This is a genomic window from Methylovorus mays (assembly GCF_020531915.1).
GTDB lineage: Bacteria > Pseudomonadota > Gammaproteobacteria > Burkholderiales > Methylophilaceae > Methylovorus > Methylovorus mays.
Window position 1 is genome coordinate 114,711 of the sequence record NZ_JAJAVG010000007.1, and the last position, 57,671, is coordinate 172,381.

The 57,671-nt window shown below is 55.5% G+C and carries 42 protein-coding genes, 1 tRNA gene and 1 CRISPR repeat array (2 of these 44 cut by a window edge); of the genes, 22 read left to right on the forward strand and 21 right to left on the reverse strand.

What is annotated here, in order from left to right:
- Together ygfZ and LG203_RS09220 are read left to right on the forward strand one after the other, a co-directional pair.
- Nucleotides 1-552 carry the 3' portion of a CAF17-like 4Fe-4S cluster assembly/insertion protein YgfZ gene (gene ygfZ / locus LG203_RS09215; RefSeq protein ID WP_230345502.1) on the forward strand. It extends 483 nt beyond the left edge of the window, so only the last 552 of its 1,035 coding nucleotides appear in the window; its start codon lies beyond the left edge, outside the window; it ends in the stop codon at nucleotides 550-552.
- A gap of 164 nt (nucleotides 553-716) precedes the next feature.
- On the forward strand, nucleotides 717-3,497 hold the full coding sequence (locus tag LG203_RS09220; protein WP_230345503.1) for a beta strand repeat-containing protein: 2,781 nt from the start codon (nucleotides 717-719) through the stop codon (nucleotides 3,495-3,497).
- A gap of 49 nt (nucleotides 3,498-3,546) precedes the next feature.
- Here the strand turns inward: LG203_RS09220 and LG203_RS09225 are convergent, their stop codons facing one another.
- The 12 genes from LG203_RS09225 to LG203_RS09280 all read right to left on the reverse strand — a co-directional run bounded on the left by LG203_RS09225 (nucleotide 3,547) and on the right by LG203_RS09280 (nucleotide 25,110).
- Nucleotides 3,547-4,995, reverse strand: a complete 1,449-nt coding sequence (locus LG203_RS09225) for a sensor domain-containing diguanylate cyclase (protein ID WP_230345504.1) — start codon at nucleotides 4,993-4,995, stop codon at nucleotides 3,547-3,549.
- Nucleotides 4,996-5,022: 27 nt separating this feature from the next.
- Complete coding sequence (gene ftsB / locus LG203_RS09230; protein WP_230345505.1) at nucleotides 5,023-5,328, reverse strand: cell division protein FtsB; 306 nt, start codon at nucleotides 5,326-5,328, stop codon at nucleotides 5,023-5,025.
- Nucleotides 5,329-5,398: 70 nt separating this feature from the next.
- Nucleotides 5,399-6,685: a phosphopyruvate hydratase gene (gene eno / locus LG203_RS09235; RefSeq protein ID WP_230345506.1), complete on the reverse strand. Its 1,287-nt coding sequence runs from the start codon at nucleotides 6,683-6,685 to the stop codon at nucleotides 5,399-5,401.
- A 138-nt stretch (nucleotides 6,686-6,823) separates the two neighbouring features.
- On the reverse strand, nucleotides 6,824-7,663 hold the full coding sequence (gene kdsA, locus LG203_RS09240; RefSeq protein WP_013441688.1) for a 3-deoxy-8-phosphooctulonate synthase: 840 nt from the start codon (nucleotides 7,661-7,663) through the stop codon (nucleotides 6,824-6,826).
- A 104-nt stretch (nucleotides 7,664-7,767) separates the two neighbouring features.
- Nucleotides 7,768-9,396, reverse strand: coding sequence for a CTP synthase (locus LG203_RS09245; protein WP_230345507.1), 1,629 nt, complete (start codon nucleotides 9,394-9,396; stop codon nucleotides 7,768-7,770).
- A 106-nt stretch (nucleotides 9,397-9,502) separates the two neighbouring features.
- Nucleotides 9,503-10,963 carry an NAD(P)H-hydrate dehydratase gene (locus LG203_RS09250; protein ID WP_230345508.1) on the reverse strand — a complete coding sequence of 487 codons (1,461 nt, stop codon included), beginning with the start codon at nucleotides 10,961-10,963 and terminating at the stop codon, nucleotides 9,503-9,505.
- A gap of 46 nt (nucleotides 10,964-11,009) precedes the next feature.
- Complete coding sequence (locus LG203_RS09255) at nucleotides 11,010-11,666, reverse strand: class II aldolase/adducin family protein (RefSeq protein ID WP_230345509.1); 657 nt, start codon at nucleotides 11,664-11,666, stop codon at nucleotides 11,010-11,012.
- An 84-nt stretch (nucleotides 11,667-11,750) separates the two neighbouring features.
- Nucleotides 11,751-12,848 (reverse strand): S-methyl-5-thioribose-1-phosphate isomerase, encoded by a 1,098-nt coding sequence (gene mtnA, locus LG203_RS09260; protein WP_230345510.1) that lies wholly within the window; start codon nucleotides 12,846-12,848, stop codon nucleotides 11,751-11,753.
- Nucleotides 12,849-13,287: 439 nt separating this feature from the next.
- A complete protein-coding gene (locus LG203_RS09265; RefSeq protein ID WP_230345511.1) occupies nucleotides 13,288-16,644 on the reverse strand; it encodes an autotransporter outer membrane beta-barrel domain-containing protein in 3,357 nt (1,118 codons plus the stop codon).
- 228 nt (nucleotides 16,645-16,872) lie between these two features.
- Complete coding sequence (locus LG203_RS09270) at nucleotides 16,873-20,994, reverse strand: TonB-dependent receptor domain-containing protein (protein ID WP_230345512.1); 4,122 nt, start codon at nucleotides 20,992-20,994, stop codon at nucleotides 16,873-16,875.
- A 365-nt stretch (nucleotides 20,995-21,359) separates the two neighbouring features.
- Nucleotides 21,360-23,129: a calcium-binding protein gene (locus LG203_RS09275; RefSeq protein WP_230345513.1), complete on the reverse strand. Its 1,770-nt coding sequence runs from the start codon at nucleotides 23,127-23,129 to the stop codon at nucleotides 21,360-21,362.
- A 106-nt stretch (nucleotides 23,130-23,235) separates the two neighbouring features.
- Nucleotides 23,236-25,110: a calcium-binding protein gene (locus tag LG203_RS09280; protein WP_230345514.1), complete on the reverse strand. Its 1,875-nt coding sequence runs from the start codon at nucleotides 25,108-25,110 to the stop codon at nucleotides 23,236-23,238.
- 857 nt (nucleotides 25,111-25,967) lie between these two features.
- Between LG203_RS09280 and LG203_RS09285 the strand changes: the two genes are divergently transcribed.
- The 14 genes from LG203_RS09285 (at nucleotide 25,968) to LG203_RS09350 (ending at nucleotide 39,896) form a co-directional block, all read left to right on the forward strand.
- Nucleotides 25,968-26,894: a hypothetical protein gene (locus LG203_RS09285; RefSeq protein ID WP_230345515.1), complete on the forward strand. Its 927-nt coding sequence runs from the start codon at nucleotides 25,968-25,970 to the stop codon at nucleotides 26,892-26,894.
- Nucleotides 26,895-27,149: 255 nt separating this feature from the next.
- Nucleotides 27,150-27,866, forward strand: coding sequence for a hypothetical protein (locus LG203_RS09290; protein WP_230345516.1), 717 nt, complete (start codon nucleotides 27,150-27,152; stop codon nucleotides 27,864-27,866).
- A gap of 16 nt (nucleotides 27,867-27,882) precedes the next feature.
- The gene (gspG, locus tag LG203_RS09295) at nucleotides 27,883-28,317 is read left to right on the forward strand and encodes a type II secretion system major pseudopilin GspG (protein ID WP_015829654.1); all 435 of its coding nucleotides are present in this window, start codon (nucleotides 27,883-27,885) and stop codon (nucleotides 28,315-28,317) included.
- A 37-nt stretch (nucleotides 28,318-28,354) separates the two neighbouring features.
- The gene (locus tag LG203_RS09300; RefSeq protein ID WP_230345517.1) at nucleotides 28,355-29,542 is read left to right on the forward strand and encodes a type II secretion system F family protein; all 1,188 of its coding nucleotides are present in this window, start codon (nucleotides 28,355-28,357) and stop codon (nucleotides 29,540-29,542) included.
- Nucleotides 29,539-31,305, forward strand: coding sequence for a GspE/PulE family protein (locus tag LG203_RS09305; RefSeq protein WP_230345518.1), 1,767 nt, complete (start codon nucleotides 29,539-29,541; stop codon nucleotides 31,303-31,305). Before LG203_RS09300 ends, LG203_RS09305 begins: the two co-directional genes overlap by 4 nt.
- On the forward strand, nucleotides 31,286-32,197 hold the full coding sequence (locus LG203_RS09310) for a hypothetical protein (protein WP_230345519.1): 912 nt from the start codon (nucleotides 31,286-31,288) through the stop codon (nucleotides 32,195-32,197). The genes LG203_RS09305 and LG203_RS09310 overlap by 20 nt, the downstream gene beginning before the upstream one ends.
- Nucleotides 32,197-32,718: a hypothetical protein gene (locus LG203_RS09315; protein ID WP_230345520.1), complete on the forward strand. Its 522-nt coding sequence runs from the start codon at nucleotides 32,197-32,199 to the stop codon at nucleotides 32,716-32,718. The genes LG203_RS09310 and LG203_RS09315 overlap by 1 nt, the downstream gene beginning before the upstream one ends.
- Nucleotides 32,706-33,269, forward strand: coding sequence for a type 4a pilus biogenesis protein PilO (gene pilO, locus LG203_RS09320; protein ID WP_230345521.1), 564 nt, complete (start codon nucleotides 32,706-32,708; stop codon nucleotides 33,267-33,269). The genes LG203_RS09315 and pilO overlap by 13 nt, the downstream gene beginning before the upstream one ends.
- Nucleotides 33,266-33,808: a hypothetical protein gene (locus LG203_RS09325; RefSeq protein WP_230345522.1), complete on the forward strand. Its 543-nt coding sequence runs from the start codon at nucleotides 33,266-33,268 to the stop codon at nucleotides 33,806-33,808. Before pilO ends, LG203_RS09325 begins: the two co-directional genes overlap by 4 nt.
- Nucleotides 33,809-33,837: 29 nt before the next feature.
- Complete coding sequence (locus LG203_RS09330; protein WP_407665392.1) at nucleotides 33,838-35,757, forward strand: secretin and TonB N-terminal domain-containing protein; 1,920 nt, start codon at nucleotides 33,838-33,840, stop codon at nucleotides 35,755-35,757.
- Nucleotides 35,758-35,767: 10 nt separating this feature from the next.
- Complete coding sequence (locus LG203_RS09335; RefSeq protein ID WP_230345524.1) at nucleotides 35,768-36,241, forward strand: type II secretion system protein; 474 nt, start codon at nucleotides 35,768-35,770, stop codon at nucleotides 36,239-36,241.
- Nucleotides 36,241-36,615 carry a type II secretion system protein gene (locus LG203_RS09340; RefSeq protein ID WP_230345525.1) on the forward strand — a complete coding sequence of 125 codons (375 nt, stop codon included), beginning with the start codon at nucleotides 36,241-36,243 and terminating at the stop codon, nucleotides 36,613-36,615. The genes LG203_RS09335 and LG203_RS09340 overlap by 1 nt, the downstream gene beginning before the upstream one ends.
- The gene (locus LG203_RS09345; protein WP_230345526.1) at nucleotides 36,602-37,108 is read left to right on the forward strand and encodes a type II secretion system protein; all 507 of its coding nucleotides are present in this window, start codon (nucleotides 36,602-36,604) and stop codon (nucleotides 37,106-37,108) included. Before LG203_RS09340 ends, LG203_RS09345 begins: the two co-directional genes overlap by 14 nt.
- A gap of 43 nt (nucleotides 37,109-37,151) precedes the next feature.
- Entirely contained in the window at nucleotides 37,152-39,896 is a 2,745-nt protein-coding gene (locus tag LG203_RS09350; protein WP_230345527.1) for a tetratricopeptide repeat protein, read from the forward strand.
- Nucleotides 39,897-40,040: 144 nt separating this feature from the next.
- On the opposite strand, the gene LG203_RS09355 is transcribed toward LG203_RS09350, so the two are convergent.
- The 4 genes from LG203_RS09355 to glyA all read right to left on the reverse strand — a co-directional run bounded on the left by LG203_RS09355 (nucleotide 40,041) and on the right by glyA (nucleotide 43,862).
- Nucleotides 40,041-40,808: a TatD family hydrolase gene (locus LG203_RS09355; RefSeq protein ID WP_230345528.1), complete on the reverse strand. Its 768-nt coding sequence runs from the start codon at nucleotides 40,806-40,808 to the stop codon at nucleotides 40,041-40,043.
- Nucleotides 40,809-40,856: 48 nt separating this feature from the next.
- Entirely contained in the window at nucleotides 40,857-41,963 is a 1,107-nt protein-coding gene (gene ribD / locus LG203_RS09360; protein ID WP_230345529.1) for a bifunctional diaminohydroxyphosphoribosylaminopyrimidine deaminase/5-amino-6-(5-phosphoribosylamino)uracil reductase RibD, read from the reverse strand.
- Nucleotides 41,964-41,967: 4 nt separating this feature from the next.
- Nucleotides 41,968-42,450, reverse strand: a complete 483-nt coding sequence (nrdR, locus tag LG203_RS09365; RefSeq protein WP_015829640.1) for a transcriptional regulator NrdR — start codon at nucleotides 42,448-42,450, stop codon at nucleotides 41,968-41,970.
- A gap of 164 nt (nucleotides 42,451-42,614) precedes the next feature.
- Nucleotides 42,615-43,862 carry a serine hydroxymethyltransferase gene (glyA, locus tag LG203_RS09370; protein ID WP_230337716.1) on the reverse strand — a complete coding sequence of 416 codons (1,248 nt, stop codon included), beginning with the start codon at nucleotides 43,860-43,862 and terminating at the stop codon, nucleotides 42,615-42,617.
- Nucleotides 43,863-44,210: 348 nt separating this feature from the next.
- Between glyA and LG203_RS09375 the strand changes: the two genes are divergently transcribed.
- The 3 genes from LG203_RS09375 to iscX are packed head-to-tail and all read left to right on the forward strand — an operon-like array spanning nucleotide 44,211 to nucleotide 47,037.
- Nucleotides 44,211-45,734 carry a fumarate hydratase gene (locus tag LG203_RS09375; protein WP_230345530.1) on the forward strand — a complete coding sequence of 508 codons (1,524 nt, stop codon included), beginning with the start codon at nucleotides 44,211-44,213 and terminating at the stop codon, nucleotides 45,732-45,734.
- 15 nt (nucleotides 45,735-45,749) lie between these two features.
- A complete protein-coding gene (locus LG203_RS09380; RefSeq protein WP_230345531.1) occupies nucleotides 45,750-46,817 on the forward strand; it encodes an NADH:flavin oxidoreductase/NADH oxidase in 1,068 nt (355 codons plus the stop codon).
- 25 nt (nucleotides 46,818-46,842) lie between these two features.
- A complete protein-coding gene (gene iscX / locus LG203_RS09385) occupies nucleotides 46,843-47,037 on the forward strand; it encodes a Fe-S cluster assembly protein IscX (RefSeq protein ID WP_013441661.1) in 195 nt (64 codons plus the stop codon).
- A 97-nt stretch (nucleotides 47,038-47,134) separates the two neighbouring features.
- Here the strand turns inward: iscX and hemN are convergent, their stop codons facing one another.
- Nucleotides 47,135-48,538: an oxygen-independent coproporphyrinogen III oxidase gene (gene hemN, locus LG203_RS09390; protein WP_230345532.1), complete on the reverse strand. Its 1,404-nt coding sequence runs from the start codon at nucleotides 48,536-48,538 to the stop codon at nucleotides 47,135-47,137.
- Nucleotides 48,539-48,675: 137 nt separating this feature from the next.
- Here hemN and LG203_RS09395 point away from each other — a divergent pair, with 137 nt between their 5' ends.
- Both LG203_RS09395 and LG203_RS09400 read left to right on the forward strand, forming a co-directional pair.
- The gene (locus tag LG203_RS09395; RefSeq protein ID WP_230345533.1) at nucleotides 48,676-50,049 is read left to right on the forward strand and encodes a phosphomannomutase/phosphoglucomutase; all 1,374 of its coding nucleotides are present in this window, start codon (nucleotides 48,676-48,678) and stop codon (nucleotides 50,047-50,049) included.
- Between the two features lie 12 nt (nucleotides 50,050-50,061).
- Nucleotides 50,062-50,565 carry a retropepsin-like aspartic protease family protein gene (locus tag LG203_RS09400; protein ID WP_230345534.1) on the forward strand — a complete coding sequence of 168 codons (504 nt, stop codon included), beginning with the start codon at nucleotides 50,062-50,064 and terminating at the stop codon, nucleotides 50,563-50,565.
- Between the two features lie 8 nt (nucleotides 50,566-50,573).
- Here LG203_RS09400 and LG203_RS09405 read toward each other — a convergent pair whose 3' ends face one another.
- The 4 genes from LG203_RS09405 to LG203_RS09420 all read right to left on the reverse strand — a co-directional run bounded on the left by LG203_RS09405 (nucleotide 50,574) and on the right by LG203_RS09420 (nucleotide 56,728).
- Nucleotides 50,574-51,818 (reverse strand): glycosyltransferase family 4 protein, encoded by a 1,245-nt coding sequence (locus tag LG203_RS09405; protein WP_230345535.1) that lies wholly within the window; start codon nucleotides 51,816-51,818, stop codon nucleotides 50,574-50,576.
- A gap of 39 nt (nucleotides 51,819-51,857) precedes the next feature.
- Entirely contained in the window at nucleotides 51,858-53,186 is a 1,329-nt protein-coding gene (locus LG203_RS09410) for an HlyD family type I secretion periplasmic adaptor subunit (protein ID WP_230345536.1), read from the reverse strand.
- Nucleotides 53,183-54,889 (reverse strand): type I secretion system permease/ATPase, encoded by a 1,707-nt coding sequence (locus LG203_RS09415; protein WP_230345537.1) that lies wholly within the window; start codon nucleotides 54,887-54,889, stop codon nucleotides 53,183-53,185. The genes LG203_RS09410 and LG203_RS09415 overlap by 4 nt, the downstream gene beginning before the upstream one ends.
- A gap of 207 nt (nucleotides 54,890-55,096) precedes the next feature.
- The gene (locus tag LG203_RS09420; protein WP_230345538.1) at nucleotides 55,097-56,728 is read right to left on the reverse strand and encodes an alpha-D-glucose phosphate-specific phosphoglucomutase; all 1,632 of its coding nucleotides are present in this window, start codon (nucleotides 56,726-56,728) and stop codon (nucleotides 55,097-55,099) included.
- Between the two features lie 90 nt (nucleotides 56,729-56,818).
- On the opposite strand from LG203_RS09420, the gene LG203_RS09425 reads away from it, so the two are divergent.
- Nucleotides 56,819-56,894, forward strand: a tRNA-Lys gene (locus tag LG203_RS09425).
- Nucleotides 56,895-57,125: 231 nt separating this feature from the next.
- Nucleotides 57,126-57,671: a CRISPR direct-repeat array (repeat unit 37 nt; unit sequence GTTCCGATACCCCACCATCGGAATGCCTGATAAACTC); it runs 965 nt beyond the window's last position.

Below are 57,671 nucleotides of genomic sequence, written 5' to 3' on the forward strand. Positions count from 1 at the left end.
ATCAGCACACAGGAAAATGCCACCCTGATCCGCTTGCCTGGCGCGTTGCCGCGCTTTGAGATTTTCACCGCGCAGGAAAATGCGCAAGAACTCTGGCAAGAACTGGAGCAGCACTTTGACCCGGTCGGCCAGACCGGCTGGGACTGGCTGGAAATCGAAGCCGGCATTCCCGAAATATACCCCGCCACCCAGGAAGCCTTTGTGCCGCAAATGGTAAATCTGGATGCACTTGGCGGCATCAACTTCAAGAAAGGTTGCTATACCGGCCAGGAAATCGTCGCCCGTACCCATTATCTGGGCAAGGTAAAACGCCGCTCATTCATCGGCAGCTTACCGGCGATGGAGCAGATTCCCGCACCAGGCGATGAGGTCTTTGCCGGAGAAGGCGAAGCCGTGGGCCAGGTAGTCCGCAGCAGCGGCATTGCGGGTGTCGAAAGCCGTGTGCTAGTCGAATTGCGACAAGAGGCCAGCGCTGGAAAATCCGTGACTTGCCACGGACTCCCGATCCACTGGCAACCTATGCCTTATCCATTCCCACCGGATAGAACCTGATAGTCGGCTCATTTCCCGATCACGGTTTTCACGTCAGATTCTGACTTTCTGCCCCTTCCGATGATCGGGAAAAAATCCCGGATGTTTTCGGGATTAATTGGAAAATTCAGCTCAACCCTCTCACGTATGATGCTTGCTTCGTCCCGCAAAGAGAGCAAGTCACCATGGCCGTCACCATCAAATCTTCCACCGACTACACCCTTGCCAGTGGCCAGGATAACCTGACCCTCACAGGCAAAGCGGCCATCAATGGCACTGGCAACGATACAGCGAATATCCTGCTGGGAAACAGCGCCGCCAACATCCTGACAGGGGAAGCCGGAGATGACACCCTGACTGGCGCTGGAGGTGTGGATACGCTGATCGGTGGTGAAGGAGACGACACTTATGTTGTGAATATCATCGGCACAGGCTTGCTGGAAGACAGCATCACCGAAAACAACGGCGAAGGTGACAACGATACCCTGCAGCTGAAAGGCAGCCTCAAACTCACCAGCTACGCCACGCTCACACTGGACGATGAGCTGGCCTACCTGGAACACCTGGATATTAGCGCAACCGGCAGCACCAAACTGAACCTGACCGGCAATGATGCCGACAATCGCCTGACGGGCAATGCTGCTGCCAATTCGCTCCTGGGAGGAGATGGAGACGACACACTGGATGGGGGTGCCGGTAACGACAGCCTGTCCGGCGGTGAAGGCAGCGACACCTACTATGTCAATACAGCGGGCGATGTGATTGCAGATGACGGCAGCACGAGCGATACGGATCTGGTGTACAGCACAGCTTCCTACACCCTGAATAACGGCCTGGAAAATCTCACCCTGCAGGGAAAATCAGCCATTAACGCCACGGGCAACAGCGGAAGAAACATCCTCACCGGCAACAATGGCGCAAACCACCTTGACGGAGGCGATGGGGATGACACCCTGCTGGGAGGACTGGGCGCAGATACGCTGACGGGAGGCCTGGGCAGCGACAGCATGCAAGGCGGCGCCGGCAACGACACCTATGAGGTGGATGACGAAGGCGATATTGTGACGGAAGCAAGCGCCGAAGGTACCGACCTCGTCAAGGCCTCCATCAGCTATACCCTGGGTGACTATGTTGAAAAGCTCACGCTCACCGGTAGCGATAGCATAGATGGCGAAGGCAATGCCCTCAACAACACCATCCTCGGCAACAGTGCTGCCAACGTCCTCACAGGAGGCGATGGCTACGATACTCTCAAAGGTGGGGATGGCGATGATACTTACGTGGTCAACCTGATTGAGACAGGTCTGGCCAGCAGCGCGCGCGCCAAGATGGAAGACACCGTCTCGGAAAGCAAAAATCAGGGCACGGACACGATAAAACTGGTGTTGCCCAACGCCATTACCAGCAGTTATTACAGCACCATCACCCTCGGGGCCAATATCGAAAACGTGGATGCCAGCGAGACCGGCTCTGTCCTGCTGTCATTCGTCGGCAATGGCCTGGCCAATATCATCACCGGCAACGATGCGGCCAACTATATCAATGCCTATGCCGGGAATGACACCATTTACGGCGGTGATGGCGATGATGTGATTCTCGGTGACAAGGGCAACGATGTCATCGATGGGGGCGATGGGGCCGATGACCTCTATGCCGGTGATGGCGATGATAGCGTCACCGGTGGAGATGGGGATGACACCCTGTCCAGCAGTTATGGCAGCGATACCCTGGAAGGCGGCGACGGCGACGACAGACTCTATGACTATCAGGGGGTGGATACGCTGGCAGGTGGAGACGGCGATGATACCTATATTGTCATCATCAAAGCCGTATCAGGCGTGGCCACTCTTGAAGACACGGTTATCGAGAATGCAGATGAGGGAGACAGTGACACCCTGCTCCTTTATGTACCTGCTGGCACACTCAAACTTTCAACAGCCACCGAATTCACTCTGGCAGATGGAACGCTGGCCAATTTTGAAAACCTGGACGCCCGCTATACCGGCAGCACACTGCTGAACCTCACAGGAAACAGCAGCGACAACATCCTGATCGGGAATGCAGCTGCCAATCATATTGACGGGGGTGATGGCAGCGATACCGTGAAATATACGTCCGCCACCAAAGCCGTGATCGCCGACCTTTCCACAGGCGTAGTCACTGGCGGAGCAGGCAACGATACCCTGACCAGCATCGAAAATATCTACGGTAGTGATTACAAGGATCAGCTCACCGGGAACGACGAGGATAACCTGCTGGTTGGCGGGAGTGGCGCAGACACACTGATTGGCGGGCTGGGAGATGACACCTACAATGTCGACATCAAACTCAGCGGCAAAGGCAGTTCAGCGACGGTCGTACTGAACGACACCATTACGGAAAATGCCGGAGAAGGCGATAGCGACACCCTGCAGCTGACAGGTTATCTGTATGTCGATAGCTTTACGACCATCAGCCTGAGTGGCGACCTTGCCAACTTTGAAAACCTGGACATCTCCGATACCAACTACAGCAGCTATTACGGCACCAAGATCAACCTTGTTGGCAATGCGGCGGATAACACCCTGACCGGGAATGCGGCCAACAACAATATTGCCGGGGGAGCTGGCAACGACAACCTCACGGGCGGATATGGCGCAGACTATTTCGTGTTTGACACCCTGATCAGCGATAGCACAGCGGCTGAAGCCAATGCCGATACCATTACCGACTTTGTTTCAGGGCTGGACAAGATCAAGCTGGATAGCGACATATTTACCGCCTTGCCAGACAGCTATACGGAAAGTGGCTATTTTGAAAGCATGGATACGCTAGGCACTGCCAGCACTGCTGATATTCGGCTGATTTTCGACACGTCGACCTACAAACTCTATTACGATGCCGATGGCAGTGGCTCAGGAGCAGCGTTGTTACTGGCCACCTTAAGCAATAGCGCCACGCTAACCGAAAGCGACTTTACCTGGTAATCCGACACGGTATAAGCCCAGGCAGACGCCAGGCGGATGCTCTATCCGCCTAGCTGGACTTGAAGTTGCTGAAGATCACCTGATTACGGCCCAGCGCCTTGGCCTGATACATGGCATAGTCTGCCCGCTCCAGCACCTGCTCGATACGCTCGCCATTCTGTACCATGGCAACGCCGAGGCTGGCGGTGAGGTGTATAGGCACATCCTTGTGAGCCACCGGACGCGTTTCCAGTGTCTCACGTATCTTTTCTGCCAGCAGGCGGGCATTCCGCTCATTGCAATCCTTGAGCAGGATGAGGAACTCTTCCCCGCCCCAGCGGCAGACAAAGTCCACCGAACGCAGGCAGGAGCGGATGATAAGCGCGACTTCGCTCAACACCTGGTCCCCGGCAAAATGGCCATGGCGGTCATTGATCTGCTTGAAATGGTCGATATCCAGCAGGATCACAGCGAGGTCTTTGCCATAGCGTATACGCTCCTGCATGATGACATCGATGATGATCTCAAACGCCTTGCGATTGGGCAGGCGCGTCAGCGAGTCCGTGGTTGCCATGGTTTCAATCTGGGTTTGATACCGCTTGAGCGCGAGGTTGGTGAGATAGACCGCCAGGGCCGTCAACAGCAGGCAAATCCCAAGATTGATATACAAGGTATTGCGGATGACTTGCGTGGCTTCACTCTCGTTTTTTTCCACGATCAGATACCACTTGAGCTCGGGAATGTAGCGGGTATTGATCAGGCGATCACTGCCCTTGTACCGGTATTCAAATGAGCCGGTGCCCTGCGAAGTTATCCGCGGCAACAGGTCATGCAACTCGGGCAATTCGCGCACATGGCTGCCGGAGATATGCTGTTTGCTGCCGGACAGCATCACCGTGCCTTCAGCTGTAATGAAATACACCGAGCGATGAAATTTTTCCTGGTAGCCATCAATCAGCGCCTTGACCGAATCCACCGTCAGGCCAACGCCGACAGCACCGATGTAGTTTTTTGCATAATCATAGACGCGATAATTCACGAAAATGGTCAGGGCATCCTGATGCGCGAGGTCTTTGTCGACATTGATTTCATAGGGCTGATCAAGATCGCGCACCCGGAAATACCACACATCGCGTGGCTCGTTCTTTTGCACTTTTTTAAGAATACCGTTGCCGTAATAATACTGGCGGGTTTTCTCGGAAACAAAAAAGCTGATGAAGGTACCGTAGGTGTTCTGGATTTCCTGCAGGTATTTGCTGATGGATTCGACACGACGCTCGCCATCGAGCACCCAGTCGCGCAGAAAGGTATCCGACGCCATCATGGATGAAATAAAAATGGGCCTGACCAGATCGCGCTGAATCTCGGAATAGACATTGTCCGCCGTGAGCGGCAATTCGTTATCGCTGATGGCGCGATGAATAGATGCTTTGGACACGGAGTAACTCATCAGCGAAATGCTGATGCCGCCCAGCGCCAGGACAAGCGTCAATAAGAAAATGAGCTTGTGTCTATTCATGATGAATTTACCCATGAAGTCGAACTCTTATTTTTGTGGTGCAGCGGGCGGCGCGGGTGGCGTTTTATCGATTACCTGATAAAACACTTCATCCTGCTTGATCATCCCCAGCTCACTGCGGGCGCGCTCTTCAATGGCAGCAAAGCCCTGTTTCAGATCACGCACTTCTGCGTCCAGTGTATCATTGCGCGCTTTCAACTGAGCGTTCTTGTCTTTCTGCTCACTGATTTGCCGGTTCAAGTCCCACACCCGCAACCAGCTGCCTTTGCCCAGCCACAAGGGATACTGCAGCGTCGCAATCAGTATGACAAAAATAAGGGTTAAGAATCGCATGGATACGTTTTAAATAACAATGCGCAGTCTGCTAGGCAAACTGCGCATGTTGATTTAATCCGGCAAGTGCTTAGCGAGCCAGATGGTAGAAGGCATCGATGCCAGCGTAGCTGGTCGCGTCGCCCAGCTCTTCTTCGATACGCAAGAGCTGGTTGTACTTGGCAATACGCTCGGAACGCGACAGGGAACCCGTCTTGATCTGCAAGGCATTGGTGGCTACCGAGATATCGGCAATCGTGGTGTCTTCGGTTTCACCGGAGCGATGCGAGATCACCGAGGTGTACCCAGCGCGCTTAGCGGTTTCAATGGTCTGGAAGGTTTCGGTCAGGGTACCGATCTGGTTGACCTTGATCAGCACGGAGTTGGCCACGCCCTTCTGGATGCCTTCACGCAGGATCTTGGCATTGGTCACGAAAAGATCATCGCCTACCAGCTGCACGTTTTTGCCCAGACGGTCGGTCAGCAGTTTCCAGCCATCCCAGTCGTGTTCGGACATGCCGTCTTCAATGCTGATGATGGGGTATTTGTCAGCCCAGGTGGCGAGATAGTCGGTGAACTGTGGCGAAGTCAGTTGCAGGCCTTCGGATTCCAGGTGGTACATGCCATCCTTGTAGAACTCGGAGCTGGCGCAATCCAGCCCCAGCAGGATGTCACGACCAGGCTCGTAGCCAGCCGCGGAAATGGCTTCCAGAATCAGCTGGATGGCAGATTCATTGGATGGCAGGTCAGGAGCAAAGCCGCCTTCATCGCCCACGGTTGTGGCCAGGCCCTTCTTGTGCAGGATTTTCTTCAGGGCATGGAACACCTCGGCACCGGCGCGCAATGCTTCACGGAAGCTCGGCAGGCCAGCTGGAATAATCATGAATTCCTGCATGTCGACGCTGTTTTCAGCATGCGCGCCACCATTGATGATGTTCATCATGGGGGTAGGCAGTTGCATGAAACCGGAACCACCGAGGTAGCGGTAGAGCGGCAGGCCGGATTCTTCGGCCGCAGCACGGGCGCAGGCCATGGAAACCGCAAGGATGGCATTGGCACCCAGACGGCTCTTGTTTTCAGTGCCGTCGAGATCAATCAGGGTGGTGTCGATAAAGCTTTGCTCTTCCACATCCAGGCCCACAATCGCTTCGGCGATTTCGGTATTCACATTTTCAACGGCTTGCAGGACACCCTTGCCCAGGTAGCGACCAGCGTCACCGTCACGCAACTCCACGGCTTCCTTGGTGCCAGTAGAAGCACCGGAAGGCACGGCAGCACGGCCAATAATGCCGGACTCCAGCAACACATCCGCTTCTACCGTCGGGTTACCGCGGGAATCAATAATCTCGCGGGCAATGATGTCTACAATTGCGCTCATGCTTTTTCTTCCTTTATATAAAAACTTGAATGGTCCGCCCATCAGGGCCTGGACATGCCAATAAACAATCGGTACTTATGGGTATGACCTATGGAATTTCCGGCGCTGCCTGCGAACCTCTCCGCCGACAGCCCCCTGTTATAGCGTATGCTCGATAAAACCGGCTTTTTTCACCACGCGATCCAGCTCCACCAGCACCTGCAGCAAGTCTTTCATCTTGGGCAATGGCCAGGCATTCGGGCCATCTGACAGCGCCTTGCTGGGGTCAGGATGGGTTTCCATGAACAGACCGGCAATGCCACTGGCCACGGCCGCACGGGCCAGGACAGGCACAAACTCGCGCTGGCCGCCACTCTTGTCGCCCTGGCCACCGGGCTGCTGCACCGAGTGGGTCGCATCAAACACCACCGGACACTGTGTCTCGCGCATGATAGCAAGTCCGCGCATATCCGACACCAAGGTGTTGTAACCAAACGAAGCACCGCGCTCGCAGACCATGATGGTATCGGCACCGCCATTGGCTTCCTTGGCTTTTTGCACGACCTGTTTCATGTCGCCTGGCGCCAGAAACTGGCCTTTCTTGATATTCACTGGCTTGCCGCAGGTTGCAACCGCGGTAATGAAATCGGTCTGACGGCAGAGGAATGCGGGCGTCTGCAATACATCGACCACGGCAGCCACATGCGGCACCTGCTCTTCGGTATGCACATCGGTCAGGATAGGCACGCCGATCTGCGCACGCACATCGTCCAGGATACGCAGGCCCTCTTCCATGCCAAAGCCGCGAAAGGTCTTGGTGGAGCTGCGGTTGGCCTTGTCGTAAGAAGACTTGTAGATGAAGGGAATACCGATGGCAGCGGCGATTTCCTTCAACTGACCGGCAGTATCAATCGCCATTTGCTTGGACTCAATGACACATGGGCCGGCGATCAGAAAAATCGGATGCTCGATACCTACATCAAAACCACATAATTTCATACATTTACGCCTTTAATAATTGCCCACGCTCACCGGGCAGATCGCCCATCATGCTGTCTGCGATGGAAGACTCAGGGGGAGACGTGCTCCCCGTTCAAACCAGCCTATTTGTTTTTTCTGGCCAATGCTGCCTGCACATACGCCTTGAACAGCGGGTGCCCGGTACGCGGATTGGAAGTGAATTCCGGGTGGAACTGGCATGCCACGAACCACGGGTGCACATCCTGTGGCAACTCGATCATTTCACAGAGGTTTTCTGTGGGGGTGCGGGCAGAAATTACCAGGCCTGCAGCCTGCAATTGATCAACATAATGATTGTTGACTTCATAGCGATGGCGATGGCGCTCGTTGACTTCGCTGCCATAAATGGCGGCCGCCATGGTGCCAGGCTCGATAGGACACTTCTGCGCGCCCAGGCGCATGGTGCCGCCCAGGTCGGAATCTTCGCTGCGCACTTCCACATTGCCGCTGGCGTCTTTCCACTCGGTGATCAGGCCAACCAGCGGGTGTGGGCCATCGGGATTGAACTCGGTACTATTGGCATCGGCAAGACCCGCCACATCACGGGCAAACTCAATGACGGCCAACTGCATGCCGAGGCAGATGCCCAGATAAGGCACCTTGTTTTCACGGGCATAGCGGATAGCAGCAATCTTGCCTTCGGTACCGCGCTTGCCAAAGCCGCCGGGGACCAGAATTGCGTCCATGGCCTTCAGCGCGCCAGTACCGCTTTTTTCGATATCTTCCGAATCAATGTAGTGAATCTTGACCTTGGATTCGGTATGGATGCCTGCGTGTATCAGGGCTTCGGTCAGGGATTTATAGGATTCGGTCAGGTCAACATATTTGCCGACAAAGGCAATATTCACTTCATGGCGCGGGTTTGCCAGCGCATGCACGATCTTGTTCCAGCTGGAAAGATCAGCGGCGCGCGCCAGAATATTCAACTTGTGGCAGACAATCTCATCCAGCATCTGGTCATGCAGCAGACCAGGGATCTGGTAGATGGAGCTGGCATCGATGGCCGAAATCACGGCTTCAGGCGCGACATTGGTAAAGAGCGCAATCTTGCGACGCTCATCATCCGGAATCGCACGATCAGCACGGCACAGCAGGATGTCAGGCTGAATACCGATTTCGCGCAGCTCTTTCACCGAGTGCTGTGTAGGCTTGGTCTTCAACTCACCTGCAGCGGCAATCCATGGCAACAGGGTCAGGTGGATATAACAGGCGTTGGACTTGCCTTCTTCTATCCCCATCTGGCGAATCGCCTCCAGGAAAGGCAGCGACTCGATATCGCCCACGGTACCGCCCACTTCGACGATGGCGACATCGGCACCTTCGGCGCCACGCTTGATGTGGGCCTTGATCTCGTCGGTGATATGAGGAATGACTTGTACCGTCTTGCCCAGATATTCGCCGCGACGTTCTTTCTTGATGACGGTTTCGTAAATCTGGCCGGTAGTGAAGTTATTGCGCTTGGCCATGCGGGCGCTGATAAAGCGCTCATAGTGGCCAAGGTCGAGGTCGGTTTCAGCGCCGTCGTCGGTGACAAACACTTCACCGTGCTGAAACGGGCTCATGGTGCCCGGGTCGACGTTAATGTAGGGATCTAGCTTGAGCATGGTAACTTTGATACCACGCGATTCGAGAATTGCGCCTAAGCTTGCGGCTGCAATGCCTTTACCAAGTGAGGAAACAACCCCGCCGGTAACGAATACGTATTTGGTCATGTGATGGAGCTTTTCGGACATTGCGGACGGAAGCGTATTTTACTGGAAACGGTCATTCGCCACAAATGACAATTGGCCTCGACCACCGCCTCCATGCGTCCAGCCATCAGGCGTGCGCGGCACTCACCCAGCGATTAAGCAAGCGCCTGGCAGACAGCATGACCTCGGTTGCCGTCAGGCCGACAGGCCCCTGTCCATGGGCCACTGCCGCATCCGCCGCCGCCCCATGCAAGTAGGCCGCCAGCAGGGTGGATTCCAGCAAAGGCAACCCCTGCGCCGCCAGCGCGACGATGATCCCGGTCAGGGTATCGCCCATGCCGGCACTGCCCAGTCCGGGGTTGCCGCTGGCGTTGATCCACCAGCGCCCATCCGGCGTTGCCACCACCGTGCCGCAGCCCTTGAGCAGCGCAATCGCCTGATAGCGCGCCGCCAGTGCCTGGGCAGAAGCAATGCGGTCTGCTTGCAGGCTGGCCGTATCGGTCGCCAGCAAGGTCGCCGCTTCTCCGGGGTGAGGTGTGATCACCACAGAACCGGCTGGGCGCTCAGCCAGACGCCTTTGCAAATCAGCATCCGCCGCCAGCAGATTAAGCGCGTCGGCGTCCAAAACCAGCAGCGCCGGGGTTGCCAGCGCCTGTTGCAAGGCAGCATATGCCTGCGGCGCACGGCCCATGCCAGGCCCCACCGCCAGGGCATGCACAGCGGGCAATTGGTCGGCATCGCGCAGCATCAATTCCGGGTACTCCGCATCCAATGCCGGTGCAGCCGGATCCAGCAGACCGGCATATACGCGCCCGGCGCCGAGCAGCAGAGCCGCACGGGCGGTCAACAAGGCGGCGCCGGTCATGCTGGCTGCACCGCCAATCACGCCTGCACTGCCATTGCTACCTTTGTGACTATTCAAGCGCCTGCGGGCAGGCAAGGTGAAAGGTGCATCCAGCAAGGTACCGTCGGCTTCCGGCAAAGGTGGCAAGCCGAGCAAATCCACATGCACGTTCCCGGCATGGTCGGGCCCATCCAGCGTATAGAGCCCGGGTTTGCGGCCGAGAAAAGTAATGGTATGGTTTGCACGAACAGCGGTACCCAGCACCACGCCGGTATCAGCGGCCAGGCCACTGGGGATATCAATCGCCAGCACAGGCACGCTCAGAGCATTGATGCGGGCCACCAGGTCTGCCATGTCATCGGTCAGCGGGCGCTGCAAGCCTATGCCAAACAAACCATCAATCACCAGTTGCCAGGCTCCTGTTTCAGGCCAGGTGTTCAGTACCTCGCCCCCGCATTCCAGCCAGCCATCATAAGCATGCGCGGCATCCGGCGGCAGGCCAGCGCGCTGCCCGGCAAATACCACCGTCACCTCGTGCCACCAGGCCTTGAGATATCGTGCGGCAACAAATGCATCGCCGCCATTATTGCCAGGACCTGCCACCACCAGAATGCGGTGATGGCCTTCTGCCAATAGTGACCGCGCCAGAGTCGCCACCGCATGTCCGGCCCGCTCCATCAGCGGTTCTGACGCGTGCTGTTGCTCCAGCTTGCGCAGGCTGGAGGTCAGATATAAGGCTTGCATGTCGATTCCTGAGTATTCATTTTCGCACTCGCATGGTGTTGCCAGCTTATGCCGATGCCGCCTGAGAGGGCTCTGCCCATGCCCCATAGCCCTTGAACTGTTCAAAGACCTCGGCCATTTCGGCTTCAGTCAGCAACACCGGCTCACCGACCTGCAAGGCACGCCAGTATTGCTCGCACAGGGTTTCCACCTCATGCGCCACATCCAGCGCCTGCTTGAGCGTGGCGCCCAAGGCTATCATGCCGTGATTCGCCAGCAGACAGGCGCGCCTACCCTGCAGGGCTTGCAAAGTCGCATCCGACAGGGCTTGCGACCCGAACAGCGCATAGGGCGCACAGCGAATATCGCTGCCACCGGCCACAGCAATCATGTAATGAAAAGGAGGAATATCGCGACGCAGGCAAGCAAGGCTGGTGGCGAAGGTGGAATGCACATGAATCACCGCGCCAACCTCAGGTCGCGCCTGCAAGATATCCCGGTGAAAACGCCATTCACTGGAAGGCTTGCACCCCGCCTTGTACTTGCCGGCCATATCCATCAACACCATGTCATGCGGGGTCATGGCATCCACTTCCACGCCGGAGGGCGTGATGAAAAATCCTGTATCGCTGCGCACGCTGGCATTCCCGGAGGTGCCGCGATTAAGCCCCATCTCCACGAGCTTGCGACTGGTATTCAACAGGTTTTCGCGCTGGCTGAGCATGATGATGTTCACTCCCGGAACGTGAACTGCGATCTTACACGGATTGCTCGACCCTGCGTATCGGTGCGGCGAACCCACATACCATCAGTCTGACGTATGAAAAAGCGCATGCAATGCAGCAGGGCTGGCAATGCCCCGCTCGGTGATAATCCCCGTCACCAGTCGCGCAGGTGTCACATCAAACGCCGGGTTGGCGGCGGCACTCCCCGGCGGCGTAATGCGCACCCGTTGCAACGCCCCATCCGCCATCACGCCTTGCATATAGTGCACCTCATCAGCATCGCGCTCTTCTATCGGAATCTCGCGGACGCCATCCTGCATGCCCCAGTCTATGGTGGGCGATGGCACCGCCGCATAAAACGGCACGTCGTTGTCGCAGGCCGCCAGCGCCTTGAGATAAGTGCCGATCTTGTTGCAGACATCGCCTGTCGCCGTCACCCTGTCCGCCCCCACGATGACGCAATCCACCTCGCCACGCTGCATCAGGTGCCCACCCGCGTTGTCGCTGATAATGGTATGCGGCACGCCATGTTGCGCCAGCTCCCAGGCGGTCAATGCTGCGCCCTGGTTACGCGGCCGGGTTTCGTCCACCCACACATGCACTGCCAGACCAGCTTCATGCACGGCATAGATGGGTGCCAAAGCCGTGCCCCAATCCACCGTCGCCAGCCAGCCCGCATTGCAATGTGTCAGTATCTGCAAGGGCTGGGCCGCAGAGCCGCGACCACGCATGCTCGCCAACGCCTGCAACATTCCCAGGCCATGCTGGCCTATGGCCTGATTCAGCGCGACATCCTCATCGCAAATCACCGCCGCCTCGCGCCAGGCAGCGGCCGCACGCTCCTCCACCGGCAAGGCCAGAAGCAAACGCTGCATGCGCTGCACCGCCCAGCGCAGATTCACCGCCGTTGGCCGACTCTGCAACAAGACTTCGCGAGTGCGTTCAACATCGCCATCCAGCGCGCGATCGGCAATACCCAAGGCCATGCCATACGCCGCCGCAGCGCCTATCAACGGCGCCCCGCGCACCTGCATGTGCTTGATGGCATGCACCATCTCCTCCACGTTTGCGATGCGGACGATATGCAAGCGGTGCGGCAGCTGGGTCTGGTCGATAATCTCCACCGCCCCGCCTTCCACCACTGGCCAAATAGTGCGAAAAAAAGCTTGATTTATTTTCATTTGAAGGGGTGCCAAATACGAAATATTCCTATCCACAAAATCTGTGGATAATTGTGTGGATAGCTGTGACTTAAAAATGTAACCATTGCATTTATAAGGATTTTTTAAAATCGCTTATTTTTTGAACTTATTTTTAACCTGTTGATTTTAATAAATAAATTCGTATGTTATTGGATTTGTATCATTTTTTTACAAGAGTTAATGTAACACTTTAGGTGGTGTGTATAAATCAGAGATTTTTACAGATGTCCAGCCAAAATTGATGTGCTTGCAGGCAGGCCGTTGTGGCGGGCCTGGGGAGAAGTCAAGCCATATTACTGCACAAAAAAATGCCCGCATTTGCGGGCATTTTTGCAGACGCTGCTCAACTTGCTCAAAAGATTTAATCCTGCAAAAAGTCAGGCATCACACCTCTTAGCTATCGGTTGATATCGTTCGATCAGTTATCCAGCGGCACATTATCCTCACTCAGGATCAGCCAACGCCCATTGCGCTGCTCCAGCTCGAGCACCTTCTGCACTTTTTTCGGCTGATTGTTTTGCAGCGAAGTCTGTGTGAAGACGGTTGAAGCACGTGTTCCCTCTGCCTCGATGGTCAAATCCGCAATATGCATGGCGGTGTTGGCGCCCTCCTTCAGCTCGCGGCGGCGCTTCTGCTCCCACTGGCTGCGGGTCAACCCCTCTTCGTTCACATAGTCCGCCGCATAGCTGTTGAAATACACCTGGCTGTTGCCATTCAGCATGGCGTTTATCCAGTTATCAATCGCCACCTTCACCGCTTGCCGCTTCTCTGCATCCGCCCGGACCGCAGGATCCGTGCTCTTGAGGTCCGCCGCCAGCTGCTCGTCCATCAGGTCGGTGTTCTTCGCCGTCATCGCCTGGCTCAGCCGGGCAATATCCCGGTCGGTGGCCTGCACGGCGTGTTTGGCCGTGGCCTGCTCACGCACCAGGGCAGCTGCCTTGCGGTAGCTGGCTTTCTTCTCGTAGCTCGGGCCCTGGTCAAAGTCGTAGCGCAGCATCAGCGTCATGGCCTGTCCGAAGTATTGTTCGCGCAGCTCGGCATCCAGGCTCGCCAGCAGAGTCAGCTGGTCATTGGCGTCACTGCCGGTGAGCCGCACGCTGCTGCCCAGCACCAGAGTGTCGCGGGCCGGGCGAATGCCGGGGCTGTAGAACACCGGGCCACCATGCGTGAACTGCGCCACGCTGTTGTTGGTGAGGTCGCCAAATTCCCGCACGAGCTGGGCACGCAGTTCTACCCCGGCGTTGTAATCCGGCTGCTGGATATTGAGCAGCACCTTGCCTCCCAGGCCTGCCCGGTAGGAGTCGTAGGTCTTGCTCCCGATACGCAGGTTGATGGCACTGTCGGTGCCAACCAATTGGCCTTCACTATAAGTGCCGCCATTGAGGACATCATAATCCTTACCCTTCTCGGTATAGCCCTGCTCATTGATCCGGTTGTAGCTGAGCATGCCCATGGGGACGACGGTCAGGAGGTCATTCACCATCAGCGGCCAGCCGGCATCGACCTTGGCGCTGAACTGCCAGCTTTCGTGGTTGGCTTCAGCGCTCTGCCCCAGCGCAATACGCTCGGTGGCGTAGGTGTTGCGGGCCAGACCCAGGGCGCCGTTCACATACCAGGGGTCGGCATTCCAGGCGCCGTAGACCAAGCCCATGTAGCTATTGATGTTGGTGCGGTGCGCATCGGTGTAGCCGCGGTTGTCGATGTTGCCGTAAGCATAGGCGCCCGCGAAACCTGCACGCAGGGTGTCGCTGCTACCGACCAGGCGGTCCATGCCGGCGGCCATGCCGGTGGAGGTGCCGGTGTAGCCATCGACGTTGTTGCGGGTGTCTTGCGTGCCAATACCGCCAAAGCCCTGGAACCAGATGCCCGCGCCGCTGGGCAACTTGCCGTCAACCGGCACGCGGGGTTCGCCCTTGACCTGGGCGAGGTAGGTGTCGAACAGGTGGCTTTCGACCAGCCCCAGCACGCGGTCGCTATGTTGCAGCGTCATGCGGACCAGGCTGTCGTTAATCTCCGGGCGCAGCCGTTCGGCGGCACGCTTGAGGTCTTCTGCGCCCAGGGCCTGAATCTCATTCTGCAGGGCCACCAGACCGCTGTCGCTGCCGCTGTAGTTCATCAGCACGTTGACGGCGTTATTGCCGGCCGTCGTGACATTGAGGTAATCGGGTATACCGACGCGGGCGGTGAGGATAATGTCGCCAGTGCTGTCACTGCTGCTGAGGTTGACGATGGCGCCAGGGCCAATGATGATGGGGTCACCGCTGCTGTTGGTGGCAATGGTGAAGGTATCGCCGGTGCGGAAGTAGTAATCCTTGGCAGAGACCACCACGGTGCTGTCACTGGCAAAGGTGCCTTGACCACTGATACTCAGCCCGCCGTTACCGGCGCTGTTGATACGCAGACTCAGTACCGAGCCGCTGTTGAAGGTGGCATCGCCGTTCACCGTCATGGTGGCATCGCGCAAGACAAGGCTGCCGTTGTTCACAAAATTTCCGGTCACCGAGCCTATTTTGTCCTCGTTGACAGCGTCAAGCGAGGCTGCAAGATTTGCAATAAGCGTAGTAGTTTCTGAAACAGTCACAGAACGGGCAATAATATCTGCCCCGAGCCGAACCACTTCAGAATTGAATTTCACATCCCCGCTACCGACATCAATCGTTGTTCCGTCGGTATCCGCGCGAAAATTCCATGCGCGTCCTTCAATATTCAACTCAGTCAGCCCCAGCCAGTCACCACCTGCCAAGCACTCCCGACTGGATTCCACGCAATAAAGATTAAGCGTATTAACCCCAGCCCCACTCATTATCAGATTGAAAAATGGATCACTGTCCTGGCCCGAGGCGTACCAGTTGATCGTGTTTACCGAGCCGACAACATCATTAATGGTGATGGAATTTGAAACCGTGCCACCACCACTTCCGAAATTACCGTATTGGTTGAGGGTAAACTCTCTATCGCCAGCCACCCAATAAAGATCAGATGAAACACCCCCAGTAACACTGGTCACAGCCTTGGCTGTTTGGTCTACATATATATCTCCCCTGAACGTAGCGTAATTATTGAATACATGACTTCCGGAACCCAGATAAATATCCCCATTCCACTCCCCCCTGTTTTCCAGATAGCTGTTTCGAGGCCCAACATCTTCGGCTGAATAAGTGAGGGTCAGGTTAGAGTTGGCCTGCGAGGCGGCAGCCAGCAAAGGGTTGACATCCAGAACGAGCACATCGCCTGAAATTCCGCCATGGTTGAGGATAGTCGTCATGCCACTGGATGTTACCGTTGCGAATTGCGTGCCATCCTGAATGGAGGGTGCAGTAAAAGTAGCTCCGCCATAACTGGCCAGAGCCCACTTCCCCTCTGAAAAGCTGTTTGACTCTGAAGATATGTTTTTTAACAGACCGTAGTTATTAAATGTGAGGTTGGCAGAATTTGTAAAAACGGCAGCAGAAAAATCGCCCAGCGCCACAATCGCTGGCGTCTGATTGATATCATCCCCATCATACCTGTTAGTAATAACCAGATTGGATACACTGGAGTCAACCGCGATAGCCGCCGCCATTCCTGCAGGATTGCCAGCGTAAAGCAAATTGCCGTTCGCATCCGAAGAGAAAGACGCTGGATCCAGCGACACCTCGGTAAATATGGTACTTATCGCACTCGTATCGAATGTTCCGCGCGCGCCATACATCAATCCAGAATTTGAAATCTCCACGTCACCTGTACCACCATTGGTAGTGATGGCATAAATGGGTCCGGTAGATGCCAAAGCCATATCATTTCCAAGAATGGCATTCTGGGTTTCCGGCTTTGTGTTTTCAAGGCGAACGGAGCCCGTTGTATTATCAAGAATTGTTTCCCCAATCTGGCTATCCGAATTAACTGAGGAATTGCTGCACGTATAAGTACCGGCGCCGTTATCCACACAATCCGCGTAAGCAGTTGAGGAAGCCAGGAGTACACCAGCCAGCAGTATCTTTCTGTTCATGAAAGGTGAAGCCATTTAATGTGCCTCCTTCATGCTCAAAATACGGACCGGCGGACGCGCCGGCATCTCTGTTTGCTCCGCAGTAGGAATCGCTTTTGCAGGTGGCGCAAGATCCAGTTCCCGCACAATCTGCCATTGCCCGCCCTGCTGCTCCAGGCCAAGTGCTTTGCGCGTCTGTGCCTTGCCCTGTGATTGGGTGACAATCACGGACATTCCACGCCCCTGGGGTGCGACAACGATCCGCTGCAACACAATTTTGCTATCCGTGCCCGCTATCAGTTGTAGCTTGCGCTGCTCACGCCATGCTTCCGGCGTCATGCCCACTGGTTTGAATTGCGCACTGTAATGGCGGAAATAGGCGTCAGCATCCCCCTTGTTCCAGGCATCAGCCCACTCTTTCACCGTGCTGTTCACAGATTGTTTGGCTGCCTTGAGCTCAGCAGCAGATTTGGCAATATCCTGCTTCAGAACCGGCACAGGCGATGTAGTATCAAGCGTCTGCAGCAAAGCTTGCTCCTCGGCCGTCAGAGGCCTTTGCACCGGGGCCAGAGTGCGGTCAGGGTCTGTCATAATGTCGCTACTGGATTTGGGTGGCTCAAATTTCTTGCTGGCATCAAAGTCATAGCTGAGACTGAGCCAGATGCCGCGGGGCGCACCCGCCGAGATGAACTGCGTAGACAGCCATTCCGATGAGTTGTAATTAAACCCACCGGCACCGATAGCGCCGTAAGTGGAAGGCGTAAATGGCGTCAGGCCAAGACGGCCTGCGCTGAAATACGTCTTGTCGAGCAAATTATTGATCAGCAGTCCTGCTGACCAGCCTTTGCCCAGGTCATAGTTTGCCCGCAGGTTGAATACCGCGTAACCAGGGGTTTTGCCCGAGGTAGTGTAATCAGGGGCAGGCACCCAGGTTTTTACGGTGGCATTAAGTTCCTCGTTGTACACGGATTTGTATATGCCAGGGTTGGATCCGGGGGTGTGCTCATTGTTTTCGTTGCCACGTACAAAAGCATCGCTATGCGCCACCATGGTCAGGCCCACCTTGAGTTCAGGCGTAAGCTTGTACATCCAGCTGAAATTGAAGTTATTGAGCGGAACCCCCGGCATGCGATCCCCGGGCTCCACCGCGATCATGTTGTAGGTCCCCAGATTAGAGGTATTCCGGCCCAGAATGGCACTATTGTTGGCGCTCAACATATTGAACAGCGACTGAAAGGTCGCCTCGGTCAGCGAGTAATTGGCGCGAAACTCATGCCTGCCATACGCGCCCTGCAAACCAAACTCAATGCCTTGCCGACGGGTATCGCCTATGCTCTGGAAAAAGCTTAGCTGCGAGTTGGCGGCCACCATGTAGAGATCATCTCGCAGCATGGTGCGGTAGGCGGTGACATTCCAGTCCAGCAAGTCCTTGAATTTTCCGCGCACCCCGACTTCATAGGTCTGCGCCTTTACCTGTGGCAGATAGGGGTCGCCCGACAATACCGAGGGCAGACTGCAACTGCGACCGTCAACAATACTGCGTGGGCCGGTAATATTCCCCACAGGATTACCATTGAGATCGGTCAATGGCACGATAGTCCCGTCGTATGCACAGCCCAGTTCAATCACCGATGGCGTGCGCGTGCCCTGGTTCCAGTTGAAATACATATTAAGCCGCGGTGTGGCCTGCCAGGTGGCACCAATCGCCGGGTTGAATGAGTAATAATTGAATTTCTCGGTAACAGGGTCACCAAGATTTGCAAACCGCCCTCCCGTCAAGGCAGCATACTCATCCGCAGGGACCATGCTACTGGGATCATAATCGCAGTTGCTGGTACCGGTACCTGAACATATGACATATGGCATGAAATGATTCAGCAACATGGCGTCCGTCAGTTCTGAATATTTTGCCTTTGGCGCCAGGGTGTTACGCACATGCGTCGCGTTATAACGCCCGGAAAAGGCAAAATTCAGTGTCTGGGTTGGCGACCAGGTTTCGCTGAAATAAATACTCTTGGTCGTTTTATCCCCATCAAATGAATTGACCAAGACATCATGTCCGCCCGCGTAGTATTCCTCGCCAATATTGTCTGGATCACTGTAGACATTACGCTGGCTATCCAATAAACCAAAACGCTGACTGGCATTGTATTTTGCACCCGCCTTGTCCAGCGAAATCCCCACCATGAATTTATGCGTATCCAGATTCCAGTTGAACTGGCCGCTAAAACCCTGGCCGGTCTGATCAATCAGCGAATTGGTTATGACGGCGGTGGGAGTACCCTGTACATAGCCAGTCCCTTGGCCTGCCGTTGCCGTTCCTGCGCCCTGTCTGGCGCCATCGCGATTAATGTAATTGACCGAGCCATCAGCATTCAGCGTATAAAGTTTGGTGCGATCACCAGCCATATACTTGGAATAACAGTCCTGATTGATAGCAGGCGCCGGGATAATGTTATATCGAACGAGTTGCCCGCCCTCCAATCGCGTGAAGTAGCTGGCTCCTCCTCCCAGAGTGCTAATGAGCACCTGTTGGGCTTCTTCTCCAAAAAACGCATCGCTGCCATCACCCCCACGAAACAGCATCTGCTGCCCATCCGCATCGGTCACCAGCGTGCCGCCATCGCTACGACTGGTGATGATTTGCTTGGCATAATCAATGTAACTCTGCGACAGACCAGTATTGTAAGAGGTCAGCAGGGAGTAATTGGGCGAATAGGTACCATTGGCAATATCACCGATATTTGCCATGGCATCTTCTATGAATGCACTGGTGTAAGTGCCGTCGGCATTCTGCGTCAGCCGGTCAAGATAGTAATTGGGAAAACCATCCCCGTCGGCATCCTGAAATACACAGCTGATGTTTTCGCCTGCATTCGCACGCCGCGTGGCATAGCCAAGATCGCGAAAGGTATCAATATCAATAATGTCGCCCGTGTTGGAAGTGCGCTTGCTGCTGCGGTCATACACCATGCCGGTCAGGTTCATGGTGTCGTTGATCTCGAAGGCACCGCTGATCTGCATCTGCAGCAGGCGGTTGCGCGTGACGTCGGGTGAGGTAAACACCGCAGTGGGGTCTTGCTTGTAGAGTTCGGTGGGGACGGTGCCATTGCCCACCAGTTTGTTCACCACGGCCAGCGTGGAGAAAGCCAGCGAGGCGCGCTCGCCCTGCCATTCGATCTTGCCAAAGGCCTGGTTGACCTTGCTCGGTGAGTTGTCACGCCAGCCATCTTCCATGAAGAGGTTCACGGCGGCAAAGGCGGCCACACTGCTGCCGTTGTTCCAGCCCGCTGAGGCTTGCAGCTGCTCGCGGCCATAGGAGCCTTTGAGTATCTGCGCAGATATGCCAGGCGAATCAAAGCCGCTTTTGGTCTTGATGGAAATGGCACCGCCCAGGGTGTTCAGTCCGAACAATGGATTGGAACCGGGGAAAACATCCAGCCCGGCGATCGCATTCATGGGGATCATGTCCCAGTTCACCACGTCACCAAACGGTTCATTGACGCGTATGCCGTCAAAGAACACCGACAAGCCCTGTTGTGAGCCGATCTGCGGACCAGCGGTAAAGCCGCGGTAGGTCAGGTCCATCTGGAAGGGGTTGCCCTGGTAGTCGTTGACGTTGACCGACTGCAGCTTGCTGTTCAAGAGATCGGTAATGCTAAGCGAGTTGTTGGCCTTGATTTCTTCGGCGGTGACGCTCTGTACATTGCCGGGAATCTGCTCTTTGGTCAGGTTGAGCCCCGGCAGCGGGCCGATATCCTTGAAGCGCTTGGCGGTGACATTGATGGTATTGAGCTTGAGCTCGACATTGGGGATAGCATTGGTCGGCTTGTTGGCCATACCGGAGATTGGCAATGCGGAAGTCCCCTGCGGGGCGGTATCCGTACTCTCTGCCGCCAGCAACACGCCCTTGGAGGCATTGTAGCGACTCGCCTCCAACGGCAGCTCCTGCACCTGCTGGTTGTACCAGGCGTCATCCTTCACTGCATCATCGGCGGCCCAGGCGTGACTCGCCAGCAGGCTACAGACGATGTATCCAGGCCAGATGCACCAATGCTGGCGCGCCGATTGCAATTGAAATGTATATGCGAATACTCGCTTGTTCGGCTGGGCATGTTTTTTGGTTTTATTTTGCCGCCGGAGTAACAACCCTTGCATAGCTTCCCTCCACTGGGGCTACTATTCGCAAGTCGCATGCCAGCGGAAATGAAATTCACAAGTCACTGTTTTATTATGAAAAATAAAAAAAATCATTTCCCAGCAGCAAGAACTATGGTTGTAAACAACCATAGTCGGCTACATACAACCACCACATTGGTTGTTTTAAAATAACGACTGCACATGGCGGGGGTCACCTGCCTCCTCTCCTTATAATATGGAAGCTCGGTTACATGCCCCAAGCTGTGCGGAGACAGGTTTAGGTCTCGCCCCATAAACAAAAACCGGCTCATGCGAAAACGCATGAGCCGGCTAAACCAATGATCGGACTACACAAGCCTTACATATTATGTAGAGAATGATCTCTAACCGTTCTCTACCCAGTCAGTCTTGGTACCGCCACTGTAGATGCTGTCCGTGAAGCTGCCGCCCGTATATACACCTCCAGCACCCTTCACCGATGCAATCGAGAATTGACCCGCGTCCGCATCAAATACCAGATCGCTCAAGGCAACTCCTTTCAGCAGTACACTGCCACCTCCATCCGTGAAGCTGATCAACGCTCCCTTCAGTTCCGTCGAGTAGCTGATCTCGAAATCACTTCGGTCAAACGTCGTCGATTCGTCTATCCCCGCCGTGTCTGCATCGTCCTCCCCAAGGTGGCCTGTAATCTCCAGCACATCACTCGTCACTACCGCATTCACTCCCTTGCCGGTCGTCGTCTTGCTGAAATCACTGATGATGTCGAATCCGGCACCGTCATCCCCGATCAGGAAGATGTCGTCGCCCTTGCCTCCCACCAGGGTGTCGCTCCCTGCACCGCCCGTAAGCTGGTCATTGCCATCGCCGCCCAGAAGGCTGTCATTCCCAGCACCTCCGTCCAGCGTGTCATCGCCCTTGCCACCATCCAGCGTGTCGCGGCCTTCCCCTCCCAGCACGCTGTCGTTGTCGTCTCCGCCAAACAGCTTGTCGTCACCAGCTCCTCCGTCCAGCGTGTCGGACCCACTGCCTCCCAGCACCGAATCATTGCCTCCGCCTGACGATATGCTGTCGTCGCCCGTGCCTCCATCTATCGTGTCCTTGCCGCTTCCCGTCTCGGCACTGTCGTTCCCGGCGCCCAGCGTGATCTTGTTGTTGCCATCACCTGTGGTTACCTGGTCCGCTCCTCCAACCTTGTCCGCCGTCTCGTCCGTCACGATCGTGTTATTGCCGTCACCTACCTCTATCGTGTCGTCATCATAGCCGGTATAAATTTTATAATTACCACTTAGCCCGTTGACCACATCATCCCCGCGATAGGTGTAGACCGTATAGTATCCGCCAGGAATACTATCCGTACTTGAACCCAGATTGACCGTGTCATCGCCATACGTCGTGGCGTCTTTGGCATCATCTGCATACACCACGGCAGAAGCCACCTTCCCCGGGACGTAAACATTTTCTCCGACATATCCGACATAGATCAGATCACTACCTGCCCCACCATAAACAGAGGCTTTAGCGTTGATTGGCACGCCCGCTTGATTTGTCGACCCTGCCACGACAATCACATCATTGCCAGCATCCCCGTAAACGGTATCACTTCCCCGACCTGACAAAATAGTGTCGTTGCCGCTACCGCCCCGCAAGAAATCATTAGCAACAGCAGAATATGTACTGACATAGTCATCGCCGTCGCCGGCATCCACCCAATTCTTGCCAGTGCCATAATAGGTATCATTGCCCGTCCCACCATAAAAGACATTATTGCCAGCACCGCCATCGATATCGTCATCGCCATCGCCACCGTATATCGTATCGTTGCCGTCTCGAGCATCAATCGTGTCATTGCCAGCACCGCCATTTATCAGGTTTGCATACTCATTGCCAACCAGGATGTTGGCGAACTCATTGCCTGTCAGCGAGGCCTTGCCTGCATCGGAATAGAGAGCTGCATCCAGATATGCTGAATCGCTCGCAATCACCAGCGATTTCCAGCTAAGCGCCAGCTTTTTGCTTGAGCTCAGGGTATAAATGCGAAGAACATCACTGACACGTTCAATCTCCAGCGATGTCGCCGAATTGTAATCTGAAAGAGTCATGTTGCTGGATGGCACTATCGTCTGAAATAGCGCTCCGCTGATGGTGTCTGCCATGGTTTCGATTCCTTTGTTACATGTTCTTGCATTCGAGGGAAGCTTGCGTTCCCAGAAACAACAAAAGGCTCACAAGCTTGCGCCTGTGAGCCCTCTTCATTACGACTTAACCGTTCTCTACCCAGTCAGTCTTGGTACCGCCACTGTAGATGCTGTCCGTGAAACTGCCGCCCGTATATACACCTCCAGCACCCTTCACCGATGCAATCGAGAATTGACCTGCATCCACATCAAACACCAGATCACTCAAGGCAACTCCTTTCAGCAGTACACTGCCACCTCCATCCGTGAAGCTGATCAACGCTCCCTTCAGTTCCGTCGAGTAGCTGATCTCGAAATCACTTCGGTCAAACGTCGTCGATTCGTCTATCCCCGCCGTGTCTGCATCGTCCTCCCCAAGGTGGCCTGTAATCTCCAGCACATCACTCGTCACTACCGCATTCACTCCCTTGCCGGTCGTCGTCTTGCTGAAATCACTGATGATGTCGAATCCGGCACCGTCATCCCCGATCAGGAAGATGTCGTCGCCCTTGCCTCCCACCAGGGTGTCGCTCCCTGCACCGCCCGTAAGCTGGTCATTGCCATCGCCGCCCAGAAGGCTGTCATTCCCAGCACCTCCGTCCAGCGTGTCATCGCCCTTGCCACCATCCAGCGTGTCGCGGCCTTCCCCTCCCAGCACGCTGTCGTTGTCGTCTCCGCCAAACAGCTTGTCGTCACCAGCTCCTCCGTCCAGCGTGTCGGACCCACTGCCTCCCAGCACCGAATCATTGCCTCCGCCTGACGATATGCTGTCGTCGCCCGTGCCTCCGTCTATCGTGTCCTTGCCGCTTCCCGTCTCGGCACTGTCGTTCCCGGCGCCCAGCGTGATCTTGTTGTTGCCATCACCTGTGGTTACCTGGTCCGCTCCGCCAACCTTGTCCGCCGTCTCGTCCGTCACGATCGTGTTATTGCCGTCACCTACCTCTATCGTGTCGTCGCCATAGCCACCGTAAACCTTGTTGTTGCCATCGCCAGCGGCAATGGCATCGTTGCCACGATAGGTGTAGATGGTATTGTTACCATCGTCGGCGGTCACGCTATCAGCCCCACCCACTGTATCCTTCGCTTCGTCGGCATAAATCGCGTTATTGCCGTCACCCGCCACAATGGTGTCGTCACCGTAGCCACCGTACAACTTGTTATTGCCATCACCTGCTGTAATGGCATCATTGCCGCGATAGCCGTAAACCGTGTTATTGCCATCGCCCGCAGATACGGTATCAGCGCCGCCTACAGTATCTTTTGCATCATCGGCGTAAATGATGTTGTGAGCGGCACTGGCTGTGATGGAGTCATTTCCGGCTCCGCCATAAATCGTCACCTTGGCGAATTTTCCAGCGTCAGCCTCTCCCAAGGTTTCGATGACGTCATTACCATCGTTACCGTAGACCGTATCATTACCATATCGACCGAGAATGGTATCGTTGCCAGCCCCACCAAGCAGGCGGTTAGCGTCTTCCACATCGCCCAGCACGGCAATGTAATCATTGCCATCACCGCCGTCGATCGTGGTCTTGCCACTCCAGCTGGTCAGGGAGTCATCTCCTTCTCCACCCTGAATATTGTCATTTCCCAGACTGCCAAAAATGGTGTCGTTGCCAGCCCCACCTTTAAGGACATTGTTATAAAAATTGCCGATCAATATATTGGCTTCATCATTCCCGGTGACATTGGCACTCTTGATGCTGTTTGCCAGCAGGACATCCACAAAAGCAGAGTCTTCGGCCAGCACGACCGATTTTTTGTTGGCATACGCAATCTGCTTGCTGCCATTGTCGTAGGTGATCAATGTGGGGTCTGTGGAGTCCTTGCTTACAGGGTCTACAAAAGTGTAATCACCGAGCGCCATCACTATTTCAGAAAATGCGGCATCTTGGTGTGCTTCGCTGTACTCTGTAAGTGCCTCGGTGACTAGATCAATACCTGCTACGTCTTCTGCCATTTTCAATTTCCTTTTCCCAATATCATCCTCAGGGTGTTGGCATTGTTATGCGATATCACACCTCGCCAACCAGCCCCATCCATATGTGCTGTTATTCACATACGTCCCTGTATTGCAACATTGGTGCCAAAGAGATTTCAAAAAACCAGATATCACCAAATACCGCTCTGTATAAGGCCTGCAAGAAAGCGGGGGCGAGAAAAGCAAGAGGGAGATTGTTTACAATTGGTTACAAACGGTTGTTTATAACCACCACTTTGGCTGTAAAAAACCACCAACCACAACCATGTGTTTTCAGAAAAAATAGACTGGCCCGAGCGGTAGCAAGGGTTGTGGGATATATGCGTTCAATTGGCACGCAGTTTGCAATGTAGGTAATAAATTCGTGTCTGGCACCAGCCAGTATTCATGCTTGATTCTGAAAACTGCCCAGCCTGCAACTGACCGGATAAACCCAAAGAAAAACAATACGAATTGTTGCGGATGTTAAAGACTAACAATCCGCAAACAGCAACAGGGAGGAAATCGCATGAGAAGCGCCACCGCCATCATGATCAACTCCGCACTCCATCATCTACGGAGTGCGCGCCAGCCATTCAGCCAGCCATGGAATAGACCGAGGCCTGACAGCATTCGCGTATGTGCGAAAGCACATGCGCATGCGTGCGGGCGTTTGAGAATTGGCATGGCAATGAAACATGCGAAGAATTTTAAGGGGGAAGTGCATTTGTGAACTACCCCAGCAGGAATTTGACCCTTATAAGGCGTAGTGACTTGGAAGGCTCTACCGACTATGAGTGTCAGATTGGTGATGCAGGCAGCCACAAATGCCTGCCAATTGTAACGCTAAGGAAACCATGATGAAACAATTAGCTATCAAAACAGCCGTATTGGCAGCCCTCGGTATTATGACCGCCCCCGCCATGGCCACTAACCTGGTAAGCGTACCAACCAGCGGCTTCTCGGTATCTGCAGGCCCTGGCCAACCTACTGGCGGCACTTCGGCCTATACCCTATGCAATACAACAGGTAACTTCGGCTCCGATGAGTCAACAGAACCTACTACTGGTGCCAACAATGACTGCGCGGTTTTCCCCAGCAGTTCGTTAGTGGCTCCCGAAAGTGGCTATACCCTTGGTCGACTGGCTACTCGCAATCTTGTATATAACGGGGTAACCATTGCCAGTGTACTCGACTACATTTGGCGTAACAGCGGTGATGGCATGTGCATTTTTGGCACGCGCTGGAGAATGGCCAATGCCGATTACAACACCACCGCTTCGGGCACCCAGTATTTTGAAATCAATGATTTCGCTCGCAAGGGTTTCAGCGGTCGCACTGATGTAACTGCCGGCTATTACTACACCAGCGTCAGCGATGAAGTGGTGTTCCGTATTGGCCGTACCTACACAGCGGTACAGCACCGGGCCGACCTGGTTGATGACGATGATCCAGCATCCGGATACTACGCTCAGCCGCTGAGCTACGCCTCCGCATCTACCGCAGCCATCAATGGCCTGAGCACCTACACCTCGCCACTGGGTGTGCCAACCATGGATCAGCAAAGCGCCAAGATCGATGGTGACTGGGTCAACTTCACCACCGACAATAATTGGCTGGATGACGACGGCACATCGCTGCCGGACTCCTCGCTGACCTATGTCAAGACAGCGTGTACTTCTGTTCCAAGCACCACGACGGCCAATGCTTACAGCTTCCGTCAAACCGGGCAGGAAGAGGCTCCACTGATCGAAGTTCTGATGAGTGGTTACGTGCCTAACTAAAAAGCAGTGCCCGAAGGTGGTCAGGTTGGTATGGCCACCTTCGGGTGTCATGCTTTTAACGGAGAGAGTGAGGCTGAAAAGACCTACTCTCAGACTGAAGAACATTGCGAGTGCAATATGAATTTTTATCTGCGTTTGATTATTCCATGCCTACTCATTCTGCCGATACAAGCATCGGCTGATTTTATCGAGCTTCCAGAACATGGAGGTGAAAACTCGGCATACATGCTATGCAGCACTAGTGGGAAATTCGGTTTGGAAACCTCAGAAATCCCGAACACCACCAGCGAAAGCTGCCATGTCATTGCCCGGCGGCGCAAGGCCGATGAATCGCCAATCCCGGGTTTTCAATTCAAGGAACTGGCTGTACGCGAAGTGTTCTTGCCAGAGCAATATGGCGACCCCAAACAGCAGGCGGCTCAGCTTTTTGACTATCTGTTCCGCAATGATGCGGGCACGGAATGCATATATACGACGCTCATACGTCTCAACAATATCAAGCTGAAAAATGGTGAAAACTGGGAAATCAACGATATTACGCGAGGTGGATTCGCAGGGCGTCCGGTATCCGCCGCGTATTTCTTTTCCTACCATCCCAAGGGCATACGCAGCACGGAAAACGTATTCCGCATTGGTCGCACGCATACCGCGGTACCGCATCACGATGGTGATGCTGACCTGCCTGGCATAGCGAATGCGCCTGCGCCAAAAACACCGATCAGCACCAATCAGAAAGCCGCAGTCAGCAGCAACTGGGTCACCTTTACCACAGACCTGAATGCCCACGACCCTGACGGCACCAGCTTTTTTGACAGTTCGGTCATGTATATCAAAACCACCTGCAATGCGGATAACCCGGTGGAGTATCCCGATGCCATCCGCCTGAAAACCACAGGTCAGAATGGCCAGACACCGATGGAAATCCGATTACCCGGTTTTGCCCCAACGGGTGCAACTATTGAGCTTTACTAGATTCAAGGAGTATCCCATGCACAGCACCTTCCAACTTCGCTGCTCAGGCATGCAACGCGGCTTCACCCTGTTAGAACTCCTGGTCGTCATGGTCATTATCGGCCTGCTGGCAGGCTATGTCGGACCAAAATACTTCGCCCAGATTGGCAAGTCAGAAGTAAAAACCGCCAAGGCGCAGATAGACGCCCTGGGCAAGGCGCTGGATCAGTATCGGCTGGATACCGGGCATTACCCGACCACCGAACAAGGCCTGATGGCGCTTAACAGCCCGCCGTCGGATGAGCAGAAATGGCAAGGGCCTTATCTGCAAAAAACGGTACCGAATGATCCCTGGGGCAAACCTTATCAATACAAATATCCCGGCGAGCATGGCGAGTATGACTTGTGGTCGTTTGGCAAGGATGGCCAGGCGGGTGGCAATGACGAGTTTGCCGATGTGGTGAACTGGTAAACATGCCTTGTCGCTCGATTAATGGTGCAGGCGCTGTATGAAATTTGAACTGAAAGTAGCCCGCGGGCAGCAGATTCAATCGCTGGTGCTGGAAGCTGGCGATGCCTTGCAGGCCCAGTTGCAGGCCGAGGCACAGGGCTATAGCGTGCTGGCGACCAAAGCGCAGGGCAAGCTGGCCGTGGCGCGTGGGCTTGGCAAGCAGAAATTCAATTTGATGCTGTTCAGCCAGGAACTGTTGTCGCTGCTGGATTCGGGCCTGAGCCTGGTGGAGGCGATAGAGGCGCTGGCGGAAAAAGAAGCCAATGCCGAATCCAAAACCATCCTCACCCAGGTAATGGCGGCGCTGTATGAAGGCCTGCCGCTATCGAGCGCGCTGGAGCGCTTTCCGCAGGTATTCCCCGCGCTGTATGTGGCGCTGATCCGCAGTAGCGAACGCACGGGCGACATGGTGCAGGCACTGGGCCGCCATGTGACGTATCAGGGTCAGCTGGATGCCGTGCGCAAGAAGATCGTCACCGCCTCCATTTACCCGGTGCTGCTGATTATTGTCGGCGGGCTGGTAATGCTGTTTTTGCTGGGCTATGTGGTGCCCAAGTTCAGCACGATTTACGAGAGCGCAGGCAATGACCTGCCGTGGATGTCACAAGTATTGCTGGCCTGGGGCCGTTTGCTGCAAGAGCACGGCCAACAGGTGTTTCTGGGATTTATTGCCGTGGTGAGCGCGCTGGGCTATGTGCTGAGCCGCCAGGCCGTGCGGGCGGCCATCATGAATCAGGTGTGGAAGATCCCCGCGCTGGGTGAAACCATGCGCATTTATCAGCTGGCACGTTTTTACCGCACGCTGGGCATGCTGCTGCGCGGCGGCATTCCGCTGGTCACCGCCATGCAGATGGTGTCTTCGCTGTTGCAACCAGCGCTGCGCAACAGCCTGGCTCTGGTCGAGCGCGACATCCGCGAAGGCAAGCCGCTGTCCAGCGCCATGGAAGAACACGGCATGACGACGTCCATCGCCATCCGCATGTTGCGCGTGGGCGAACGCACCGGCCGCATGGGCGAAATGATGGAGCGCATAGGCGTGTTTTACGATGAAGAAATCGCCCGCGCCGTCGACTGGTTCACCCGCCTGCTGGAACCACTCTTGATGGTGGTGATAGGCCTGGTGATCGGCGTGGTGGTGGTGCTGATGTATATGCCGATTTTTGAACTGGCGGGGAATATTCAATGAACCAACCTCTGGACGCCATGTTGTCGCCCGCGCTCGATCAGCTTGCCGCGGAAAGCACCGTCAACGACACCATGAGCCCGGCTGCGCTACTCCCGCAAGCCCAACTCACGCTGGCACAGGTAGAGCAGGCACGCCAGCTTGCCAGCCAAAGCCAGCGCCATGTGCTGGATGTGCTGGAAGAACTCTCGGCGCTGGATGCCGATAGCTTTGCCCAGGCACTGGGTGCCTTGCTGCATTACCCCGTGTTGCCCATGGCCGAGCTGCATGCACTGACGCCGGATTTTGCCCTGCTGCCGTATGCCGAAGCCAGCAAGCAGGAATGCATGGCCCTGCGCGATGATGACGGCCAGCTGCATATGGTCTGCGCCAACCCGCTCGACCCTTACCTGCATGGCCGCATGGAGCTGCGCCTGGCCGAGCCCGCCCGCTGGGCACTGGCGCACCGCAAGGATTTTGCCGCCTATCTCGCCCGCTTTGAAGAAAGCATGCGTGCCATGGATGGCATACTGCCCGAGCATGGCGATGCCGAAAGCGGCAATAGCGGTATTGAAGATATTTCGCTGCGCTCCATTTCGGAAGACACCAGCCCGGTGGTGAAGCTGGTGCGCTCAACGCTGTATGACGCGCTCAAGGCCGGTGCCAGCGATATTCACATGGAAACCGACCCGCACGGCCTCACCATCAAATACCGCATTGACGGGGTGCTGAACATGGTGGGCAGCGTGCAGGGGATGACGCAGGCCGAGCAGGCGATTTCACGCATCAAGGTCATGTCCGAGCTGGATATTGCCGAGCGCCGCGTACCACAGGATGGCCGCTTCAAGGTCATGGCCATGGGGCGCGAAGTGGATTTGCGCGTCTCCATCATGCCCAGCGTGTTTGGCGAAGATGCCGTGTTGCGGATTCTGGACCGCAAGGCCGTCACCGATCAGGCCAAGGGCCTCAGCATGGAAGTGCTGGGCTTTGAAGAATCCATCATGGCGCGCTTCCGCCTGCTGGCCGAGGAGCCCTACGGCATGCTGCTGGTCACCGGCCCGACTGGCTCGGGCAAAACCACCACGCTGTACGGCATCATCTCCGAAATCAATAACGGCCAGGACAAGATCGTCACCATTGAAGACCCGGTGGAATACCAGCTGCCGGGCGTGCTGCAGATTCCCGTCAACGAGAAAAAAGGCCTGACCTTTGCCCGCGGCCTGCGCAGCATTTTGCGGCATGACCCGGACAAGATCATGGTGGGCGAAATCCGCGACTCCGAAACCGCGCAGATTGCCGTGCAGTCTGCCCTCACCGGCCACCTGGTGCTGACCACGGTACACGCCAACAATGTGTTTGACGTGATTGGCCGCTTTACCAACATGAACGTCGACCCCTACAGCTTTGTGTCTGCCATCAACGGCATCATGGCGCAGCGGCTGGTGCGCATCATCTGCCCGCACTGCGCGGTGGATGACATGCCGGACGACGAGCTGCTGGCCAAATCCGGCGTGACCGCCGACATGCTGCCCAGCTTTCACTTCCGCACCGGGCAGGGCTGTGGCCATTGCCACGGCACCGGCTACAAGGGCCGCAAGGCGGTGGCCGAATTGCTGGTATTCAATGATTTGATCCGCGAACTGATCGTTACCCGTGAACCCGTGCGCAAGGTCAAGGAAGCCGCCCGCGCCAACGGCACCCGCACCATGCGTGAAGCCGCGCTGGATATGGTGCGGCGTGGCGAAACCACCTTACTGGAGATCAACCGTGTCACCTCGCTGGTCTAGTATCTCCACAGGCATACTCTCTGGCCTTGCCTCGCGCCTGCCACTCATGGGCGATATCTGGCGCGACGAATTGCGCGTGCTGGTACAGCCGCACCAGCTAGTGCTGACCCGCCTGAGCGGCTGGCGCAAACAGACCATCGTGCACGAAAAAACCCTGCGCGTTGCCCCGGCCCTTGTCGCCGTGTCGCAAGATGCCGCAACGGTAGCGCCACGCTGGCAAGCGGCCCTGCAGCAACTCGATGCCGCATTGCGTGAAGCCGCATGGCAAGGCTGCCAAGCGCACGTCGTACTGTCGAATCACTTTGTGCGTTATGCGCTGATCCCCTGGAATGACGCGCTTGGCTCCCCGGTCGAACAAGAGGCCTTCATCCGGCACTGTTTTGTCCAGGCCTACGGCGAAGCAGCCCGCCAGTGGGATATCCGGGCGGCACAGGCAATCTATGGTCATGCCACCCTGGCCAGCGCCGTTGAGCCTGCGCTGGTACAGGCCTTGCAATTGAGCTTTGGCCAGGCGGGCATGCGCTTGCAGCATATTCACCCGCTCTTGATGCAGGCCGTGAATGAAACCCGGCAGCAACTCGGCGCAAAAGAAACGCGCGGCAATCTTTGCCTGGCACTGCCAGAGCATGGGCGGCTGACCCTGCTGCTGATTGAAAACGGCCAGTGGCGCAGCGTGCAGTCGCATACGCTGCATCACGAGCCCAAAGACCTGCTGCGGGAACTGATACAGCGCGATGCCATTCTGGCCGGCCTGGATTGCACTGATTGGCCAGTGGTAGCGTATGCTGCCGAGCCTGCCAGCCCTGCGCTGCACTGGCCGGGCCGCCAGATACGGCAACTGTCACGCATGGTGCCGTACTCGCGCAAGCTTGCCATGGCAGGGGTACGCTGATGCAGACACTCCGCCTTGATCACGGCCAGCCCATCCATCATCAGGCGCCTATCAGCCGCGTGCTGCTATTGCTGGGCGCAACGGCCGCGCTTGTTGCCTTCATGGCCCTGCAGGATATCAACGACAAAACCCAAAAGCTCGACACCGACATGCAGCAATTGCAACAACCACGCCGATCCAGCGGCTTGCGGCTGGATGCCAAGGAGAATGTGGGCAAGCGCGACGAAATCCTGGCGGTTAAAGGCGTCATGGCCGAGCTGGCGCTGCCTTGGCAACCGCTGTTCAAGACGCTGGAGAGCCTCAGCACGCCCGACATCAAACTGCTGGCGCTAGAGCCCAACCCCAAACAGCACAAGGTACGAATCACAGCAGAAAGCAGCGATATCGGACTCATGCTCGAATATGTACAGAAGCTCGCGCGGCAGCCGGTGCTGAAAGATGTGTTTTTGCTGACGCATGAACACACCGAAGGTGGCGCCATGCCGATCCGCTTTGTGGTGGAGGCCGCATGGGTGCAATAAACCAGCAGGCCATGGCCGCATGGCTACGCTACCGCGCTCACTGGCTGGGCTGGCAAGGCCTGCTGGGGGGAGCCTTGCTGCTGGCCAGCCTGGTGGCTGCCCTGGCCTGGTGGCTGCCCGGCGAAGCGCGCCTGGAGCAGCGCGAGCAGGAACTGGCCAAGCTGCGCCAGGCCATGCCGCAGCACCAGGGGAAATTTGTTGATCGCTCGCCACAGGCTTCGCTGAATACGTTTTACCGCTTTCTGCCCGCAGAAAGTGAAGCCACCAGCCTGCTCACCGTGATTCTGTCGCTGGCGGGCGAGCACGGCCTGACGCCGGATAAAGCCGACTATGCGCTGGTACGCAGCCCATCGGCGGCGTTTTCACGCTACCAGATCACCCTGCCGGTGCGTGGCAGCTATGTCGAAATCCGCCGCTTCGCCAATCAGGTGCTTAACCGGATTCCGGCAGCAGCCCTGAATGACATCAGCCTGAAACGGCAAGACATCAATACCGAGCAGGTCGAAGCACGACTGCGTTTCACCGTCTTTTTGCATAGAGAGCAACCATGAGTACGCGCAAAGGCCTGCCGCCCTATAGCCTGTGGATCGCGCTGGTGCTAACGCTGAGCGTCACCCTGTGGACATCAATGAGCGAGAACGAAGGCGCAGTGGACGTGGCCGCGCCCCGCGCCAGCGTAGCCAAGGCAGGCCAGCCTGCGCAGACGGCCAAACTGTTTGCATCGGGTTCAACTGCGACCACGCAAGCCGATGATTTTGACATGGACCACCTGCAACGCCCCGCCACCGACGAGGCCGTGAGCAACCTGTTCAACATTGATACTCCCGAAGCGCAGCTGGCAGCACAAGCCTCGCAACAAGAAGCGCCCAAGGCACCAGAGGTTCCCGACTTGCCTTTTACCTATGCGGGCAAGCTGCAAGACGACGGCAAGCTGATTGTTTTTCTCAGCAAAGGCAACCTCAACTACACCGTGCGCGAAGGCGATGTCATCGGCAAATGGCAGGTGGCACGCATTGCCCCACCACAGATGATCATGCGCTATCGCCCTATGAATGCCGAAGTCCCCCTGATGATTGGAGATATTAATTGAGTAAGCACCGCCCTATCCGAATCGCTGCCATGGTATTGATACTGGCGCTGGCTGCCTGCTCTGCCCAGGAAAAGAAACTGCAGCAAGGCAATGCCGAATTTCAGGAAGCACGTGCATTGGTCAATGCCGGTGATATTGAAGGTGGCATTGCGCGCCTGCGCGAGCTGGTGCGCACCTTCCCGGATAATCCTGAATACCTTGGCTATCTGAAACGCCAGCAGGACCTGCAGCTCGCCATGCTGCTGAAGGAGGCTGACCAGCTGCGCCAGCAAGGGCGCCTCAGTGAGGCCGAGATTGCCTATCAACGTGCATTGGGACTGGATCAGCAAAACCAGCGCGCGCAGGATGGCTTGCGTCAGTTGACCAATGCCACCCGTCATCAAGCCATGATGGCGCGGGCGCAGAGCATGCTCGCAGCCGGTGACACCGATGGCGCCCAGAATATGGCGCGTGCCATTTTGGCTGAAGAGGCTGGCAACCCTGCTGCGCGGGCATTGTTTGATCAAATCGAACAAAAACGCATCGACAAGATATCCAACCAGCCACAGATCAAGTCCGCCTTCAAAAAACCGATCACCCTGGAATTCAAGGACGTTCCTATCAAGTCGGTGTTCGAGTTTATCTCCAAGGCGGCTGGCATCAATTTCACCTACGACCAGCAGATGAGTGGGGAGCAGCGCACCAGCCTTTTCCTGCGCAACACGCCGATTGAAGATGCCATTGAAGTCATCCTCACCAGCAACCAGCTGGCCAAGAAAGTGCTGAACGAAAACACCCTGATGATTTATCCGCTCAGCCGCAGCCAGGAATACCAGGAAATGTATGTGCGCAGCTTTTACCTTGGCAACACCGAAGCCAAGAAAGCGATGAACATGATCAAGACCGTGGTGAAGACCAAGGATGTATATATCGATGAAAAGCTGAATACGCTGGTCATGCGCGATACGCCGGAAGCCATCCGCACGGCAGAAAAACTGATTACTTCGCAGGACATGGCGGAACCGGAAGTGGTGCTGGAAGTGGAAGTGCTGGAAATCAACCGCCGCAGCCTGGAAGCCATCGGCATACGTTACCCAAGCGCGGTCAGTGTGGGCGTGCAGGGCCGCGATACGGTAAATGGCACCACCACGTTGACGCCGGGCGAGCTGACCGTGCGCGAGCTGAAAAACTTCAATTCGGACCTCGGGGTTTTCAGCATCAGCGACCCGGTACTGGCGCTGAATCTCCTGCAGCAGGATACCGATACCAATCTGCTGGCCAATCCGCGCATTCGCGTCAAAAACCGCGAAAAAGCCAAGATTCATGTGGGTGACCGCATTCCGGTCTTGACCAGCATCGCCAACTCTACCGGCTTTGTGTCGCAGTCTGTCAGCTATATTGAAGTCGGCATCAAGCTCGATGTGGAGCCGACCATCCTGCTGAATGATGATGTTTCGATCAAGGTGGGGCTTGAGGTCAGCAACCAGACCGACAAGATCACCTCCAGTTCAGGCACCGTGACCTATACCATAGGCACGCGCAACGCCAATACCATCCTTCGCCTCAAAAACGGCGAAACCCAGGTATTGGCGGGCCTGCTGCGCGATGATGAGCAAAAAACATCGAACCGGGTACCCGGTCTGGCCAAGCTACCCTTGATAGGCAAGCTGTTTACCGACCGCAGCACGGACCGCAATAAAAAAGAAATCGCGCTACTCATCACGCCGCGGATTGTCAGCAACATCACACCAGCAGAAGCGCTATACACGGCCTTCCCCGCCGGGGTCGACCGTAATATGGGCAGCAACCGGACCGGGCGTCAGGTCAATGACAGCCCTGCCGTTGCACAGGCACCAGCGATACCCCTGCAACAGGATACGTCTCGCAATGAGGCCAGGCCCGAGTCAGACGCAGGTGTGCTGAAGCCGATAGACCAGATTTCCAGTCCCAATAACACACCTTCGCAATAGTCCACTCATCATGAATACGAGCCGCGGATTCACGCTGATTGAACTGGTCGTCACACTGGCGCTGCTGGCGCTCATTCTGACGTCGGCAGCGCCCATGGTTCAACTCACGGTCAAGCGCAACAAGGAAGAAGAGCTCCGGCGCGCACTATGGCAAATTCGCGATGCACTGGATGCCTACAAGAAGGCCAGCGACGAGGGCATGATCAAAAAAACCTCGGAACAATCCGGTTATCCCCCCAACCTCCAGATATTGGTGCAGGGCGTGGAAAACAAGAAAGATCCCAACAAGAAAAAAATCTATTTCCTTCGCAAAATCCCACGGGATCCATTCGCCCCGACTCAAGGGCAGAGCGCCGAAGCCAGCTGGGGAAAGCGCAGCTATGCAAGCCCTCCCGATGATCCGCAGGCGGGGGAGGATATATATGACGTTTACTCGCTGTCTGGCGAAAAAGGCCTGGACCAGCGGCCATACCGGGAATGGTGATGCGTAGTAAAGGATTCACGCTGATTGAAGTGCTGGTGGTGCTGGCGATCATTGCCACCTTGCTCAGCCTGGTTGCCCCGCGTTATTTCGACACGATATATCGCGCCAAGGAAAGCTCGCTGAAGCACGACCTTGCCACCATGCGAGACGCCATCGACAAATATTACGCTGACACAGGCACTTATCCGGATGCGCTGGAGGATATGGTGCAAAAAAAATATCTGCGCGCGATTCCGGAGGATCCCATCACGGGGAGCAATCAGACCTGGACCATGGTCCCCCCCACAGATCCCGAAGCCAAAGGCCTTATTTACGATATCCACAGCGGCTCCCCCGATGTCGCGGAGGATGGGACGAACTATGCGGACTGGTAATCGCATTCACCAAGGTGGATATACCTTTATCGGCCTGCTGCTTGTCATCATGCTGGCCGGGCTGGCGCTGGCAGAAGCGGCGAATACCTGGAGCAATCTCAGGCAACGCGAACGAGAGCAGGAGCTGCTTAAGGTGGGCGACAAAATCCGCGCAGCCATCGGTGAGTACTACAACCAGTCTCCCGGTCAGGTTAAACAGTACCCGCCCACACTGGAAGATTTGGTCAGGGATAAGCGCTATCCAGCGCCCAAGCGTTACCTGCGAAAAATTCCGGTGGACCCGATGACCGGCATGGCCAACTGGGGGACGATGGAAGGCCAGGGCGGCGGCATCATGGGCGTGATGAGCCTGTCGGCAAAACAGCCTTTCAAGCAGAAAAATTTCCCACCCATTTACAAATCCTTTGAAAACAAGAAGTTTTATGCGGACTGGGTATTTGCCTATACCCCCGCGAACGAATTACTGAAGCAGGATGCAAGCGTCTTGCCATAAAAATCAATCGACAACCCGTGCCATGACAAATGGGAGGTAAATCATGACTGAAGCAACGATGGAACTGATGCAACGGGCCGTAGCATGCCACCAGACTGGCCAGCTGATGGAAGCCCAGAACTATTACAGTCAGGTACTGGAAGAGAGCCCGGAGAACCCGGATGCTCTTCATCTGCTTGGTGTGACTTACATGCAAAGTCGCGATTATGCGCGGTGTATTCCGGTCATTCAGAAAGCCCTCGAGTACAACCCTCGCCACGCGGATGCCCACTACAACCTGGGCATTGCGTTTGGCGCTGTGCGTCAATACCAGCAAGCCATCGCCAGCTATACGCAGGCCATTGCATTGAAACCTGACCGGGCTGAAACCCACTACAACCTCGGTGTATCGCATGCAGCACTTGGGCAGTTGGAGCCTGCCATTGCCAGCTACAAGGAAGCCATCCGACTTAACCCGGAGTACATCAAGGCGCATCGAAATCTTGGAGAGTTACTTCTCTCAATGAATAACAATAAAGAAGCTATCTTAACGCTACAGAAACTTGTTCAGCTTGAGCCCGATGATGGAGAAACACACCATACTCTTGGGCTGGCGCTTGCGGCACAAAACAATTTTGAAGAGGCGCTTACCCATTATGCGACGTCCATTTTACTAATCCCACACGCTCCTGACACATACTGCAATCAAGCCGTTTCCCTTACCAAGCTAAATCGCCTGGAGGATGCAAAAATGGCCTATCTCCAAGCGCTCGCGCTTAGCCCCCAAAATGCCCAGATATATAACAATCTCGGCAATATATACAGCAGGCAACAGGACATGCAAGCAGCACTTTCCTGTTATAGCCGTGCCATTGAGATTGCACCCACGTACGCACGTGCGCATTACGGTTGCGCCAATGCTTATTCGTCTCTGGGTGAGCATGAAGCGGCACTTGAACATTACTCCGAAGTCATATCATTAATCCCGGACTGGGTAGAGGCCCACAATAATCAAGGTACGGCTTATCGAGCTCTCGGCCAGTTTGACCGGGCTATTGCCAGCTATAGGGAAGCACTTCGTCTTAATCCGGCATATATTCACGCCCTTTTTAATTTGGGTACTACATATTTGTCCGCAAATAATAATCTTGCGGAAGCTGATGTCTGTTTTCAAAAGATGACTACCTTGGAGCCCAGCAACATTCCAGCTTATCTGCACTGGGCGGAATCTCTGAAGAGACAAGGTCGGACTGAGGATGCAATTGATAAATGCGGACAGGCATTAAATGCTGATCCGAACAATACCACTGCCCTGAATGCTATGGGTAACCTGATGAATAGTGCGGATCGTCATGCAGAGGCCGTTACTTACTATGAACGAGCGCTGGAACTGGAGCCTGATTCACCTGACATCCTGAAAAATCTAGGTAATACCCTGCAGGATATGGATAAGGGGAAAGAAGCGATTGCGGCATTGGAAAGGGCCGTACAACTCAACCCGGACTTCGTGGATGCTCACTATGATCTTGCCATTACCTATGCTCGCAATAAACGATTCCATGATGCGGAGAAATCCAATCTAAGGGCGTTGGAATTGGCACCTGATGATAAAAGGACGCATAACAATCTGGGCGTGGTTCTTGCGGAGTTGAACAGGTTTGATGAGGCCATCGAGCATTATCATTGTGCGATCAAACTTTCGCCGAACAATCACGAATCCTATGGAAACATTGGAAATGCACTTTGCCATTTGGGTCGCCTTGATGAATCATTGAAGTGGTATGAAAAGGTTTTGACATTAAGTCCAGGTGACGTTGAGGCGCTATGGAATATCGCGCTGATTGAACTAACCAAAGGTAATCTCAAGGAGGGTTGGCGCAATTATGAAATGCGATGGAATCGCAAAAGTGTAAAGCCCATCAAGCAAGTCCCCTTCCCTGTCTGGTTAGGCGCTGAAGATATTAAAGGCATGAAGTTGCTGATTCAGGCTGAACAGGGATTGGGCGATATGATACAAGCAGCTCGCTATATTGAGTTGCTAACCTCGCAGAATGTCGAATGTTGGTTCGAACTCCCACTTGCTCTTCATACCCTTTTCAAACGCAGCCTGAAAGATGTGCATATCATTGAACCCCATCAGGATGCTGACACAACAATAGACTTCAAAATCCCCATCATGAGTTTACCGATGGCCATGGGTACCGATACAGTCAATGACATACCGGCACCCATCCCTTATCTGCAAGCCAATGAGGACCGGGTTTCGTACTGGAAGCAGATTATCAGGCAAACTGAAACCAAACTCGTAGGGCTAATCTGGAGAGGCAATCCAAATCACGTCAACGATCACAAAAGATCTATGCCTCTCGATGAAATGTTGCCAGTCATCACATCCAATCCGCACATCCGCTTTATTTCCTTGCAAAAGGACTTGTCGGTAAATGAAATCAGCATGCTTAAACCTTGCAAAAACGTAGTAATCCTGGACAGTGAATTACGAGATTTTGATGAAACAGCAGCTGTTATGAAAAATCTGGATATCGTCATATCCATAGACTCTGCCCCCGCCCATCTTGCGGGTGCTCTAGGTATAAATGTATGGATACTGCTATGGTTCGGTAGCGAATGGCGATGGATGCTGAATCGCTCAGACTCACCATGGTATCCCAGCGCAACCCTCTTCAGACAATCTTCCATTGGACTCTGGGATAACGTTATTCAGGAAATCAATTCAAATCTTGATGAACTGAATAACTCATCCACAATTTCTGTGGATAAAACTGTGAACAGCTGTGACTTAAAACTGTAACTATGCCTGCCGTAAGGGATTTTTTAAAACGCCCAAAAAATAGACTTTAAAATAACACATTAAAAACAATGACTTATTTTATGTCTTTGGATTGTTAAGGTTTTTTGCTTCAAGTTAATGTAGCACATGAGCTCATGTGCATAACTAGGCAATCGCTGGCAAGGCTTGGAGGGCATTTTTGCCTGTCGCAGCAATGACTTCGGCCAGTGGCAGGCCGCGCAAATCCGCCAGTACCTGGGCAATGGCAGGCAACTCGTGCGGGCTGTTACGGCCACGATGCCCTAGCCATTCGGGCGCAATATCGGGAGCATCGGTTTCCAGCACCATGGCGTCCAACGGCAGTTGCCGCGCCAGCTCGCGGATATGCAGGGCGCGGTCATAGGTCATGGCGCCGCCAAAGCCGAGCTTGAAGCCCATCGCCATAAAGCGCTCTGCCTGTTGAAAACTGCCATTGAAGGCATGGGCAATGCCGCCTTTGACGCCTATGCGGCGCAAGTGCTTGAGGATCAGATCGCTGGATTTGCGCACATGCAGGATGACCGGCAGATCAAAGTCCCGTGCCAGCTTGAGCTGTGCTGCGAAAAAAGCCTGCTGGCGCTCAATATCCGGGTTGGGAATGAAAAGATCGAGGCCGATTTCGCCAATCGCCACGGGCAGGCGCTGCTGCAGCTGCTCTTTCAGCGCATCGACATCCTCTTCTTTGGCGCGCGGAATAAACAGCGGGTGTATGCCCAGCGCATAACGGCACCAGGGAAACTCGTCGGCCAATGTCTGCACAACGGAAAAATTTGCTGCTTCCACTGCGGGCACGACAATACGTGCAACGCCAGCCTCATGCGCACGCGCGGCGATGTCTGCCCGGTCGGCATCGAATTCTGGCGCATCAAGATGGCAATGGGTATCGACGAGCACGCGCTGTTTCTCCCGTGGTGAGGTGTCCGTGTGGCGGACTTTGGTGATTCAGGGTTGTGGTGAGTGCGGCGTTGCCAGCAAGCGGATGTCGCGGCCAATCTGCCGCATGTCAGTAATATCCAGATCAATGCGGGCCGCCATGCTTTGCAACATAGGCAGGCCAAACATGCCACGGGCATCGGCGCCCAGCAGCTTGGGGGCGTAATACAGAATCAGCTGGTCAATCAGCCCCTTGTGCAGCAAGGCCCCGTTCAGCGTGGCGCCCGCCTCCACCATCACATCATTGATGCCCCGGCTCGCCAGGAGTTCCAGCAGGCTATCGAGGCTGACGCGCGACTGATGGTCGGGCAAGTGCATCAGCTCTACCCCATGCTGGCACAGGGCTGCGATGCGGTCCGCGCTGGCGCTGCCGTAAACAATGAGGGCATTGCCGCCTTGCAGGATGCGCGCTTGCGGTGAAATCTGCAGATGACTATCCACAATCACGCGCAGCGGCTGGCGGCCTTGCAGTTCTCCGGCTTCATCCCGCACGCTGAGTTGTGGGTCATCGGCCAGCACGGTGCCTATGCCGGTGAGCATGACGCAGGATTGCGCGCGCCAGTGTTGCACATCCTTGCGTGCCTCAGGGCCGGTAATCCATTGACTGATGCCATTTTGCAAGGCGGTGGCGCCATCCAGGCTGGCGGCGATCTTGCTGCGGACAAACGGACGGCGACGTGTCATGCGCGAAATGAATCCGGCATTCAGGCTACGCGCCTGGGCTTCCAGCAAGCCTGATTGCACGGCAATGCCTTGCGCCTGTAAGCGCTGCAAACCACTTCCGGCCACCTGGGGGTTGGGGTCTTGCATGGCAGCGACCACGCGCTTCACACCGGCCTTAATCAAGGCGTCAGCGCATGGCGGCGTACGTCCGTGGTGGCTGCAGGGTTCAAGCGTGACATAGGCATCGGCGCCTTGCGCGAGATCGCCCGCCTGCCGCAGGGCATGTACCTCGGCATGTGGCTCGCCTGCTTTAAGATGGGCGCCTTCGCCAACAATCTGACCGTCCTTGACAATCACACAGCCGACGCGGGGATTGGGAGTGGTGGTGTAGAGGCCCTGCTCTGCCAGCCGCAGGGCTCGCGCCATCATCTGATGATCCAGCGCGCTGAACACAGGCTTATTCTCCGGCGGGGTCCGTCAGGCGACGATGCGGTTTATCCAAGTCGCGAATCACATCGCTGAAATCGTCGACGTCCTGGAAGCTGCGATAGACCGAGGCAAAACGCACATAGGCCACCTTGTCCATCAGGCGCAGCTCCTGCATCACGCTTTCGCCGAGATCGCGCGCCATGATTTCGCGCTCGCCCTTGGCCAGCAGCTTTTGCACGATGTGCTCGATAGCGCGGTCTACATATTCGGTCGGTACGGGGCGCTTGTGCAAGGCACGGGTAAAGGAAAGCCGCAGTTTGTCGCGATTGAACTCTTCGCGGTTGCCATTCTGCTTGACCACTTGCGGCAGATGCAGCTCGGCGGTTTCGTAGGTGGTAAAGCGCTTGTCGCAGGCCGCACAACGGCGACGGCGACGGATGGAGTTGCCTTCTTCATTCACCCGGGAATCAATGACCTGGGTGTCATCGGTACCGCAGAAAGGACACTTCATGAGAGTTGACCAGGCAAGTTAAATGCAACGCGGCGAAAGGGATGAAACCCAGGCAGCAGATCTTCTGCCCATGAACGAGGGTTAGCCTCCTCCATGGATATGGACGCGCCAGCCTGGTGTTTCACATGTCCCCTTTCATGTGTCGCGATGGTGATAGGCGAGAATTAAGCGCCGTATACCGGGAAGCGGCTGGTCAAGGCGTGTACCTTGGCCTTGGTCGCCGCAATCACGGCTTCGTCGGTCGGGTTGTCCAGCACATCGGCAATCAGGTTGGCCACCAGACGGGCTTCTTCTTCCTTGAAGCCGCGGGTGGTGATGGCTGGCGAACCGATACGTATGCCGGAGGTAACAAACGGACTTTCCGGGTCATTCGGGATCGCGTTCTTGTTCACGGTGATGTGGGCCTGGCCGAGGTAAGCATCCGCCGCCTTGCCAGTCAGGTTCTTGGGACGCAGGTCCACCAGGAACACATGCGACTCGGTACGGCCGGAGATAATGCGCAGGCCGCGCTCTGCCAAGGTTTGTGCCATGATGCTGGCATTCTTGAGTACTTGCTCCTGATATACCTTGAAATCCGGTTGCAATGCTTCGAGGAAAGCCGTGGCCTTGCCTGCGATCACGTGCATCAGCGGGCCGCCTTGCAGGGATGGGAACACATTGGAGTTCAGGGACTTTTCAAACTCGGCCTTGGCGAGAATGATGCCGCCACGTGGACCACGCAGGGTCTTGTGGGTGGTGGAAGTCACGAAATCAGCATGGGGCACCGGGTTAGGGTAAACACCGGCGGCGATCAGGCCGGAGTAATGTGCCATGTCGACCATGAAATAAGCGCCCACCTTTTTGGCGATCTCGGCCATGCGTGCCCAGTCAAAGCGCAGGGCATAGGCAGAAGCGCCGCCAATCAGCAGCTTGGGTTTGCACTCGATGGCAATGCGCTCCATCTCGTCGTAATCGATCTCTTCCTTGTCGTTCAGGCCGTAAGGCACGATGTTGAACAGCTTGCCGGACAAGTTGGCAGGGGAACCATGGGTCAGGTGACCACCGTGGCCAAGGTTCATGCCCATGACGGTGTCGCCTGGCTTGAGGATGGAGAAATACACGGCCTGGTTGGCCTGAGAGCCGGAGTGCGGCTGCACGTTGGCATATTCAGCGCCGAACAGTTGCTTCACACGGTCAATCGCCAGTTGCTCAACCTGATCGACAAACTCACAGCCACCGTAAAAACGCTTGCCTGGATAACCTTCAGCATATTTGTTGGTCAGCTGCGAACCTTGCGCCTGCATGACGGCAGGGCTAGTGTAGTTTTCAGAGGCGATCAGTTCAATATGCTCATCCTGGCGCTGACGCTCGGCTTCAATATGCTGCCAAAGTTCAGGATCTGCAACGTTCAGGGTTTTTGCCGTGCTAAACATGTTCAATTTTCCAAGGGCTTAAAAAGTAAATAGGCAGAATTTTAACATGATCAGCCACTTAAAGAATGAATACGCTTCACTCATTGCAGAGTGCATAGTTGGTGGCTATATACAGCCATATGGCTGATTACAACCACCAGCAATCTTCACATCAAAACCAAGCCATTGATTAAAAACAAACAAATACTTGGCACGCGCTTTGCTGTATAGCTAATGGCAATCTCCTAAATGTATATCTCAATAGGTCTCTTCACCCGCCGTGCATGGCTTTGGCCGCACGGCGGTCTTTTTTTGAGGCATACGGGTTGAGCGCTATAATGGCCCTGCATTTATCCCCCGGGCGCTTCCATGACCACGATTCGGCAAGACGACTTCATACAAAGCATTTACCAATCCCTGCAATACATCGCCTGCTATCACTCACCTGATTTTTTGCAGGCCCTGCATGAGGCATGGCAACGCGAGCCCGCACCCGCTGCGCGCGATGCCATGGGACAAATACTCATCAACTCCTACCTGTGCGCGCAGGGGCAACGCCCGCTGTGCCAGGATACCGGTATCGTGGTGGCCTTTATCCAGGTCGGCATGCAGGTGCAATGGGATGCGAAGCTAAGTCTGCAGGAGATGGTCAATGAAGGCGTGCGCCTGGCGTATGGCGATCCGGATAACCGCTTGCGCGCCTCCATCGTCTCCGACCCCGCAGGCAAGCGCCTGAACACACGGGATAACACGCCTGCCGTGGTGCATGTGGAACTGGTGCCGGGCGACAAAGTAGAGATCAACATTTCCGCCAAGGGCGGCGGCTCGGAAAACAAGGCCAAGCTCGCCATGCTGGAGCCGTCGGACAATATCGTTGACTGGGTTTTGCGCACAGTGCCCACCATGGGCGCTGGCTGGTGCCCACCGGGCGTGTTGGGCATAGGCATAGGCGGCACGGCAGAAAAAGCCGTTCTGCTGGCCAAGCAATCGCTGTTCGCGCCCATTGATATTCAGCAGTTGCGCGAGCGCGGCCCGGCTGACCGCGCCGAAGAGTTGCGGCTGGAGCTTTACGAAAAAGTGAATCGCCTCGGCATAGGCGCGCAGGGGCTGGGCGGGCTGACCACGGTGCTGGATGTCAAAATCCTGCAAACCGCCACGCATGCTACTTCGCTACCAGTCGCCATGATCCCCAACTGCGCGGCCACGCGTCATATTCATTTCACGCTGGATGGCAGCGGCCCGGCCATATTGCCAGTGCCGCGCCTGCAAGACTGGCCGCAGATCGCGCAGGAATCAGGCACGCCCATGCGCCAGGTCAACCTCGACAACCTGACCAAAGCCGACATCCTGCAATGGCAGCCTGGCGAACAGCTGCTGCTGAGTGGCAAATTACTGACCGGCCGCGATGCCGCGCATAAGCGTATTGCCGACCTGCTGGCCTCCGGCCAGCCCTTGCCGGATGGCCTGGATTTTCATAATCGCTTTATTTATTACGTCGGCCCGGTAGACCCGGTGCGCGATGAAGTCATCGGCCCTGCAGGCCCGACCACCGCCACCCGCATGGATCGTTTTACCGACACCATGCTGGGCGAAGCCGGATTACTGGGGATGATAGGCAAGGCCGAGCGCGGTGAAGCCACGGTGGAAGCCATACGCCGCCATCAATCGGTTTACCTGATTGCGATAGGCGGTGCCGCTTATCTCATTTCGCAGGCCATCAAAGCCGCACGTGTCGTGGCGTTCGCCGATCTGGGGATGGAAGCGGTGTATGAATTCACCGTGGAAAACATGCCGGTCACGGTAGCCGTGGATAGCCAGGGCCATTCGGTGCATGAAACCGGCCCGGCAGAATGGCGTCCAAAGATTGCCGACATCCCCATTTTTACTGCCTAGGAAGCGAGTCCCGTCATGGCCCATCTTTTTACTCCGATTACGCTGCGTGAGCTCACCATCCGCAATCGTATTTTTGTATCGCCCATGTGCCAGTATTCCGCCATTGAGGGCATGCCGAATGACTGGCATCTGGTGCATCTGGGCGGCTTTGCCCGCGGTGGTGCCGGGCTGGTGATGGTGGAAGCCACTGGCGTATTGCCAGAAGGCCGTATTACGCCGCAATGCCTGGGCTTATGGAATGACGCCCAGCGCGATGCCTTGCATCGGATCGTGGATTTCATTCATGGGCAAGGCGCCGCAGCCGCCATTCAACTGGCGCATGCCGGACGCAAAGCGTCGTCTACCCGCCCGTGGGAAGGCAGCACCGGCATACCTGTCGATCAAGGCGGGTGGAACACCGTAGCACCCTCCGCGATACCATTCAGCCCGCAGCATGCAACGCCGCAAGCGCTGGATAAAGCAGGCATCGCCCGCATTTCGGATGCGTTCATGGCGGCGGCTGACAGAGCCTTAGCAGCGGGGTTTGACGTCATCGAGCTGCATTGCGCCCATGGCTATCTGCTGCACGAATTTTTGTCACCCCTCGCCAATCAGCGTGACGATGAATACGGCGGTAGCCTGGAAAACCGCTGTCGCCTGGCGCTGAACATCGCGAAACGCCTGCGCGACTTCTGGCCGCAGGACAAACCTGTGTTCGTGCGGATTTCCGCCAGCGACTGGATAGAAGGCGGCTGGGATATTGCCCAGTCCGTGCAGTTCGCGCGCTGGCTCAAGGAGATCGGCATTGATCTGATTGACTGCTCCAGCGGTGGCCTGATTTACGATGCCGTGATTCCGACCGGGCCAGGCTACCAGACCGAGTTTGCCAGCCGCGTGCGCAACGAAGCCGGAATTGCCAGCGGTGCCGTCGGCATGATCACCACATCGACCCAGGCCGAGCACATTCTCGCCACGCACCAGGCCGATGTGATTTTCATGGCGCGCACCTTGTTGAGCGACCCGCACTGGCCGTTGCATGCCGCCAGGGAATTGCGTGCGGACCAGCCTTGGCCGCTGCAATATGAGCGCGCCAAAAGCTTTTAACAATCACTTATAGGAAAACAATGCAATGAAATGGACTGACAGCCTGCGCATCGCTGAAGCGCTGTATGACGCACACCCGGATATCGATCCCAAAACCATACGCTTCACCGACCTTTACCAATGGGTGCTGGATCTGGAAGAGTTTGATGATGCGCCGGAAAAATGCGGTGAAAAGATACTGGAAGCCATCCAGCTGGCCTGGATAGAAGAGGCGGAATAAGCCCTGCATCACGGCAGTTAAGCGTGCTCACTGGCTGACCAGTGAGCACGCTTAATGCATCATGAGGATCCATTGTCGCTGAACACCAGGGCTTGGTTCAGATACTGTTGGAATACCGCGGCTGCACCTGAATGACCTGATCGCTGCTCAGAGATTTAGCTTCCATCTGCCTGCCATCAAACAGCATGGCAATGTTGCGGAGGAACAGCCGACCGGCTTCAGTGACGCGCAGGCATTCATTGTGCAGCTGCAGCAGTCCATCTTGCTCCATCTCCTCCATCTGCGGCAAAGAAGCAGCAAAATAATCATCAAATTCAATTCCCCAAGCGCTTGAAAACGCCCGCTTGTCCAGTTGCAGGTCGCACATCACCTGGGTAATGGCGGCTCGGCGCAGCTGGTCTTCGGGGGTTACGTGCAAGCCACGCTCAATCGGCAGCCGCCCTGCCGTTACCGCATCGCGATACTCCGACAGCACCTTGGTATTTTGCGCATAGGCGTTTTCCGTTTGCGAAATCGCCGAGGCACCCAAGGCCAGGATGTCGCAATTCTTGTGCGTGGTGTATCCCTGGAAGTTGCGGTACAGCGTACCTTGCTGCTGGGCGCGCACCAGTTCATCCTCAGGCTTGGCGTAATGATCCATGCCGATGTGCACATAACCTGCCGCCGTCAGACGATCCAGCGTCATCCTCAACAATTCAAGACGCTGATCCAGGGCAGGCAATGCAGATTCAGGAATCAGGCGCTGATGCTTTTTCATCCAGGGCACATGCGCGTAATTGAAGACGGCCAGTCGGTCCGGCGCCATGGCGATCACCGCATCCAGCGTATGGGCAAAGCGCTCGGGAGTCTGGTGCGGCAAACCGATGATCAGATCGAAGTTGATGCTGTTGATACCGGCATCGCGTATCCAGCCGTATACCTGTTCGATCAACTCCTGCGACTGTATGCGGTTGATGGCTTCTTGCACCTGCGGATCCAGATCCTGCACGCCCAGGCTCAGGCGGTTAAACCCACAGGAGGCCAGTGCCTCCACATGCGCACGCGTCAATTCACGCGGGTCCATTTCGCAGCCAATTTCGGCATCTTCTGCCATGCGGAAACGCCGGGCAAATGCCTGATGCAGCTTCACCAGATCCTCCGGCCGCAAATAGGTGGGTGTGCCGCCCCCCCAATGCATCTGGCGCACAAGACGATCAGCTGAGGCAGTGTCTGCCACCAGCGCCATCTCTTGCAGCAATACCTCAAGGTAACGCTCGGCTTTACTGTAATCACGCGTGGCCACCATATTGCAGCCACAGTAATAACAAAGCGTGTCGCAAAACGGGATATGCGCATACAGCGAGATATCACGCCCGCTGTTCCGGCTGGCTTGCAACTCATGCTGCCAGGCTGCTGCATCAAAGCCAGTATGAAAATGCAAGGCCGTGGGATACGAGGTGTAACGCGGCGCAGCCTTGCTGTATTTATGAACGAGTGAGGTCGGGAATTCCATAATAACCATTATATATTTATGGTTAAAATTTTCCAGCCTTAATCCATCTGGACTATTGCCCGGTGTATTGCCCGATTTGTGCAAGCCGCGATATCGGAATCCCGTTTAGAATAGGAGCAATTCCATTCAGCAAAAGGGCTCGTCGCATGCTTGCACCAAAAGAGATTTTCAAGGCTTACGATATCCGCGGTATTGTCGGCAAAACATTGACTCCCGAAATTGTCGAGCAAATCGGCAAGGCCATTGGCAGCGAGGCCGCCAAACTGCAGCAAAAAGCCATTTGCATCGGCTACGATGGTCGCCTCTCGGGCCCAGAGCTGGCCGAGGCATTGGCACGCGGCATTCTGAGTACGGGTGTTGATGTGATACGTCTGGGCCTGGTCGCCACCCCCATGGTGTATTTTGCCGCACATCAGCTCAAGACGGGCTGTGGCGTCATGGTCACGGGCAGCCACAATCCGCCTGACTACAACGGCCTGAAGATGGTGATTGCGGAAGAGACGCTTTCTGGCGAGAGCATCCAGCGTTTGCGTACCCGCATTGAGCAACAGGACTTTGCCAGCGGCACTGGCCAAGCCAGCGACTACGACATTGCCGATGACTACATCAACCGCATTGCCTCCGACATCAAGCTGAGCCGCCCCATGCGCATTGCCGTCGACTGCGGCAATGGCGTGCCAGGCGCCTATGCTGGCAAGCTTTATCGCGCCCTGGGTTGCGAGGTGGAAGAGCTGTTCTGCGAAGTGGATGGCCACTTCCCCAACCATCACCCCGACCCTTCCGTGCCGGAAAACCTGCTGGACCTGATTGCCGCTTTGGGCAAAGGCAGCTCCGAAATCGGGCTGGCATTCGATGGCGATGGTGACCGCCTGGGCGTGGTAACCAAGGATGGCAAGATCATCTACCCCGACCGTCAGCTGCTGCTGTTTGCAGAAGATGTATTGCAGCGCGAACCTGGCGCCACCATCATTTACGACGTTAAATCCTCACGCAATCTGGCGCCCTGGATCAAGGCACGCGGTGGCTTGCCACTGATGTGGAAAACCGGCCACTCGCTGGTCAAGGCAAAAATGAAGGAAACCGGCTCTGCCCTGGCGGGCGAAATGAGCGGCCATGTATTCTTCAAGGAACGCTGGTTCGGTTTTGATGATGGTTTGTACAGCGGTGCACGCCTGCTGGAAATCCTGAGCCGTTCGGCTGATCCCTCTGCCCTGCTGAATGCATTGCCAGACAGCGTGAGCACGCCAGAACAGCACATACACATGAATGAAGGCGAGCCGCATACCTTGATCGCCAGTCTGCAAAAAACCGCCGAATTTGCCGGCGCTACCGAAGTCATCACCATCGACGGCCTGCGCGTGGAATATCCGGATGGCTTTGGCCTGATGCGTCCATCCAACACGACACCGGTGATCGTGCTGCGTTTTGAAGCAGATGATGAAGCCGCGCTACTGCGTATTCAGGACGCTTTCCGTAGCGTGATCCTGGCAGCGGCACCGCATGTGCATCTGCCCTTTTAACACGGTCGGATCTTGAGTAAAACCGCATGGCTGGCGGCTATGGCCTGGCTGCTAGCCGCCGCTGGCATTTATTACGTAGTGGATGGCCGGATGAATCCGAACAGGAATCCGGGCAGTCAGGGTGGCGAAGTCACGCTGCAGCGTGGCATGGATGGGCATTACCGCGCAACGGCACTGATTAATGGCGAAAAGGTGGATGTGCTGGTGGATACCGGCGCCACCGGCGTTGCGATCTCAAGCCGCACCGCCGAGCGTCTGGGGCTCAGCAGCCATGTGGCCGCCCGCACCACCACTGCCAATGGCGATGCCGTCGCCTATGTCACGCGCCTGCGCAGCGTCAAGATCGGCGATGTGGAAGCGCATGATGTCGCCGCCTTGATCACCCCAGGATTGCAAGGTGAAGCACTGCTCGGGATGTCCTTTCTGAGCCGCATGGATGTCCGTCTGTTTCGCGGCAAGATGACCATCAAACAGGGAGATGAAGCGATCCCCGCGCCGACGGCAGGGGATTTTTGATACCCGCGTTAGCCAGCCAGCATACCGGGCAGCTTCTGCAGCAAATCCAGCTGTCTCGGCAGGCAGACACGCTGCAAATCGTATTGTTGCAGAATGGTCTGGCGGGCGTTCTCCCGTAACGAAGCATAGTTTTCCGGCTTGTTAACCACCTCGACCACTCGCTCGGCCAGCGCCTGCGCATCAAAGAAATCCACCAGCAAGCCATCATGTCCATCACGGATCACTTCAGTCACTGGGGCCGTATTGGAAGCGATGAGCACACAGCCTGCGGCCATGGCTTCCAGCATGGACCATGACAGTACAAATGGATACGTGAGATACACATGCGCCGCAGAAATCTGTAACAGGCTGAGATAGCGTTCATAGGCGACCTTGCCGACAAAATGCACCCTTGTCATATCCAGTTCGGCGCCGACTTCCTTCATCATTTTTTCGCGCCAGTTACCGCCCTCTTCCGGCATGCGGCCATAACTGACCTCATCGCCGCCTACCAGTACCACATGCGCTTGCGGGCAATCCCGCAACATCCGGGGCAAGGCCCGCATGAATATATGGAAGCCACGGTACGGCTCAAGATTGCGATTCACAAAGGTAATGACTTGCTGGGCCGCGGTGAGCGTCAAGGTATCCGAGACCACAAACTGGGCGTTTTTGTCTGGCCGGACAATATGGGTATCCACCCCCTCGTGAATCACGCTGATTCTGGAGCGGTAAACTTCGGGAAACTGACTGGCTTGCCACTCGGTGGGGGTAAGCCCCCAATCACAATTATCCAGCGAAAGCAGGTGATTCGAATTTCTCACCTTGATCCGACAGAACTCATCAATAGTGTAGGACTGAAATTCGGGATCAAATCCGACATCTGCACCTTGCGTCCGATAATAAAACTCGAAGTAATCCAGAATGGCCGCCTGTGGGTAAACGTCCTTGAGAAACAAGGCCTCTCCCCAGCCCGCATGAACACAAATCACGTCGGGAACAAACCCTTGCCGTTTCAGCTCGATCGCCGCCTTGGCGACCTGCTGCCCGCGGCGAATCGCGGCCTCATAACTGCGCAGATACCAATGCGTTTCCTTGGTGGCCCCTTTGGGCGAGGCATAACTGATCAGGCGAACGCCTGGCTGCAAGGAGGCTGGCCGCTTGTTGGCAACATCCACCATCGCCACTACTTCATTCCCCGGCATGGCGGCCAATGCCACGGCCAGATGCTTGAATTGACCAGGATAATTCTGGTGTATGAACAGATACTTCATGTGGAGACCATCGGGGTTAACAGGATCGCAGGTATGGCATTATTCCTCGCGGAAAGTATGGCGCATGCGTTGTGTGATAGGCGAAATCAGATACTCGAGCATGGTCCGGTCCTGCGTCTTGATAAAGGCCGTCACCGGCATGCCGGGCTCAATTTTCACATGCTGCACACTCTTGAGTGATTCCTTGTCGATGCGCACATGCGCAGGATAAGTCAGCAAGTGCGTTTGCGGGTCTTCGACGGCATCCCCGGCAACATACACCACCTCTCCGGTGACCATCGGCGTCGTGCGCTGATTATAGGCATTCAGTTGCACCTCAGCTGGCTGGCCAGGATAGACGGTATCAATATCCAGATTGCGTACGTTCACTTCCACCACCAGATCATCCGATACCGGCACAATGTCCATCATGGCCTGCCCCGGGCTTATAACCCCACCCACCGTGGTCACCTTCATGGCCATGACTTGACCATCAATAGGCGCAGTCACAGTCCGACGCAGCATGGAGTCTTCCGCTGGCCGCAGACGCTCGACAACCTCACGCAACTGGTTGCCCGTATCCTTCAGCTCGGCATCGGCTTCCTGAATGTAGCGATTTTTCACATCGATCACGCGCAACTCCAGCTCGGACACTTTGGCGCGGGTGCCATTCAGATCTGCGGATTGCGCTGCCAACTGCTCATGCTTTTCAGTCAGGGCCTGCCGGTAATTGAGGACATCCGCCTTGCCGACAAAATTCTTTTGCATCAAGCCTTCGCGCATGGCCAGCTGCTCCTGACGATAACGAATGTTTTCCTCTATCGCTTTTACCTGCGCCTCATACGCCGCAGACTCCGCCCTTGAGTGGCCCAACTCATCGCGTAACAGGGCAATCTGGTCATTCAGCATTTTGCGCTTGGACAGAAATTGCGCACGCTCCTTGTTAATAAGCTCCTGCCGCTTGGTGCTCATGGGTACCAATAATTGTTGAGGGAACGTAATGGCGGCGGCCACCGTTTTTTCGGCAATCAGCCTGGCCTCCTTGGCGAGCAGCGCATCCTGCTGGTCACGCAGGATATTCAGCTCAGCACTGTTGCGCGTGTCTTCCAGCAGCAGCAGTGGCTGCCCATGCTTAACAACATCCCCATCGCGCACCAGAATCTGTTTGACGATACCGCCTTCCAGATGCTGAACCGTCTTGCGATTGGTCGCTATTTTTATCTTGCCTTCCGCAATCACCGCGCCACTCAGTGGCGCAACACTGGCCCATAGGAAAAAACCACCCACGATAACCACCGTCATGAACATGCCTTTACGCACAATGCGCGTGGCTTGTCCGGATTCATCCAGCGGAATCGCAGGCCTTACAATGGAAGAAATCAGACTCATATCGGCTGCGCCCCTTTGACCAGGGCAACCTGGCTTGAATTATCAGTGCTGGGGACCGTGCTCTGCATGATCTCCTCGCGATTGCCAAAACTGACCTGACGCCCTTGCTCCAGCACCAGCAGTTTATCCACATCGCGCAATACGCTGGGTTTGTGGCTGACAATAATCAGTGTGACCTTGCGCGATTTCAACTCGCGAATCATGCGCATGAAAGCCAGCTCAGAAGGGCCATCCAGATTGGCGTTCGGCTCGTCCAGCACGACCAGCTTGGGGTTGCCGAACAAGGCACGGGCAAGCCCAACCAGTTGCCGCTGACCGGAGGAAAGAATACGGCCAGCCTCGCCGATATCCGTGTCATACCCTTGCGGCAGACGCAAAATGAAATCATGCGCGCCGACCAGTCTGGCGGCCTCGATCACCTTATCCACATGTTCATTCACCTCGGCCATACGCGCGATATTCTCCGCTACCGTCCCAGCAAAGAGTTCCACCGACTGTGGAAGGTAACCAATGTGCTGACCAAGCTGTCCGGTCTGCGCCCATTGGTAAATATCCGCTCCATCCATGCGAACAGCGCCTGACGTTGGCTTATACAGACCAACCAGCAACCGTGTCAGGGTGGACTTGCCAGCTGCGCTATTACCAATAATGCCCAGCGCTTCCCCCGCCTCCAGAGAAAAATTGAGGTTGCGCAGAATTTCACGTTCACGATTCATGGCAAAAAACAGCTTCTCCACCCGGATATTGCCTGCGAAATCCTGCAAGGTGACACTGGTCGTATCAGGGTTGTAATCCGCCAGCATTTTATTGAGACGGCTATAGGCATGGCGGGCCTTGATGAAAAAACGCCAGCCCGAAATAACGCGATCAATTGGCACCATCACCTTGCCCATGATGATGGTGGCGGCAATCATGACACCCGGCGTCACGGTACGGTCATTGATGGCCAGCCAGGCGGCAACCGCCAGGGCCAAGGTACTGAGCAAATTCCTGACCAGCCGCGACCAGGCAGAAATGGAGGCAGAACGGGTAGCCGATTCAATATTATGGCTGAGCGCCTTGTCATGCACTTTGGACCAGCGCTTGGTCACCACCTCGCGCATGCTCATGGCATTGATCACTTCAAGATTGTTCAGCGCGGAATCAAGCATGTCCTGCGATTGCCGCAAGGAATCCTGTCCCTGCTTTTGGCTTTCAGCACTGACTTTTTCCTCAAGGAAGGTCAATGCCACCAGAATCAAGGTACCTACCACGGCCATCAGGCATAACCAGGGATGAAACAGATAGAGCACGAAAAAATAAACAGGAATCCACGGCACCTCAAACACGGCTTGCACGCCAGAGCCCGAGAAAAATGACTGCACGGTATGCACATCATCCAGCCCCCTGCGATTTGTGCGGCCACTCATGGTCAGCATGCAGGCGAGCACTGTTTTTTGCATTAATCGCTGCATGGTAGCGGAAGTGCGCAGGAACAGACTTTGACGCAGGTATTCAACGTAGTATTGAACAAGGAGCATGAACACGACCAGAATCGTCAGCATGACCAAGGTTTCGTTACTGTGGCTGCTTAATACGCGGTCATACAGTTCAAGCATGTAAAATGCTGGCATCAGCGTCATCAGATTGATGACAAAACTGAAAATGCCGGCGTACATGAAAAACTGCCTGCATTGCAGAATGTAATTCTTGATGGCATTCATAAAACCAATTCCCCAATAAAATACGGCGCAACATGCATCTGCCATGTATTGCCGATTTGCCTTCCCATACTCAACCGGAATTGCCTGATTTTCCCGGATCGAAATTAAGGCACTTGCGGAATTTACACAAAAACAATCGGTTTGATGCACTAACGCCCGCATTATAGCCAGCGGGCGTCATCTGCACATCGGGAAAAATTCCCGAACTCAGGTAATCACAGTGGGGGTATCCCGGCCAGTTTTGATGGCTAACTCAGAGATAGTGAGGGCAATCTTGATCATGTCCCCCAGCGCATCCTGCGCATCCAGGTCATGCTTGGCGCTGTCAGGCTCGTAGGCTTCCAGGTAAATACGCAAGGTAGCGCCTTCAGTACCGGTGCCTGAGAGGCGGAACACGATGCGTGACCCATCTTCAAACAGGATACGCACGCCCTGCTTGGTGCTAAGGCTGCCATCAATCGGATCGGTGTAACTGAAGTCGTCGCAGCTGGCGATGGTATATCGGCCAAAGCGCTGACCAGGCAATCCATTGAAGCTATCGCGCAGCAGCGTCATGACGCCCTGTGCCGCTTCGGTTGGCAGGTTTTCATAATCATGGCGCGAATACACATTGCGGCCAAACTGGCGCCAATGCCGCTTGACCAGGGTCGCTACCGGCTGGCGCTTGATGGCCAGAATATTGAGCCAGAACAGCACGGCCCACAGGCCATCTTTTTCACGCACGTGGTCAGAGCCGGTGCCAAAGCTTTCCTCGCCGCACAGGGTCACCTTGCCAGCATCCATCAGGTTGCCAAAAAATTTCCATCCGGTGGGGGTTTCATAGCAGGGAATCCCCAGCTCCTCGGCCACACGGTCCACCGCCGCACTGGTGGGCATGGAACGCGCCACCCCGGCAATGCCTGCGGCATAGGCCGGAATCAGGCGCGCATTGGCCGCCATCAGGGCGAGACTGTCGGAAGGCGTCACAAAGAAGTGATCGCCCAATATCATGTTGCGGTCACCATCACCATCCGAGGCCGCACCGAATTCAGGCGCATTGTCGCCATACATGATCTCGACCAGTTCGTGCGCATAGGTCAGATTGGGGTCGGGATGGCCTTGACCAAAGTCTTCCAGCGGCACGGCATTCATCACGCTATCTGCACTGGCCCCCAGACGCTTGACCAGAATTTCGCGTGCATAAGGGCCTGTTACCGCATGCATGGCATCAAACTTGAGCCGGAAGCCGCTCGTCAGCAGGCTACGAATGGCAGGAAAATCGAACAGGGATTCCATCAGCTCGGCATAATCCGCCACCGCATCGATCACCTGCACCACCATATTGCCCAGCTGGCTTTCGCCGATCACATCCAGCGCCACATCGGCGGCATCGACAATGCGGTATTCGCTGATGACCTTGCTGCGGGCATAAATGGCTTCGGTCACGGTTTCCGTCGCCGGGCCGCCATTTTCCATATTGTATTTGATGCCGAAATCGCCATCGGGCCCACCGGGGTTGTGGCTGGCAGACAGAATGATGCCGCCGAAGGTCTTGTATTTGCGTATGACGCACGAAGCGGCGGGCGTGGACAAGATACCGCCCTGCCCGACCAGCACACGGCCAAAGCCATTGGCCGCCGCCATTTTGAGAATGATCTGAATCGCCTGGCGATTGTAATAACGACCATCGCCGCCTAACACCAGTGTCGCGCCGGGAGCTGCCTGTATGGTATCGAAAATGCTCTGCACAAAATTCTGCAGATAGTGCACCTGCTGAAATACAGGCACGCGTTTACGCAGGCCGGAAGTCCCTGGCTTCTGGTCCTGATAGGGTTGGCTGGCAACAACTTGTACTGTCATGAATACTCTTCCTGATTTTGGTGACTTAAGGTTGACAGAGGTCACGTTTATATTGATAATTCGCCTTCTTCGCGATTTTGAAGTCGCAAAGGGAGATTAGCTCAGCTGGTAGAGCAGCGGACTCTTAATCCGTTTGTCCGGGGTTCGATCCCCCGATCTCCCACCAAGAAATCAAGGGGTTATGTGAAAGCATAACCCCTTTTCACTTTCTAGTAGCCTCATAGTAGCCCGACTTCAAAAATCTCTTTTGGCCCTATGTCTACTTAGGCCTAGGCGCCACGCAATTACCGAGCGTCACTTTACCGGGAAAGTGTTACAACATCTATAGGCGCTTTTAACAACCCCTAATTCTACTAGATAAACAATGTTGGCTTTTCTAACATCTACATGAATACTGGTTCCGATACCCCACCATCGGAATACCTGATAAACTCAGCACGGCCCGATTGGTAGCCTTGCCAGAGGTTCCGATACCCCACCATCGGAATGCCTGATAAACTCAAGCAGCATTACAATCCCTACTTTCAGGTAGTTCCGATACCCCACCATCGGAATGCCTGATAAACTCGTGCCATGGTAGCAGCTCCTTATTGCGTCAGTTCCGATACCCCACCATCGGAATGCCTGATAAACTCCTTATTCAAAACTGCCTGTTCGCCAAGCATGTTCCGATACCCCACCATCGGAATGCCTGATAAACTCTCGGCGTTGTGAATGGCCTGTAGCCGCTCCGTTCCGATACCCCACCATCGGAATGCCTGATAAACTCATTTCTTTCGCCAAAGCCGAGCAATAACCTGTTCCGATACCCCACCATCGGAATGCCTGATAAACTCGATACGCGTAGGGTCTAGCTGGCCTATCTTGTTCCGATACCCCACCATCGGAATGCCTGATAAACTCGCGCTGATTGGCGTGGAGCAATAGCGTTGAGTTCCGATAC

What these genes read in the sequence shown, in the direction of transcription:
- LG203_RS09220 (WP_230345503.1), top strand. Translation starts at nt 717, where the DNA reads ATGGCCGTCACCATCAAATCTTCCACCGACTACACCCTTGCCAGTGGC.
- LG203_RS09225 (WP_230345504.1), bottom strand. Translation starts at nt 4,995, where the DNA reads ATGAATAGACACAAGCTCATTTTCTTATTGACGCTTGTCCTGGCGCTG.
- ftsB (WP_230345505.1), bottom strand. Translation starts at nt 5,328, where the DNA reads ATGCGATTCTTAACCCTTATTTTTGTCATACTGATTGCGACGCTGCAG.
- eno (WP_230345506.1), bottom strand. Translation starts at nt 6,685, where the DNA reads ATGAGCGCAATTGTAGACATCATTGCCCGCGAGATTATTGATTCCCGC.
- kdsA (WP_013441688.1), bottom strand. Translation starts at nt 7,663, where the DNA reads ATGAAATTATGTGGTTTTGATGTAGGTATCGAGCATCCGATTTTTCTG.
- LG203_RS09245 (WP_230345507.1), bottom strand. Translation starts at nt 9,396, where the DNA reads ATGACCAAATACGTATTCGTTACCGGCGGGGTTGTTTCCTCACTTGGT.
- LG203_RS09250 (WP_230345508.1), bottom strand. Translation starts at nt 10,963, where the DNA reads ATGCAAGCCTTATATCTGACCTCCAGCCTGCGCAAGCTGGAGCAACAG.
- LG203_RS09255 (WP_230345509.1), bottom strand. Translation starts at nt 11,666, where the DNA reads ATGCTCAGCCAGCGCGAAAACCTGTTGAATACCAGTCGCAAGCTCGTG.
- mtnA (WP_230345510.1), bottom strand. Translation starts at nt 12,848, where the DNA reads ATGAAAATAAATCAAGCTTTTTTTCGCACTATTTGGCCAGTGGTGGAA.
- LG203_RS09265 (WP_230345511.1), bottom strand. Translation starts at nt 16,644, where the DNA reads ATGGCTTTGGCATCTACCGGACCCATTTATGCCATCACTACCAATGGT.
- LG203_RS09270 (WP_230345512.1), bottom strand. Translation starts at nt 20,994, where the DNA reads ATGCAAGGGTTGTTACTCCGGCGGCAAAATAAAACCAAAAAACATGCC.
- LG203_RS09275 (WP_230345513.1), bottom strand. Translation starts at nt 23,129, where the DNA reads ATGGCAGACACCATCAGCGGAGCGCTATTTCAGACGATAGTGCCATCC.
- LG203_RS09280 (WP_230345514.1), bottom strand. Translation starts at nt 25,110, where the DNA reads ATGGCAGAAGACGTAGCAGGTATTGATCTAGTCACCGAGGCACTTACA.
- LG203_RS09285 (WP_230345515.1), top strand. Translation starts at nt 25,968, where the DNA reads ATGATGAAACAATTAGCTATCAAAACAGCCGTATTGGCAGCCCTCGGT.
- gspG (WP_015829654.1), top strand. Translation starts at nt 27,883, where the DNA reads ATGCACAGCACCTTCCAACTTCGCTGCTCAGGCATGCAACGCGGCTTC.
- LG203_RS09300 (WP_230345517.1), top strand. Translation starts at nt 28,355, where the DNA reads ATGAAATTTGAACTGAAAGTAGCCCGCGGGCAGCAGATTCAATCGCTG.
- LG203_RS09305 (WP_230345518.1), top strand. Translation starts at nt 29,539, where the DNA reads ATGAACCAACCTCTGGACGCCATGTTGTCGCCCGCGCTCGATCAGCTT.
- LG203_RS09315 (WP_230345520.1), top strand. Translation starts at nt 32,197, where the DNA reads ATGCAGACACTCCGCCTTGATCACGGCCAGCCCATCCATCATCAGGCG.
- pilO (WP_230345521.1), top strand. Translation starts at nt 32,706, where the DNA reads ATGGGTGCAATAAACCAGCAGGCCATGGCCGCATGGCTACGCTACCGC.
- LG203_RS09325 (WP_230345522.1), top strand. Translation starts at nt 33,266, where the DNA reads ATGAGTACGCGCAAAGGCCTGCCGCCCTATAGCCTGTGGATCGCGCTG.
- LG203_RS09330 (WP_407665392.1), top strand. Translation starts at nt 33,838, where the DNA reads ATGGTATTGATACTGGCGCTGGCTGCCTGCTCTGCCCAGGAAAAGAAA.
- LG203_RS09335 (WP_230345524.1), top strand. Translation starts at nt 35,768, where the DNA reads ATGAATACGAGCCGCGGATTCACGCTGATTGAACTGGTCGTCACACTG.
- LG203_RS09340 (WP_230345525.1), top strand. Translation starts at nt 36,241, where the DNA reads ATGCGTAGTAAAGGATTCACGCTGATTGAAGTGCTGGTGGTGCTGGCG.
- LG203_RS09345 (WP_230345526.1), top strand. Translation starts at nt 36,602, where the DNA reads ATGCGGACTGGTAATCGCATTCACCAAGGTGGATATACCTTTATCGGC.
- LG203_RS09350 (WP_230345527.1), top strand. Translation starts at nt 37,152, where the DNA reads ATGACTGAAGCAACGATGGAACTGATGCAACGGGCCGTAGCATGCCAC.
- nrdR (WP_015829640.1), bottom strand. Translation starts at nt 42,450, where the DNA reads ATGAAGTGTCCTTTCTGCGGTACCGATGACACCCAGGTCATTGATTCC.
- glyA (WP_230337716.1), bottom strand. Translation starts at nt 43,862, where the DNA reads ATGTTTAGCACGGCAAAAACCCTGAACGTTGCAGATCCTGAACTTTGG.
- LG203_RS09375 (WP_230345530.1), top strand. Translation starts at nt 44,211, where the DNA reads ATGACCACGATTCGGCAAGACGACTTCATACAAAGCATTTACCAATCC.
- LG203_RS09380 (WP_230345531.1), top strand. Translation starts at nt 45,750, where the DNA reads ATGGCCCATCTTTTTACTCCGATTACGCTGCGTGAGCTCACCATCCGC.
- iscX (WP_013441661.1), top strand. Translation starts at nt 46,843, where the DNA reads ATGAAATGGACTGACAGCCTGCGCATCGCTGAAGCGCTGTATGACGCA.
- hemN (WP_230345532.1), bottom strand. Translation starts at nt 48,538, where the DNA reads ATGGTTATTATGGAATTCCCGACCTCACTCGTTCATAAATACAGCAAG.
- LG203_RS09395 (WP_230345533.1), top strand. Translation starts at nt 48,676, where the DNA reads ATGCTTGCACCAAAAGAGATTTTCAAGGCTTACGATATCCGCGGTATT.
- LG203_RS09405 (WP_230345535.1), bottom strand. Translation starts at nt 51,818, where the DNA reads ATGAAGTATCTGTTCATACACCAGAATTATCCTGGTCAATTCAAGCAT.
- LG203_RS09410 (WP_230345536.1), bottom strand. Translation starts at nt 53,186, where the DNA reads ATGAGTCTGATTTCTTCCATTGTAAGGCCTGCGATTCCGCTGGATGAA.
- LG203_RS09415 (WP_230345537.1), bottom strand. Translation starts at nt 54,889, where the DNA reads ATGAATGCCATCAAGAATTACATTCTGCAATGCAGGCAGTTTTTCATG.
- LG203_RS09420 (WP_230345538.1), bottom strand. Translation starts at nt 56,728, where the DNA reads ATGACAGTACAAGTTGTTGCCAGCCAACCCTATCAGGACCAGAAGCCA.